Genomic DNA, 57,671 nt, shown 5'->3' with positions numbered 1-57,671 from the left:
CCGGCCGTCCCACCGCCCATTACATGGCCACTACACCAGGGTCAGGCGAATCGTCACTCTTCGGCGACATGCGAGAGAACCTCATCGGCGACCCAGCCGAGCGCGTCGGGCAGTGCCTCGGTGGCGACCGGCAGCCACAGCGAGCAGGCGGTGAGCCCGGCGTCGGCCAGCTGCCGGAGTTCCTCGCGCACCCGCTCGGCGGACGGATCCGCCCCGCCCAACGGGCGCCGACCGGGCGGTCGTACGGCCGCCTCGAAGCCCGGGGGTACGAGGATCTGGCCCGCCGTCAGCTCCAACGGCGTGGCCGGATCCCGCCCCGCCTCCTGCCCGAGTTCGACCAACCGGCCCCGCACCTCGGCGAGTCCGGCCGCGTCGATCCCGGAACCGTGCCACGCGTCGCCGTACCGCAGGGCCCGGCGCAGGGCCGCGTCGCTGTGGCCGCCGACCCACACCGGCGGCCCACCGGGTGTGCGCGGCCGCACCCCGAGCCGTACCTCGGTCTCCTCGCGCCACAACTTCCGTACGGTGTCCAGCTGTTCGTCGGCGCGGCGGCCCCGCCCGGCGAAGGGGACCCCGGCGGCGTCGAACTCCGCGGTGTCCCAGCCGGTGCCGACTCCGAGCGTGAAGCGGCCGCCGGACAGCCGGTCGAGCGTGGCGGACTGATGGGCGACGACGACCGGGTTGTACAGGGGCAGGATCAGGACGCTGGTCACCAGCCCGATCCGGGTGGTCGCCCCGGCCACGGCGGACAGCAGGACCACCGGGTCCGGGGTCACGCCCACCGCGCCCGCCAGCAGATGGCTGCTCGCGATGAGGTGGTCGAAGCCCAACTCCTCGGCAGTTCGGGCGGTTTCGAGAACGCCGTCGAGCTCGTCCTCGTGAGCGGGCCACAGACGGTGCGGTGCGACTCCCAGACGCATGCGGTGCGACTCCCTTGGGATGGGGTGACAGGGGGTGGTGCTCCTGGGCCAACAAGGCCACAGCCGCCGATCATCCCTCGCCGCGCCACGGAAACGGCCACCGGGACGGCCGGCGAGACGCCCGGACGGCTCGTTTTTCGCACTTCATCGGCGGGATCAAGTCCCCGCGGGGGCCCGTGACATGAGAACCTGAAGACGGGAGAGGGGTTCGGACGTAACCGTCGAGGTGTGTGCCGACAGGGGGTCCTCGATGTTCGGCGGAGAGTTGTTCACCCAGACCGCTGCAGCCGCCGCGGGCACGATGGTCGGACTGATGACCACGGACGCCTGGCATGCGGCCCGGCAGCGGATGGCGCGGTTCCTGCGGCGGGAGGACGTCGAGCGGCTGGACCGGGCGCGAGCGGCACTCGACGCGGCGCCGCCGGACCGGCAGGAGATCATGCTGCGCGAGCAGCGGCAGGAGTGGGACACCACCCTGCGCGATCTGCTGGCCCGGGATCCCGCGCTGTCCGGCCTGCTGGCCGAGTTCGTCCAGGAGTTCTCCGGTTTCGCGCGCCCGGTCTTCATCCAGTTCCAGCAGGCGCAGTCCTCGCTGGAGCCCGTCCGGGCCCCGGGCGCGCTGACCGTCGCGCCTCCGCTGGGCCGGCTCGACCGCCGGGTGCGCGGCCGTGAGCCACTGCTGGACACCCTCAAACAGCTGGTTGGCAAGTCGACTTCGGGTGTGCGGGTGCTGCACGGCATGGGCGGGAGCGGGAAGACGACGGTCGCCCTGGAGATCGCCGCCTACGCCGCCGCGCTGAACGTCGACGTGTGGTGGGTGACGGCGAAGAACCCCGCCACGCTGAGCGCGGGAATGCGCGAGGTCGTGGCCGCCCTCGGCACCCCAGCGGATCTCATCGACCGTGCCTGGTCGGGGCGTTCCAGCGCGACCGACCTGCTGTGGCGGCGGCTGTGCGACACCCCGAACCCCTGGCTGCTGGTGGTGGACAACGCCGACGAGCCCGAACACCTGGCGCCCTACGGCCGGTTGGCGGAGGGCAGAGGCTGGATCCGGCCCGCCGCGGAACTGCCCGGCCTGGTGCTGATCACCAGCCGGGACAGCAGCCCGACCACCTGGGGACCCTGGGCCACGCTGCACTCGGTCGACGCCCTGGAGGAGGCCGACGCCACCGAGGTGCTCTGGGACCTCGCCGGGGAGCGGGCCGGTTCACGTGAGGACGCCCGGCTGCTGACCCGGCGGCTCGGCGGGCTGCCGCTGGCGCTGCGCATCGCGGGCTCGCATCTCGCGGCGGCCTCGGCGTTCCCCGCCTGGCCGGGCACCACCACCGTGCGGACGTACGCCGACTACCGCGTGGCCCTAGACGAGCGTTTCGCCGAACTCCTCGACGAGCATCCGCCCGGGCAGCAGGGCAGCAACTACTCCGTCCCGGTGACCGGTACCTGGGAGCTGTCGCTGGACCTGCTGGAGCGGCGGGGCATCGTCCAGGCCCGGCCCCTGATGCGGCTGTTGTGCTGTCTGGGCGAGGCCCCGGTGCCACTGGTCGGTCTGTTGCGCCCCGACCGGCTGGCGGACTCCTCGCTGCTGCCCGGTGTCACACCGCAGGAGCTGTTCACCGCGCTCACCTCGCTCGCCGACTTCGGTCTGGTCGAACTGCACACCCCGCGCGGCGGCGACGACCACACGCGGACCCTGCTGATGCACCCCCTGGTCCGGGACGCCGGCCGGCTCCAGCGGGACCTCGCCGAGCACATGAGGGAGTACGCGGCCGTCGTCGCCGACCTGGTCGTCTGCGCCACCGCCGAGCTCAGCGAGGACGACCCGCGCGACTGGCCGCGCTGGCGGCTGCTGCTCCCGCACTGCGACGCCCCGCTGGCCCTGATCGGCGATCCGTACGAGGCTGAGGACGACCTGGTCTCCAAGGCGCTGCGGGCGGCGGCGGCCGGGGCCCGGCATCTGATCCGGCGGGGCTGGCTCGACCGGGCCGAGGAGGTCCTCGGGGCGTGCGAGCCGGTGGTGCTCGCGTGCGGTCCACGGGACCCCGACGCGCTCGAAGTACGGTCCGCGGCCGCCCACTTGCTCCAGTTGCGGGGCCGGCTCGCCGCCGCCGAGACACTGGTGCGTTCGGTTCTGGAGGACACGCGGGCCCTGTTCGGCGACGGCTCCGGTGAGACCGCCGACGCCCGGTACGCCCTCGCGGAGCTGCTCTGCGACCGGGGCCGGCCGGCGGAGGCCGAGGTCGAGTACCGCTCGGTGTACGCGACGCGTCGCACCCTGCTCGGCGACCGTGACCCGCAGACCCTGGCCGCGCGCAAGGGCGTGGCCCGCATGTCGCAGCAGCGCGGGCTGCTCGCGGAGGCCGAGGAGGAGCACCGCCTGCTGCTCGACGCCTACCGCGACGCGCTCGGCGACCGCCACCCCGACACGCTGTCCGCCCGGCACGACACCGCCCAAGTGCTGCACGAGCGGGGCATGTTCCGCCAGGCCGAGCAGGAGCTGCGGGAGACGCTCCAGGTGTGCGCGGACGTACTGGGCGAGCGCCACCCGGGCACTCTCGCCGTCCGCCACGACCTCGCCGACGTCCTGCGGGACCGCGGTCTGCTGGCCGAGGCCGAGCACGAGTTCCGTACCGTGCTCGGGCTGCGCGCCGACACCTACGGCGAGGACCATCCCGAGACCGTGGCGGCACGGCACGGCCTGGCCACCGTACTGCGCGACCGGGGCTGGCCCGGTGACGCGGAGACCGAGTTCCGGGAGGTCTTCGAGGTCCGGCGCAGACTGCTCGGCGACATGCACCCGCACACCCTGGTGGTCCGGCACAACCTGGCCGACCTGCTGATGGAGCGGGGCCAACTGGAGGCGGCCGAAGCCGAGTTCAGGGAGGTGTACGCGGCACGCCGGGAGGTGCTCGGCGAACACCACCTGCTCACCCTGTCGGTACGGCACGGTGCCGCACACGTCCTGCACCTGCGGGGCCGTACCGACCGGGCCGAGACCGAGTACCGCACGGTGCTCGCGGACTGCGTGCAGACCCTGGGCCCCCGCCACCCGGGCACGCTCGCGGTCCGCCACAACCTCGCCGACCTGCTCAAGGACCAGGGCCGGCTCGCCGCGGCGGAACAGGAGTTCAGGGAGGTCTACGAGGCCCGGCGGACCGTCCTGGGCGAACAGCATCTGCTCACCCTGTCCGTGCGGCACGGCGCCGCGCACGTCCTGCATCTGCGTGGGCACGTCGAGCAGGCGGAGGCGGAGTACCGGACAGTGCTCGCTGACTGCGTGGAGACGCTGGGGCCCCGGCACCCGGGGACCCTGTCGGTGCGGCACAACCTCGCAGGACTGCTCTGCCTCAAGGGGGAACTCACGGCTGCCGAGGCGGAGTTCACGGAGGTGCGGGATGCCTGCCGGGAGGTCCTGGGGTTACGGCATCCACGGACGCTGGCCGCTCAGGAGGCCCTCGTAGGCCTGCGGTCCGAGGATCAGGCGCCCAGGGATCCCGACTCGGCGGCCACCGGCTCGTAGCCCGGGAAGTGTGCCGGGATCTGCGCCAGGTCCCACAGGGAGAGGGTCTTGTCGTCGTAGAAGTCGTCTGACTCGTCGTCGCCGATGACCTGGAGCGGTTCGGGCAGCCGGAAGGGGGCGAGGCGGAGGTTGATCGGCCGCCACCAGCCCGTGACGATGTCGGTGTTGGCGGCCGTCCGGGAGAAGGTCGTGGTGAGCAGATAGCGCGAGCCGCTCTCCCGGAACCGGGTCAGCGCCTCCACCACATGCTGGTAGGAGAAGTGCACGAGGGCGTCCCGGCACACGATGAGATCGACGCGGGGCACGGGCTGGGCGGTGAAGTCGAGCAGCTGGAACTCCCGCTCCGAGCCGGGGTGTTCGGCACGGTTGGCCGCGACGAGTTCCGCGACGACGTCCCCGCCGAGGTAGGAGGCGCCGTGCAGTTCGACGTGCCGCATCCAGTTCAGGTCGCCGCACGGCGCGTCCAGCACCGAGCGGACACCCAAGTCCTTGATGAGGGCGCCGAGTCGGGCGATCACCCGCTTCATGCGCTGCAGCTCGGAGCCCGGTCCCGAGCGGGTCTCGTCGGAGCCCCAGCGGTTGGTGCGGTAGATGTCCGTGAACACGTCGTGCAGGTCGGCCTCGTCGGGGGCGTCCGTGACGTCGAGATAGCGCCGCGCGTCCACGTCGTAGACGGGCTCCCCAGGATTGCTCAGGTACCGCGGGGTCAATGACGTCCTCTTTCGCTGCCCGTCGGCGGGACGTGAGGCAGCCCACCGGTACAGGTCGGCAGCATAACGCTCCTCAGGAACGGACCTGGATGAGCGCATGGGTCCCGCTCGTCCGCCAGCGCCGCCCCTCCGCCTCGACCAGCGCGCTCTCCGTGCGAGCGTCGAGCCCGGTGATCACATCGGACTTCAGCGTGCGCAGGGCGGCGACCGGTCCCGGGAAGTACTCGGTCACGTCGGTGAACGGTGTGGTCGGCGCCCACCACCGGTCGCCCACCAGACGCCGGTAGTTGAGGTCTCCCTTGAGGATGGTGAGCGCGGCCCCGGCGATCTCCGCACGCAGGTCGTCGGGCATCTCCGCGTAGGGCAGCGGAGCGCAGGAGTACGGGTGCGCACGGACTTCGAGCCGCCCGTCGGCCATGGCGTCCCACAGCCGTTTCCCGTACACCGCGGCCTCCCCCGGCGCCCGTACGAGCCGGCGCAGCGCGTCGACCACGTCGGCGGTGGTCGCGTCGGAGACGTAGTAGGGGTGCGGCTTCACGTGCAGTACGGCCCGTTCGATACGGCCGTGTTCGAGGAGGTGGGCCACGAGCAGGAGGTCGGGGATCAGCTCGCGTCCGGCGTTGTCGGCGATCAGGCAGAGGGTGCCGGCCCCGTCGAGCAGCGACCGGAGCCGGTCGCTGTCGTCGGCGACCAGGTCGGGCACGGCGTCCCGTCCCTCGGCCTCCCCGTCGGAGAGCCGGAATCCGAGGTCGGCCCGGTTCCCCCACAGCGACCCGTGCAACAGGGCCGTCCCCCGCTCCTCGACGGGCAGGCCGGCGAGTTCGTCCAGTGCCGCCAGCTCCTCGTCGGTCTCGCGGGAGCCGAGCTCGGCGAGCTTGGAGGGACGGAAGGGGTCGGTGCCGCGCCAGGGCCCGTCCCCGAAGTACCCGACGGCATCGAGAAGCCGCCGGTAGAAGTAGCTCTCGGACCAGAGCCACGGCACGTCGAACCAGGACTTGCCGACGTGGTCGTCGATTCCCCATTCGGCCCACGCCCCGCCGGGGAGCGGTTCGATCACTCCTTTGGTGCAGTTGTCGTGCAGCGCGTCCAGCGCACGGTGCTGCTCGGGCCCGTAGGGAAAGGCCTCCCGCACCTGCCCGATGATCGCGGGATGCCGCTCGGCCAGCACGCCGTGCGGAAAGGAGCCGGGTTCGTTGCCGAGGATGACGGCCGCGGAAGGAGACATGCGGGTGACTGTAACCACCTCGGTGAGGCGGGGCCGCGTCGAAATGCGGCTCAGCCGCCCCTGCTCTCCTGCTCCAGCTGACTGACCAGAGCCAGGTACCGCGCCCGTCGCGGAACCGGCACCAGCCCCCGGATCATCACGTGCCACATCTGCGCGAGCCGCCGCGGCTGCCGTCCCACCGGCTCCAGGTGCCGCCCCACCACCCGGGTGCCGACGAAGAAACACACGAGCGAGTGTGCGACCGCGTCCACATCGGTGTCGGGGTGAAGGTCGGACTCCTTGACCGCCCCCAGCAGCTTCCCCGTCGCCAGGTCCAGCCACTCCGTGAACGGATGCCGCAGTGGCGGCCGCACCTCGACTCCCCCGGTGGCGAGCCGAAGTCCGGCCCGGAGCAACGGCCCCTCCACCGACAACCGGGCTATCCCGAAGGTGATCCGGACCAGCGCCTCCAGCGAGGTGTACCCCCGGGCGTCCACGTCCCCCGCCAGCTGCCGCGACGCCCGCGACTGGATCTCCATGATCGCGTGCGCGAGATCGTCCTTCGCCGCGAAGTGGAAGTACAGCGCGCCTTTGGTGACATGGGCGTGCGCGACGATGTCGCTGAGACTGGTCGATTCATAGCCGCGACGGTCGAACAGATCGGCGGCGGCGGTGATGATCGTCGCTCGGGTCTGTTCAGCGCGTAACTGCCTCGGCATCGACTGCACACTCCTGGTACGGAAAAGAACGGGTCATGCCGTTTGTTTCTCACTCCCTGTAGACGATATCTCACCCTGCGACGGCACTCACCAGGCACTCGAAGACCACCGACTCCCCTTGCAGCGCGATCACTTGTACGTCGCCGTCGGCCTCGTCGCTCAGTTGTGTCCAGACCGGCCGGTCGAGCTCCGCGTACTGGTGGAACGTGGCGTGGAACGACACCGGCACCCGGCGCTCGTGCCCGCCGTGTGCCCGTACGGCCTGGCCGGCGGCCTCCAGGAGGAGCATGCCGGGGATGTGGTCCAGGGGGTGGTCGAAGAAAACAGGATGTGCGGTATCGACCCGCAGTCGCCAGCGGCCGGGGCGGCTACCGGGCGAGAGGACGACGTCGGCGGCGAGCGCCCGCCCCACCGTCTCGGCGGGCAGCGGCGGTGGCAGCGGCCGGGGCAGCCGCAGGCCACCGACGTCGGCGGTCCGCCCCCCGCGCAGGCGGCGGTAGACGGACTCGTTCGTCCAGGTCACGGCGATACGGCCGGTCGCGACCCGTTCACCGCCGAGGCGTACGACGGCGTCGTAGCGCAGTGCGGCCGGGCGGCCCGAGCGGTGGCGGAGCTCCACGACGGTGACGTCGATGACGGGTTCGGCGGGAGCGGCGCCGACGGCCAGGTGCTCCGGGCGGGTGTCGACAAGCAGCTCCTGCAGGACGAATTGGTGTCCGAGCGGGACCTCGTACGCCGCGTGGGCGAGCAGCGCCCCGCACTGGCGGACCGTTTCTGCAACCAACAGGGGCTCGTACGCCGAGCGGTCCGGGGACACGTGTAACTGGTGGGCGCGCGGCCACTGGGCGGTGATGGTGAACCGGTCGGCGGCCGTCCTGGTCCAGCCGGTGAGGAGGATCTCCGCGACGGCCACGCGGTGCACGAACTCCCGGGGTACGGTCGCCGTCAGGAGCCCGGACCCGGCCGGGGCCTGCGCGAACTGCCGTAACTCTGGCATGTTTCCCCCTCGTTCCTCCGAAGCGATGACGGACGGTGAGGTTCCCGTGCCGGTGAGCGATAGAGTACGAGGGATTCCGGTCTGTTTTCAATGCGACCTGATCGAGACCGGACCAGATCCGAACTCGGCGCATGGGAGGGGTTCTTATGGCGAGACAGGAGCGCGCCATCAGGACACGCAGGACGATCGTGGAGGCCGCGGGCGCCGTCTTCGACGAACACGGGTACGCCGCGAGCACCATCGCGATGGTGTTGGAACGGGCCGAAGTCACCAAAGGGGCCCTGTACTTTCACTTCTCCTCCAAGGAGTCCCTGGCCCAGGCGGTGCTCGACGAGCAGTTGTCGCTGGGCGCGGTTCCGCCGCATCCGTGCAAGGTGCAGGAGATCGTCGACATGACGTTCGTCTTCGGGCAGCGGCTGCGGACCAACTCCCTTCTGAAGGGGAGCGTGCGGCTGACGGTGGACCAGTGCGCGCCGCCCGGTGTCGATCACACAGGGCCGTTCCGGCAGTGGAGCGAGCATCTGGTGGCGATACTGCAAGCGGCCCGGGAACAGGGCGAGTTGCTGCCGACGGTGGACCCGCGGGACACGGCGGATCTGCTGGTGGGGGCGTTCGCCGGGGTGCAGTTGATGTCACGGGCGCTGAGCGGGCGGGAGGATCTCGCGCACCGGATCTCCGTGATGTGGGCCCATCTGCTGCCGAGCATCGTGGTGCCGGGGCTGCTGGTCGGCCTCGACAGCCGGCCCGATCGCGGGGCACGGGTGCTGGCCTCCATCGCGAAGGGTGAACTGGTGGGCGCGGAGGTGTGATCGGGCGCGGGCGCAACGCGAGAGGGGCCGGCCGGTGCCCCATCCGCACCGGCCGGCCCGCTCGTTGTAGGGAGTTCGCTCAGAACGTCAGCTTCCAGCCGTTGAGCGTGCCCGTGTCCTGCGCCGCCGTGTCCTGGACGCGGAGCTTCCAGGTGCCGTTGGCCACCTCGGAGGAGGCGTTCACGGTGTAGGTGGTGTTGACGTTGTCCGCGGAGTCCGAGGAACTCGCCGCCTTGAGGCTGTACACCGTGCCGTCCGGGGCGACCAGGCCGATCACCAGGTCACCGCGGTAGGTGTGGGTGATGTCGACGCCGACCTGGAGGGTCGAGGGCGCGTTGCCGCTGCGGCCGCTGACGGTGATGGGGGACTCGATCGCGGAGCCGTTGTCCGGGACGGCGACGGCCGTGGTGCTGGAGAAGGTCGTCCCCGTCGTCGTACCGCCGCCGCTGACGGCCGCGACCGTCTTCGCCGCGTCGGCGAGGCCCGCGCCGCAACCGCCCGAGCAGGCGCCCGGCAGCGGACGGGCGTTGTTCTTGATGGCGGTCTCGATCTGCGCCGGGGTCAGCGAGGGGTTCGCCGACTTCACGAGGGCGACCAGGCCCGCGATGTGCGGGGTCGCCATGCTGGTGCCCTGGTAGTAGGCGTACGACTCCGAAGAGGGCGTCGAGGCACCGGAGTTGAGCGTGGACAGGATGCCGTTGGCGGTGCCGGTGCTGGTCTGGCCGCCGGGCGCCGAGATGTCCACCAGGGAGCCGTAGTTGGAGTAGGAGGCCTTGGCGCCGGAGCGGTTGGTCGCGGCGACCGAGATGATGTTGTTGCAGTTGCCGGGCGAGTGTCCGGAGACGTTCTCGTTGTCGTTGCCGGCGGCCACGACGACGGTCGTACCGCGGCCGACGGCGTTGTTGATGGCGGTCTGGGTCGCCGAGGTGCAGGCGCCGTCGCCGCCGAGGCTCATGTTGATGACCTTGGCGACATTGGTGTTGGCGGGCACGCCGGAGACGGTGCCGCCGGACGCCCAGGTGATGGCGTCGATGATGTCGGAGTCGTAGCCGCCGCACTTGCCGAGGACGCGCACCGGGGAGATCTTCGCGCCGTACGCGATGCCCGCGACACCCTTGCCGTTGTTCGTGACCGCGGCGATGGTGCCGGCGACGTGGGTGCCGTGCCAGGAGGAGCTGGAGGCCGGGATGCCCGCACCGCACGCGTTGGCCGCGTAGTAGTCGCCCGGGTCGGCAGGGTTGCTGTCGCGGCCGTCGCCGTCGACGGAGACGGCGGTGTCGGAGATGAAGTCGTAGCCGCCGACGATGTTCGCGGCGAGGTCGGAGTGGGTGACGTAGCCGGTGTCGATGACGGCGACGGTGACACCACTGCCCGTCGAGGTCGCCCAGGCGCCCGGCACGTTCATGCCGGCCGTGGACTCGAACAGGTCCCACTGCTTGGCGTACTCGGTGTCGTTCGGGTCGGCCTGCGGCTTGTTCAGGCGGTCCGGTACGACGTAGGCGACCTGCGGGTCGGCCTTGAACTCGGCGACGGCGTCGGCCACTTCGGCCTTGCTGGGGTCAGCGCCCAGGTCGACCAGGGCGGCGCCCGTGCCGAGTCTGCGCTGGAAGTCGGCGTCCTTGGCGGCGGCGTCCGCCTCGGCCGCCTTGTTCGAGGTGGCCTCGGCGGCGCCGGACTTGTAGCCGACGATCAGGCGCTCGGCCTGGATGCCGGGGGCGGCCTCGGTGAGCGCGGCCGGGACGGCGGCCTCCTGGGCACGGGTGTCCTGGGCGACGGCGACGGAGGCCGTACCGACCGAGAGGAGGGCGGCGGACACGGCGGCGGCGGATATCAGCTTCCGCCGGAGGGAGGGGGAGGTACGCAAGGGCTTGCCTTTCGGGGCCGTGCTCCGGGCAGCGCGGAGCGGCGGTCGAATCGCTTCGTCGGTGAAGCGGCGGGGGGTGAAGCGGCAGGGGTGAAGCCAGGAGCGCGGCGGCCGGCCGGCTGGAGGCGCATGACCCGTTCGGGGTTACCTGTGGGTCAGCTGTGGTCGAACGATAGGCAAAGAGCAGGTCATGCGGATACAGGGGAAACCCTTGACCCGGCCGGAAACTCCCCCTCTGCGGTGGCCGGTTGACCGTGGATGGCCGCTTTGCCGGGTCTGCATCAAGTCAGCTGGAGGGCGGACGGTCCGGTGCACCGGTGAACGCGTGAGGGTCGTGTTCCGTACTGCACGGAAGCCCGTAGTTCCCGCGCCGCCCGAGGAGGCGTTCCGGATGGCCCGGATGCCCTGGACAACCGCCCCCCGTACGAGTGCGGCGTTCGCCGCCCTGACCCCGTTCCTGCTGACCGTGTTCGCGGCGGTGCCCGCGCAGGCCCACGGCGCTCCCACGGATCCGGTCAGCCGGGTCTTCGCCTGCTCTCCCGACGGCGCCTCCTCGGGCACGGCCGCGTGCCGGGCGGCCGTGGCGGCGAACGGCTCGCCCTTCACGGCGTGGGACAACCTGCGGGTCGCGAACGTGAACGGCCGCGACCGTCAGACGATCCCCGACGGCAAGCTGTGCAGCGGGGGTCTGCCCGCCTACAAGGGCCTCGACCTGGCCCGCTCCGACTGGCCGGCCACGCGCCTGTCCCCCGGCGCGACGCTGACCATGAAGTACGTCTCGACGATCCCGCACACCGGCACGTTCCGCATGTACCTCACCGAGCCCGGGTACGATCCGTCGAAGCCGCTGACGTGGTCCGATCTTCCGGAGCAGCCGTTCGCTCAGGTGAAGGACCCGGCGCTGACGGACGGCGCGTACCGGATCAGGATGACCTTGCCGAAGAACCGGACGGGCCGGCAGGTGCTGTACACGATCTGGCAGAACAGCAGTACGGCGGACACGTACTACTCGTGCTCGGACGTGGTGTTCCCGGCGGCGGCCGGCAAGGGCGGGGCCGGGGCGGGCGCCGCCGCGTCGCCCACGCAGTCGAAGGCGGTGCAGAAGGAGAAGGCGAAGGAGCCCGAGAAGAGTCCGGTGCCGTCCACTTCGGCCCCCGCGCCCACGCCGAGTCCTTCGGTGGCCCGTTCGGCGGGCGGTGCCGTCCCCGACTCCACTCCGGTGGCCGCGGACGCCGATCCAGGTTCCGGACCGTCCGCGCCCATGATGGCGGGCGGCGCCGCCGCGGTGCTGGTGCTCACCGGGGGCGCCGCCCTGGCGCTTCGTCTGCGCCGGCGCTGAACTACGAGGTTACGGAGTTCAGTTGACGTAGACCGGCTCGCCGCCCGCGGTCACCGGGCTGTACTTCGCGGTCCAGAAACCGCTGGCGGGGCACAGCGAGGAACCGGATGTCCGGCTGAACTGCTGGTTGGCGAACTTGATGCTGTTGTCGGTGTTGTCGGCCGTGCCGGCCAGGCCGGACGCGGCCTGGTAGACACAGCTGACGCTGCCCAGCAGGGTGCGCAGCACGACGGTGGTCTGGATGGCGGAACCGCTCGCGGGGGTGACGGAGACGGTGCCGTCGGAGGACACGTCGGTGGTGTACGGCAGGTTGTTCACCGTGATGCTGGTGACGCCGAGGACACCGACCACGTTCGAGGTGCAGTTGCTGAAGGTCTGCCCGGTCAGGGACTCGACGGCGGTGCCAGGCGCGGCAGGGTTGCTGCCGACCGTGGCGGTGAAGGTGGAGGCCGTGCAGCTGATTCCGCTGGTGCCCGTCGAGCTGGAGTAGAGGGTCGCGTTGGTGCCGGCGGCCAGGGACGCGCTGATGGTGGTGCCCTCGGCGACACTGGGGCCGCCGACCGAGCCGGTGGTGAGGACCGCGACGTCGTCCGCGGCGGCGGGGGTGGACGCGGCCACGGCCACGGGAAGCGCGAAGGCGGCGGCAGCGGCGGTGAGGGAGAGCAGAGAACGCATACGCATGGGGGATTGCCTCTTTCATGAGGTGAGGGTGGGTGTGGGGGGGCGCGGACGCGCGTCGGCGTCCGCCGTTGCCGACCGTCACGCCTTCTCCGTACGTGACGGACCGGCAACGGCATCGGGCCGGCGACCGGCCGGTGGCCCTATGGGGGAGGGCTCCGGCCGGGCCGGGCGAGAAAGGGCGATCCCGGTACGGCCCAGGGGGAAACGCCGGTGCGGGTGCCGTGGAGGGTCGGACTCGGGCGGTGAAGAGCCCGTGAAGGGACAGCTGGTCCGGGAATGCGGGCAGGTGCCGCCCGACGGCTTGGATCCGGCGCCACGGATCCGAGGAAGCCAGGGAGAGTTGTAGACCTGATCATCCGTCAACGTCAAGGTGTGGCACGGAGGTTGCTATCCGATTGACGGGTTTTGCCGTCGTCAGGGGCCTTGTTGATCACGGCTGGCACATAATCAACACCCTTTACTCACAACTTGCTTGACCCACGGGCGTAACCGCCGGTAACTTCCGTGGCGTTACTGCGGAGTACGGGAAAGCCCTTGCAGCCGCCGGGGGCCGGGAGGAGACGTGCACCGCAGCCACCGTCCGCGCCAGGACAGCACGCCACTGAAGCCGCACATCCGCACGTGAGCCCCACTTGCGTTGACTATGTCCCTGGGAGCAGCACATGGCCTCGTCCGTCGGCACCACCTCCGAGACCCCCGAAAGCGGTTCCGCACCCCAAGCCCCCGACAGCCCCGCGAGACGCGGGCGGGTCCGCGGACGCCGGGCCGCGATCATGGCCGTGCCGGCCGTCGCGATCACCGCGGGTCTCGCGATCATGACCGCCCAGGGCGCGCTGGGCGTCCAGTTCGCCATCTCCGGCATGCCCTTCACGGTCACCGCGGAGAGCCTCGACGGCACCGGGTTCGAGCAGTTCGGCGGCCTCGACAACATGGCGGACAACAGCCCGAACGCCGGTGACACCGGTGGCCAGGTGCTGGTCGTGACCTCCGCCATCAAGAGCGCGACCCTCTCCAAGCTGTGCCAGAGCGTCGACCTGGGTGGCACCAACCTGAAGATCGAGGCGGGCAACGGGAAGGACAAGGTCCAGGCGACCGACCTGACCACGGACTCGACCGAGATGTCCGGCAACGCCGAATTCAAAAACATCGAGATCGGCAACGACGCCAGCACCCTCACCAAGGCGGGCGTGAAGGGTCCCCTCGGTGTCTTCAGCCAGCAGGCCGACCACGTGTACATCGACACCCTGCGGCAGACCAACTACGCCACCACGGCAGGTGTCTTCAAGCTGCCCGGCCTCAAGCTGAGCTTCAGCAGCAAGGCCTGCTGATGGAGGGGCAGGAGCCGGAGGGCGTCCAGCAGCCTGTGGCCGGCCAGGACTCGTTCACCCGCTGGGTGTACGGAAGGCCCTTCTTCGGCGGGCTGTGGCTCACCCTGGGCGGGGCCTGGATCCTGCTCACCATGAAGGCCTCGGTGAAGGTCGTCCTGCACGTCGGGATGCAGGGGGCGGCGGGCTACCTCCTGCCGACGCTGATGGTGCTGCTGGGGCTCCTGATCCTCTTCAGCCCGGACCAGCGCCTCTTCTACTCGATCACCGGCGTGCTGGTCTCCATGGGCACCTGGGTGACCTCGAACATGGGCGGCTTCATGGTCGGCCTCCTGCTGGGGGCCGTGGGCAGCGTCCTGACCTTCGGCTGGCTGCCCGACCAGGACGCGCGGGTGAGCCGTCGCGAGCGCCGCGGTCCTGCCCAGCAGGCGACACAGGACGGTCCGACCGAGACAGGCCCGTCCGGTACCGACACCCACACGGCTCAGTCGGGAACGGTGGTCGTCACACCGAGGACCGCGCAGTAGTCCCGGACGCGGAGCCGCCTTCCTTTTCCGCAGCCTCGACCGCGCAGGCATGCCCTCACTCACCGGGCAGCCTGCGCGGTCCGACGCGTTCCCCGAGGAGTCACGTCGACGGGAAGATCATTACGATGCGGAACCGAGAAGTCATCACAAGGGGCTGATCACTTGACTACCGGCGGTCACACGCGGTTGGCTCCTGGCCAGTGAAAGTTCAACCGGCCGGCGCGCCCGCGTCCGGCCGCACTTTCGCGTTCCGCCTGCCAGGCCGCACAGCGAGGTGCCGCACCCCATGAACACTCCTCCCCCACCTCGGACTTCCGTGAGATCCCTGCGCTTGGCCGCCCTCACCTCCGTCGCCCTCCTGCTGCTCGTCGGCTGCTCCGGCGGCGACTCCCGGCTCGACGCGGGCACGAACGCCGCGAAAGGGGCGGACTCCGCGGGGCTGCGGGTCGCCCTGATCACCCACGGCGGCGAAGGAGACGCCTTCTGGGAGCTCGTGCAGAAGGGGGCCGAGGCCGCCGCCGCGAAGGACGGCATCGAGCTGACGTACGCCAACGACTCCGATCCGGCGGGGCAGGCCCAGCTGGTGCGCGACGCGATCGGTGACCGGGTCGACGGCATCGCGGTGACGCTGGCCAAGCCCGCCGCGATGAAGGCCCCGGTGGCCGCGGCACGGGCGGCCGGCATTCCGGTGGTCGGCCTCAACTCCGGTATCGACGCCTGGAAGTCGCAGGGGCTGCTGGAGTACTTCGGCCAGGACGAGATCGAGGCCGGCGCGGCCGTCGGCGGCAAGCTGAACGGCCTGAAGGCCAAGCACGCGCTGTGCGTCATCCACGAGCGGGGCAACGTCGCCCTGGAGGCGCGCTGCGCCGGTGTGAAGAAGACGTTCGGCGGCGAGACCGAGAACCTGTACGTGGAGGGCACCGACCCCGAGGCCGTGGACACCGTGCTCACCGCGAGGCTGCGGCAGGACCCCGGCATCGACGAGGTCGTCACGCTCGGCGCGCAGTTCGCGCTGGACGCCGTGGACTCGGTGAAGGCCGCCGGCAGCAGGGCCCAGGTGGCCACCTTCGACCTCAACAGCGACCTGACCAAGGCGATCCGCGCCGGCAGCGTGCAGTTCGCGGTGGACCAACAGCCGTACCTGCAGGGCTATCTCGCCGTGGACTCGCTGTGGCTGTACAGGACCAACGGCAACGTCAGCGGGGGCGGTGTGGCTCCCGTGCTCACCGGGCCCGCGTTCGTCACCCGCACGAACGTCGCCGCGGTCGCGAGGTTCGCCGCCGCCGGCACCCGGTGACCTCCCCGTCCCGACAACCGCTCCCCCTCCCCGGAACACCCCATCGCCCAAGGACGACCATGCCCGACCGGAAAGGCGCCCGGCGCCGCCTCGGCTCCATACGTCTCTCCCTCATCATGCTGGCGCTGGTGCCGAGCGTCACGCTGGCGGCGATGTGGGGGGTGACGACCACGCAGTTGTTCTCCGAGGGCCTACGGCTGCGTTCGCAGACCGACCTGAGCAGGTCGACCGGCGCGATGGGCACCGAGGCCACCCTCGCGCTGCAGGGGGAACGCGCGATGTCCGCCGCCCGGCTGGCCAGGGTGCCCGGTTCCCAGGCCGCCCTGGACGAGAAGCGGACGGCCACGGACGCGGCGGTCGCCAAGCTGGTGCGGCGGTCCGAGGAGATCCAGCGGGCGCCGGCGCGCATCGCCGACCAGCTGTACTCCGTCCTCGGCTCGGTGGGCAGCCTGGAGTACTACCGCGACCAGGTGGACCACCCCACGGACATCACCGCCGAGCAGGCCCTGGACCAGTACACGTCGATCATCGACGCCCAGATACATGCCTTCCAGCAGCTCTCGCAGGTCGACGACGGTGACCTCACCTCGCAGGCCGGGCCGCTCGTCGCCCTCGAACACGCGGCGGAGCTGACCTCGCAGGAGGACGTGGCGCTCACCCTGGCCTGGCCGTCCGGGCATCTCGACGAGAATGCCTGGGAGCATTTCGTCCAGCTGGTGAACACGCGCCGGTGGCTGGTCCAGGACCAGATCGTGCCCGCGCTGAGCGGCAGTGCGAAGACGCAGACCGAGCGGATCCTGGCGAGCGCGGACTGGCGGACCCTGACGGCGGTCGAGGACCAGGTCCTCGCCGCACGGCCGGCCGCCGGCACGGGGCGGGTGGCCCTGCCGGACGCGGGCAAGCGGTGGACGGCCGCGATGGAGAGGGTCTCCGTCCGCTACACCGGCCTGATCCGGCAGCAGACCTCCGCTCTGCTGACCCGGAGCGCGGACAAGGCGCACGAGCAGCTGCTGACGGCGGCGTCGCTGAGCGCGGGCGGTCTGATCGCGCTGCTGATCTGCCTCGTCATGTCCTGGCGGATCACCCGCTCGCTGTCCCGGCGGCTGCGGGGCCTGCGGGAGGCCACGCTGGGCCTGGCCCAGGAACGGCTGCCGGACGTGGTCGCGCGGCTGGAGCGGGGCGAGAAGGTCGATGTGGACCGGGCCGCACCGGAGTTGGACTACGGCTCGGACGAACTGGGCCAGGTGGCCAAGGCGTTCAACGCGGCACAGCGCACGGCCGTGGTGACCGCCGTCGAACTCGCCGACACCCGACGGGGGTTCCAGAAGGTGATCCTCGGGATCGCCCGGCAGAGCCAGAACCTGGTCAACCTGCAGCTCAGCCGCCTGGACACACTGGAACGCGAGCACCAGGATCCGGACGTGCTGTCGGGCCTGTACGAACTCGACTCCACGGCCAGCCAGTTGCGGCGGTACGAGGAGAACCTGGTCATCATCAGCGGCGGGCAGCCGCGGCGCAGCTGGACCGAGCCGGTCGCGCTGATCGACATCCTGCGCAGTGCGGTGGGTGAGGTCGCCGAGTACCAGCGGGTGGAGGTGCACACCGAGGAGGAGGTCTGCCTGGCCCCGCCCGCGGTCGCGGACGTGATCCACCTGCTGGCCGAGCTGATAGAGAACGCCACGCTGTACTCCCCCGCGCCGAGTCCGGTCGGGGTACGGGCCGGGCTGGTCGCCAAGGGGCTGGCCGTCGAGGTCGAGGACCGCGGCCTCGGCATGTCGGAGGACGAGTACGCCGCCTTCAACGCCCACTTGGCCCAGGCTCCCAAGTTCGACGTCGTCGCCCTCGCCGACGACCTCCGCCTCGGCATGTTCGTCGTCGCCCGCCTCGCCAACCGCCACGGCATCCAGGTGACCCTGCGCTCCTCGCCGTACGGCGGAACGACGGCGATCGTCCTGATCCCGCACGAGATCGTCGTACGGGAGGAGGACCAGCCGGAGGGCCGGGGTGAGATGACGGGAGCGGCCACCGCGGGGGTGACGGCCGGGGAGACGGATGCGGTTACGGCTCCCCCGACCGGTACGGAACGTACGACGGACTCGGCGGAGTCGGTGGGTGTGCCGGACGCGGAGTCGGCGGCCGGGGCCGGGTCCGGGCGGACGGGGGCCCGGCCGGACCCCGTGGCGCCGGAGACCGGAACCCCCCGCCCCGGCGGCCTCACCCCCCTCCCCCGGCGGGTGCCGCAGACCAGTCTCGCCGTCGAGTTGCGTGAGGAGGCCTCGGCCGTTCGCGAGGAGGAGGACGCCGACGAGTTCACCGCGGACCACGCGGCCTCCTCGCTGGCCGGGTTCCAGCGCGGCACGCTCCGCGCCCGGGACGAGGACGACCTCCTCGACACCCTTCAGGACCCCGCCGTACCGGAGAAGGCGACCGATCACGGGACCGACCCGCTCGACATCCCCGAGGATGTGAGCACCGCCGACACGAACGGTCCACCCGTCGCCGCCCGTACTCCCCACACCGATCGCTCATGAAGGACATGCCATGACACGCCCCACCCCCGCCACGCACACCCAGCTGGACCAGCTGCTCACCGGACTCGTGGAGCGGGTCGCCGACGTGACGCAGGCGGTCGTGCTCTCGGAGGACGGGCTGGTCGTCAGCAAGTCCACCGGGTTCCTGCGCGACGACGCCGAGCGGCTGGCGGCGACCGCGTCCGGTCTGATGAGCCTGAGCAAGGGCGTCAGCATGGACTTCCGGGGCGGCCCGGTGCGCCAGGCGCTCATCGAGATGGCCAACAGCTTCCTGATTCTCACCTCCGCGGGACCCGGCGCCCACCTCGTCGTCCTCACGGGCCCGAACGCCGATGTCGGGGTCGTGGCGTACCAGATGAACATGCTGGTGAAGAAGATCGGCGAGCACCTGAGCGCGGCACCGCGGGCCGGCATCGGCCCCACCGGCGGGTGAGGTGACCGACAGTGACGCGTCCGGCCGGTTGGTGCGACCGTTCGCCCTGACCGGCGGACGGACCCGGCCCAGCCGCGCCGACTTCACCCTCATCACGACGGTGACCGCGGTCGATCCGCCGCCGGAAGGGGCCCCGCGGCCGCAGGCCGAGCAGACCCGCATCCTGCGCCGGTGCGCCCGCCCGGTCGCCGTGGCGGAGCTGGCCGCGCTGCTCGACCTCCCGGTCAGCGTGGTCGTGATCATGCTGTGCGATCTGCTGGAAGCGGGCCTGATCACCGCGCGCCCGCCGCGCCCGGTCTCGCCTCGCTCCCCGGACCTGGACCTGCTGCAGAAAGTGAGGGAAGGCCTTGGCCGGCTCTGACACGCTCGCCACCGGGGCAGCCGGTACTCCCGCGGCACCCGACACCGTCAAGATCCTCATCGCCGGGGGCTTCGGCGTCGGCAAGACCACCATGGTCGGGTCGGTCAGCGAGATCACCCCGCTGCGCACGGAGGAACCCCTCACCGTCGCCGGCCTGGGCGTCGACGACCTCGCCGGGATCGAGGAGAAGCGGGCCACCACCGTGGCCATGGACTTCGGCCGGATCACCATCAGCGACGAACTCGTGCTCTACCTCTTCGGCACCCCGGGCCAGCAGCGGTTCTGGTTCATGTGGAACGACCTCGCGGTCGGCGCCCTGGGCGCGGTCGTCCTCATCGACGTCCGCCGCCCGGAGTCGAGCTTCGCCGCGGTGGACTTCTTCGAACGCCGGCGCATCCCCTTCGTCGTCGCCGTGAACGGCTTCGAGGGCCGGCACCCCTATCCGGCCGAGGACATCAGGGAGTCCCTCGCCCTCCCGGAGGACGTTCCGGTGGTGCTGTGCGACGCACGGCGCCGCGAGTCGTCCCGGGACGTGCTGATCGCCCTCATGGACCTGCTGATCGCCGCGGCCGTCGAGTAGCGGCGCCTCACTCGTCCGGCCCGGTCAGCTCCTCGTCCGAGGAGGGGATCAGCCGGGCCCCGAGGTCCGGGTCGGGACATCGAGCAGAGCCCGGCGTCGCCCGCGGTGAGGCCGGCCATGACCCCGTCGGCGACCGGCGCGGGTCTCCGCTGTGAGGGAATCCCGCTACGGCGGAGACCCCCCGCGCCGGTCGTCGGCCGGGATCAGCCGAGGCCGTTCGTCTTCAGCCAGGCCTTCGCCACGTCCAGCGGGTCCTTGTTGTCCAGCTGGACCTGGAAGTCCATGTCGAGCAGGGCCTTGGTGTCCAGCTTGGCCGAGACCGCGTTCAGGGCGGCCACGCCCTCCTGGGAGAGACCGGACTTGTAGACCAGCGGGGTCACGTTCGCGAAGCCGAAGAGGTTCTTCGGGTCCTTGAGGACGACGAACTTCTCCTTGGTGATGGTCGGGTCGGTCGTGAAGATGTCCGCGGCCTGCACGGTGTTCTTCTTGAGCGCCGCCTGGGTCAGCGGACCGCCCGCGTCGAGGGCCTTGAAGGACTCGAACTTCAGGCCGTACTGGGACTCCAGGCCGAGCAGACCCTGCTGCCGGGTCTGGAACTCCGGCGAACCGCCGATGACCAGCTTCGGGGCGATGCCCTTGAGGTCGGCGAGGGTGGACTCGCCGGTCAGGTTGTACTTCTTCGCGGTCTCCGCGTTGACCGTGACCGAGTCCTTGTCCTCCGCGGGCGCCGACTCCAGCAGCGTCAGCTTGGAGTCGAGCTTGGCCTTGACCCCGGCGTTCACGGCCTGCGCGGACTCCTGCTTGGCGGCCTTGTCGAGGTAGGCCAGCAGCGAGCCGTTGTACTCGGGCAGGACGGTGATCGAGCCGTTCTTCAGCAGACCGTAGGTGGTCTCGCGGCTGCCGATGTTGGGCTTGTAGGTGACCTTGACGCCCTTGGCCTTCAGGGCCTCGCCGTAGATGTCGGCGAGCAGGATGCTCTCGGCGAAGTTGTTCGAGCCGACGACCACGGTGTCGCCGGAGGCGGCGCCTCCCGTGTCCTGGCTCAGCGGGTCGGAGCTGTTGTCGGAGGACCCGCATCCCGCCAGCAGGACCGTGGCGGCGGCGAGCGCGACGGCGGCCACGCCGGCGTTCTTCCTGAGGGACCTGCGGTGTGCGGCGGTAGAAGTCACGATTCCCGTTCCGGAACTCAGGGGATGCAAGGTGTTCGGGGCATCCGGGAGGGGAAGCCCTTGCACTGATCCAATCCAGCCTGTTCTCCCGCAGTCAAGAGCGACCTGGTCACAATTGGCATCAGCCTGTGATCGGTTGTGAAGGAAACGCGAAACCGGCGCGCGGGGTGCGACTCGGGTTGTAACGGATTCTTGACTCAGGGCGGCAACAAGCGCTGTCCGAAGAGGCTGTAGTCTCGCCGCAGTTGGCGCCGGTCACACAGGCGTGCAGGAGCCACTCAGGTGTTCCTACGCACCGTCCCGTAGCGATCAGAATCGGTCAGGTGTGCGCTCGCGCCCCGTCCGAGACACCCACGAAGGAGGGCTGGTGTCCACGAACGAGGTGGACGTGTCCACCCGGTCGGCACCGCCGCCGAACCGGGACGGCGCACGCGGCGGCCGGGGACTACGGGACTTCGCCGAGCGCTGGCCGTTCCGGCGCAAGCTGAACATCCTGGTGGGCGTGCCCCTCGCGGTGGTCGCCGTACTGCTGGCCTATCTCTTCGCCGACCAGGTCGGCCAGTCCCGGGACGCGTCGGACGCGGCCCAGCTCGTGCGGGACAGCGCCGAAGTGGCCAAGCTCGTCGGGCAGTTGGAGGCCGAGCACCAGCAGGCCGTCCTGCTCTCCGTGCGCCACCAGTCCAGCTGGGACGGCCGCGCCCCCTCGCAGGCCGCCTACCGCGAGGCGCAGATCCGGGTGGACAACCAGGTCGAGAAGGTCCGCGAGGTCTTCGGCGGCCGACTGCCGCAGGAGGAGGCCCAGGCCCTTCGCGAGGTCAACGGCCTGGAGGACCTGCGCAACACCATCGAGAAGGCCTACCTGCCCGCCGACAACATCGACCCGGCCTACAGCGACGCCGCCAAGGGCCTGATCGACGGCCTCGGGCTCGACCGCAACCCGGCCCTCGCCGCCACCTTCACCGGCAACCTGCTCGACTCGCTGCTGCGCGCCGACGCCGCGCACGGTTCCTTCGAGACCGGTGTCTTCTCCGCGACGACGGGCGACTCCAACGCCCTCATCGAGCTGATCGGCGCGATCGGCTCCTACGACGAGTACACCCACCAGGTCGAACGCTTCGGCCGGTTCGCCACGGCCCAGCAGGCCGAGGAACTCGGCGACATCGAGCACAACACGGCCCAGGCGGCGATCGCCCGGCAGTACGCCGAGCTCCAGATCGACCCGGGCTCGCTCCAGGCGGGGACCCCGTCCGAGATCAAGGACGCCTTCCAGACGGCGCTCGACTCCTACCCGGACTACCGCGCCCAGGCCCGCACCCGGCTGAACACCACCACCTCGCTCATCGGCCAGATCGCCGACCGCGCCGACGCCGCCTCCCGCGACGCACGCTCCAACGCGGTCTGGCTGCTCGGATCGGCCCTGCTGGGCTTCGTGCTCTGGCTCGCCTTCTCGGTCGCCGTACGACGCTCGGTGGTGCGCCCGGTGCAGGCGCTCACCGGTGCCGCGAGGCAGGTCGCCGAGGTGGCGGGCCGGGAGCTCGCCCGCGTGGCCGACGACGACACCGAGGACACCGGAACGCCGCGGCTCCAGGAGATGCCGGTCACCGCGAAGGACGAGATCGGCGATCTCGCCGAGGTGTTCAACCAGGTGCAGACCACCGCGGTGGCGCTCCTCGAACGCCAGGTCCTCAGCCGCCGCAACGTCGCCGAGATGTTCGGCAACGTGGGCCGCCGGGTCAGCAACCTCACCACCCGGCAGCTGGCCCTGATCGACGCGGTCGAGCGCGGCGAGACCGACCCGGCGCTTCTGGAACGCCTCTACAGCATCGACCACATCGCGGTCCGCCTGCGCCGCAACGCCGACAGCCTGATGCTGCTCGCCGGCATCCGCGAGACGGTCCTGGACTCCGGGCCGCTCGCCCTCACCAACGTGGTGCGCGCCGCGCTCGGCCAGATCGAGGGCTTCCGGCGGGTCTCCCTCCAGGCCGGCACGGACGCCATGGTCGAGCCCGACATCATCGGCGACCTCACCCTGATGGTGGCCGAACTCGTCGAGAACGCCGTGTCCTTCTCGCCCGCCGGCAGCCCAGTCGAGGTGATCGTCAAGGACAGCCACGAGGGCGCGCTGGTCGTGATCTCCGACCACGGTCTCGGCATGAGCGCCGAGCGCCTGGAGGAGGAGAACGCCCGCCTCATCCGCCGCGAGCGCCTCGACCTCGTCCCCACGAAGGTCCTCGGCCTGTTCGTGGTCGGCACACTGGCCCGCCGCTGGGACGTCAGCGTGGTCCTGTCCCGCACACCGGGAGGCGGCGTGACGGCCGAGGTGACCATCCCCACCTCCCTCCTCCTGACGATGAGCCCCGTGTCGAGTACGGCGGCAAAGTCCCGTACGGCTTCGGTGGCGGGCGCCGGTCCGGGCACGGCCACGGGAACGCGCCCGGCACCGGCCTGGGCCTCGGACACCGGCTCGCAGACGGCACCGGCCCCGGATCCGGTCCGGACGGCAGCTCCTACGGCCGTACGGCCCGAGTCGGGCCAGGAGCCGGCGGCGGGCGGGGCGGCCCGGGGTACGGCGGCCTCCGAGCCCGGCGTCACGGTGGCCGCCTCCACCGACGGCGATCACGCGCCCCTCCCCCGCCGGGTCCCGCACCGCGACACGGCCGCGCCTGCTCAACTCCCCTCCCCCGCAGCCCCGTTCATCCCGCAGGCCCGCACCGGTGAGGTACCCGGGAACGGCGACGACGGCGACGGCGCCCGCCCCCTTCGCCGCCGGGTCCGTGGTGCCACGCTGCGCACCACAGTCGGCGCCGAGGCCGTACAGAAGACGGCGCCCGTCCGGCCCGCCGACGCGGAGGCCGTACGCGACGCGCTCGACGAGTTCGAGGCGGCCGTGGAGCGCGCCCACCGGGACAGTGAGACCGGCAGCCACCCCAGACCCGTACCCAGGGACGACGTGGAAACCCAGCAGACCGCATCCAACCCCCCGCACGAACAGAACCACTCCCCGGAAGGAGCGGAGCAGTGAGCACGTCCACAGGTGACACGCCTACGGAAGGCACCACGCCCGCCGACCTGCAGGCCGCCGCAGCCGACTTCACCTGGCTGCTGAACCGTTTCGCGACGGAGACCGCGGGCGTCGTCGACGCCATCGCCGTCTCCTCGGACGGGCTGCTCATCGCCGTGTCGGAGCTGCGTGAGCACGCGGACTCCGAGCGCCTCGCGGCGATCGTCTCCGGCATCACGAGCCTGGCCGCCGGAGCCTCCGGCAACTACGGCCTCGGTGGCCTCAACAAGGTCATCATCGACCTGGAGGGCGGCCATGTCCTGGTCTCCGCGATCGGCAGCGGCGCCGTGCTCGGCGTCGTCACCGACAAGGAGGCCAAGCTCGGCAACATCGCGTACGAGATGACGCTGTTCGCGAACCGGGCCGGCAGCGCGCTCAGCCCCCAGCTCGTGCTCGAACTGAAGAACAGCGTCGGCACCGCGTCGAAGCGCTGACCGAGGAGGAAGCGCAGTCATGGCGGACGGCAGCACGCCTCCGAGTCCGGAGCCGGGCGGTCCCGTGCCCGCCGTACGGCCGTTCCTCGTCACCGCCGGCCGGGTGGCACCCGATCCGTCCGGCCGGACGATGCCCGTCGAGACCCAGGTGGTGGCCACCGCCGAGGGACTCGCCGTGCTCGACCGGCTCGCCTTCGAACAGCACGACATCGTCGCCGCGTGCCGGATCCCGCAGTCCATCGCGGAGATCGCGGCCCGGTTGCGGCTGCACCTGAACGTGGTGCGGATCCTCGCCGAGGACCTGCGTACGGCCGGTCAGCTGACGGTGCACGTGCCCGACACCGACGTCACCCACGACGCCTCCGTCCTGCGCAGGCTCATCGACGGCCTGCGCGCCATCCCCGACTCCCGAGGGGTACTCCGTGACACCGACTGATCCGGCCACCCGGCCCTCGGCCGCGTCCTCCGCCGCCGTACGACCGCCGCTGCCGGTCAAGATGGTGATCGCGGGCGGCTTCGGGGTGGGCAAGACCACCGCGGTCGGCTCCATCTCCGAGATCGAGCCGCTGACCACCGAGGCCGCCATCACCGAGGTCGCCGCGGGCGTGGACGACCTCAGCCACACCCCGCGCAAGACCACGACGACGGTCGCGATGGACTTCGGCTGCATCACCGTCGACCCGACCCTGAAGCTGTACCTGTTCGGCACGCCTGGACAGGAGCGCTTCGGCTTCATGTGGGACGACCTCGTCGAGGGCGCGCTCGGCGGCCTGGTCATCGTCGACACCCGCCGCCTGGACGACTGCTACGCCGCGGTCGACTACTTCGAGCACAAGCAGATTCCGTTCGCGGTCGCCGTCAACGCCTTCGACGGCAGGGTCGAGCACACCCTGGACGAGGTCCGCTGGGCCCTCGACGTCAACGACCGCGTCCCGGTGATCGTGTTCGACGCGAGGGAGCGCGGTTCGGTACGGGACGCGCTGCTGGTCGTACTGGAACAGGCGCTGGCGCGCACGGAGGCTTGACGGGCCGGGGGACCGCCACTCCCCCGGCCTCCCTCCTAGTTGCTCCTGAGCACCCCGCGGGAGACCGTGAGCCGGGTGATCCCCCAGAACAGCGCCAGCGTCGCCAGCGCCATCAGGGCGACCAGTGTGGCGCCGCCCACGACCTTCTCGTAGTTGCGCTGGTACAGGCCGTCGACGATGTAGCGGCCGAGGCCGCCGAGGGAGACGTACGCGGCGATGGTGGCCGTCGACACGATCTGGATGGCCGCCGAGCGCAGTCCGCCGAGGATGAGCGGGAGGGCGACCGGGAGTTCGACCCGGAAGAGCACCTCGATCTGGTGCATGCCCATCCCGCGGGCCGCGTCCACCGGGGCGGGATCCACCGACCGCATCGCCTCGTAGGTGGTGACCAGGATCGGCGGCACGGCGAGCACGACCAGCGGGATCATCACGTTGATCAGCCCGAAGCCGAGCGACAGGGTCATCAGGACCAGCAGACCGAAGGTAGGCACGGCCCGCCCGGCGACGGCGATGAAGGCCAGCGCGTTGCCGCCCCGCCCGTAGTGCCCGGTGACGAGTCCCACCGGCAGTCCGATCGCCGCGGCGATGGCGAGGGCCTCCAGGGTGTACTGGACGTGCTCCCCCAGCCTGGTGGGAATCCCGTCGTAGCCCTGCCAGTGCGCGCTGTCGCTGAAGAAGGCGTTGATGAAGTTGAGGACGTTCACCGGGCGGCGACCTCCGGTTCGGGCCGCTCCGCGCGCCGCGCACGCGCGCCGCTCGGCATCCACGGCGTCAGAAGCAGGCGTACGACGACCAGCAGCCCGTCGGCGAGGATCGCGAGGACCGCCATGGTCAGCACGGCGTTCACGGCGAGTTCGGGCCGGTTGTAGATGTTGGCGTCGTTGATGAGGTTGCCGAGCGCCCCCTGGTTGCCGATGAGGGCGCCGACGCTGACGAGGGAGATGCTCGACACGGTCGCCACCCGCAGCCCCGCGATGATGGCGGGCACGGCGATCGGCAACTGGACCTGCACGTAGCGCCGTACGGGCCCGAAGCCCATCGCCGTCGCCGCCGCGAGGGTCTCCTGCGGCACCGAACGGACGCCGTCGACGATCGCCGGGACCAGGATGACGAGGGTGTAGACGGTGAGCGGGATCATCACGGTGAGTTCGGTCTGGCCGGTGTAGTCGATCAGGACCACGAAGAAGGCCAGCGAAGGGATCGCGTACAGCACGGTCGTCACCCACAGCACGGGCGGGTACAGAAACCGGAAGCGCACGCACAGCTGGGACAGCGGCAGGGCGACCAGCAGCCCGGCGAGGACCGGCAGCAGGGCTTCCCTGAGGTGCAGGCCGATCAGCCCGAGCCAGCTGTGCTGGAGGTCGCTCGGGATGTCGAAGAAGCCGTTCACCGGGCGGCCTCGGCGTCCGTACGGCCCTCCGCGTGCGCTCCGCGGATCGCCTCGCCGATGGCCTGCTGGGAGACCACTCCGGCCACCCGTCCCTCGGCGTCGACGCCGACGGCCCACCCGGTGGGCGAGAGCACGGCACAGTCCAGCGCGGCCCGCAGCGAGTCGGTGCCGGCCACGAAGGGCCGCCCGTACGAAACCAGTCGCGTCGCGTCGACACTGCCCGCGGTCAGGTTCCCCGGCTCGATCCAGCCGAGGGGCCTTCCGTCCACGTCGGTGACGAGGAGGTAGGGGGCCTCGGCCGTGGCGCGGGCGGCGATCTGCTCCGCGGTGGCATCGACGGCGACGACCGGCCCGGTGAGCAGCCGGAGTCCGGAGGAGGGGAAGAAGGAGAGCCGCCGGATGCCCCGGTCGGTGCCGAGGAAGTCCTCGACGAACGCGTCGGCGGGGCTGGAGAGCAGTTCGGCGGGCGGCGCGTACTGGGCGAGCTTGCCGCCGGTGCGCATCACGGCGACCATCGTGCCGATCTTGACGGCCTCGTCGATGTCGTGGGTGACGAAGACGATCGTCTTGCCCAACTCGTCCTGGATGCGCAGGAGTTCGTCCTGGAGACCCTTGCGGACGACGGGGTCGACGGCCGAGAACGGCTCGTCCATCAGCAGCACCGGCGGATCGGCGGCGAGCGCCCGCGCCACCCCGACGCGCTGCTGCTGTCCGCCGGACAGCTGGTAGGGGTACCGCTTGGCGAGGGAGCTGTCGAGCCCGACCCGCTCCATCAGCTCCCGGGCCCGGGCCCGTGCCTTCTCCTTGCCCCAGCCCAGCATCCGGGGCACGGTGGCGATGTTGTCGACGATCGTGCGGTGCTGGAAGAGACCGGCGTTCTGGATCACGTACCCCATGGACCGGCGCAGCGTGTTGACGGGCTGCTGCCGGCTGTCCTTGCCGTCGATCAGGATGGTCCCCTCGCTGGGTTCGACCATCCGGTTGATCATGCGCAGAGTCGTCGTCTTGCCGCAGCCCGAGGGACCGACGAGGACGGTGATCGAACGGTCGGGTATCTCCAGGGAGAGGCGGTCGACCGCCACCGTGCCGTCCGGGTACCGCTTGGTGACTGAATCTATCCGTATCAAAGCGCCGCATACCCTTCGGGTCTGCCAGAGGTTGTCCGCGTTCGGCCGGTCCAGCAGGCCGTCCGGCTGAGTCTAGACCGCTTGTGTTGCAGACATTCGAACAGTGGCACCGATCCCCCACTGTGCGCGACCTGTGAGTTCCCTGATTCTCATCCTTCGTTCAGCGCAGCCACAGGGTTCGCCCAGCACCGGGCCCGAGGGTCGTCATCACCACCGCTCGGAGACCTGGAGTACGTGCCATGACGACCCTCGCCCCACCGCCCCCGCCGACCACCCAGGACGGCCGGCACCGGCCCCTGCCGTCCGCCGCGAGCAGCCGGCTGCGCAGGATGTTCACCGGTGCCCCCGAGGACCCGCGCTGGGCCCGCCCCGCGCTGTGGGCGATCCTGGTGCTGGCCACGGCGCTGTACGCCTGGAACCTGTCGTCCCTCACCGGCAACACCTTCTACGACGCGGCCGTCTACTCCGGCACCAAGAGCTGGAAGGCGTTCTTCTTCGGCGCCCTGGACTCCGGCAGCTTCAGCACGGTCGACAAACCGCCGTTCGCCCTGTGGGTGATGGGGCTCTCCGCCCGGGCCTTCGGGTACGGCACCTGGCAGCTGATGCTGCCGATGGTCGCCGTCGGCACCGGCTCGGTGGCCCTGCTGTACCGCATGGTCAAGCGGGACTTCGGTGCCGTCGCGGGCACGACCGCGGCGCTCGCGCTCACCCTCACGCCCATCACCGTCGCCATCAACCGGGACACCAACCCCGACCCGATCCTCGTCTTCCTGATGCTGCTGGGCGCGGCCGCGCTCATGAAGGCCGTGCGCACCGGACGGCTCATGCCGCTGGTGTGGTCCGGGGTCGCGATCGGCTTCGCGTTCAACACGAAGATGATGCAGGCGTACGTCGTCCTGCCGGCCTTCTTCCTGGTCCACCTGTGGGCGGCGAAGGGCTCGCTCGGCCGCCGCATCCGCGACCTCGCCGTCGGCACCGTCGCGCTGGTCGTCTCCAGCGCCTGGTGGATGGTGGTCGTCGACCTCATCCCCGCGTCCTCCCGGCCGTACATCGGCGGCTCCACGGACAACACAGTGTGGGACCTGGTCATCGGCTACAACGGCTTCGGGCGGATCTTCGGAGCGAGTTCGTCGGTGGGCTCGCAGGGCAACGGCGCCGGCTTCGGCGGCGAGGCGGGGCTGTACCGGCTGTTCAACAGCGTCATGGGCGGCCAGATCTCCTGGCTGATCCCCTTCGCCCTCATCGCGCTGATCGGCGGTCTGGTGCTGCGCGGCCGGGCCCCGCGCACGGACGCCAAGCGGGCGGCGGTGCTGCTGTGGGGCGGCTGGTTCGTCCTGCACTACCTGACCTTCGCCCTCGCCGAGGGCACCTTCCACCCGTACTACGTCACCGCCATGGCACCCGGCATCGCGGCCCTGGCCGGTATCGGCGGCGTGATGCTGTACCGGGCCTTCCGGGACGGTGCGGCGGCGAACTGGGCCTGGGTGCTGCCCGCGGCCATTGCGGGCAGCACGGTGTGGGCAGTCGTCCTGCTCCAGCGGGTCTCCGGCTCCGGGACGCTGTACACGGTCGCCGAAGTGGTGGCCGGAGTCGCGGGTGCGGTCTCGGTGACCGGGCTGCTGCTCGGCCGGTTCACGGGAAGGCAGCGGCTGACGAGCATCGCGGCCCTCGCGGCGGTCGTCGCCCTGCTCGCCGGTCCCGCCGCCTACTCCGCCTCGGCGGCCACCTCCAGCACCAACGGCACCAACCCGACGGCCGGTCCGAGCACGGGTGGCATGGGCGGGGGTGGTGGCATGGGCGGCGAGCGTCCGAGCGGCGCCGGCGGTCCGGGCGGCGGCACCGGCACGAGCACGAGCGGGAGCGGCAGCGGCAGCGGCAGCGGCAGCGCGCCGAGCGGCTCCAACAGCTCCAGCTCCAGCAGCCAGTCCGCGTCCGGCCGTACCGCCGGAGGCATGGGCGGTGACACGCAGGTCTCCTCCGCGATGATCTCGTACCTGAAGAAGAACCAGGACGGCGCCACCTGGCTGGTCGCGGTCGCCACCGACCAGACCGCCTCCTCGATCATCCTGGAGTCCGGTGAGCCGGTGATCTCCATGGGCGGCTGGTCCGGCTCCGACAACGCCATGACCCTCGCCAAGCTCAAGAGCCTCGTGAAGTCCGGCAAACTGCACTACATCGTCATCAGCAGCAGCGGCCAGGGCTCCTCGAACTCCGAGATCTCCACCTGGGTCAAGAAGAACGGCACGGCGGTCTCCGCCTACAGCGGCCTGTACCGCCTCGGCTGACGAACCCGCGATACACGGTCACGCGGAGGGCGGGTGCTGTCAGGGAACGGCCGGGAAACCGGGCGTACGCAGCACCCGTCGCTCCGCGTCCACCGCGAACACCTCGCAGCCGTCCAGGGAGGCCGCCCAGTCGACGCCCCCCGGGCCCAGGGCGAAGGCCGCCGTGGCGACCGAGTCGGCCTCCGTGAGCGTCGGGGCCACGACCGTCAGGCTGAGCAGGCCCGTCGCCGGGCGGCCGGTGCGGGCGTCGAGGATGTGGTCCCCGCGCTCGTAGCGGGCGGAGGTGGCCACCGCGCCGTCGGTGAGCTCCAGGACCGTGCACAGCTTGTCGACGTGTTCGGGGTGCCGTACGCCCACCCGCCAGGGGCCGCCGGCGGTGACCACGTCACCGCCGGCGTTGAGGACGAACCGCGTCGCGCCGGCCGCTGTCAGCAACTGCGCCGCCCGCTGCACCGACCAGCCCTTGACCACCGCGCAGGGATCGAGCCGGCGACCGGGCAGCCGTACGTCGAAGGCGCCACCGGTGGCGACCCGGTAGTGCTCGCACAGGTCGAGGATCTCGCGCAGCTCCGCGCTCAGCGCGTCCGCGGACAGTTCGCCGCGGTCGTACCGCGAGACCTCGCTGTCCTCCTTGAACGGGCTGAACCGGGCGTCGACCTCGCGCAGCCATGCGAAGACCGCGTCGGCGGCGGACTCGGGGACGTGCTCGTCGTCGACCCGGAGGGAGACCGGGAAGCCCATGACGTGTTCGACGCGGTGCAGCATGGTCGCTACCTCAGCCCCTCGCGTCGATCGCGGCCTGCAGGGACTCCTTGTATGCCTCGCTGGTGATGGTCGCGCCGGACACCGTGTCGATGTCCGCGCTCTGCGCCTCGAGAGTCTCCGCCACCAGCACCGGCACGGCGGCCGTCGTCTGCGGGTGGTTCGGCTGCTGGAGCATCTTCACCGCGGTGATCTTCGTACCGGAGAAGGTCACCTGGACCTGTACGGGGCCCTTCTCCGTGCTGAGGGCCGAACCGTCGACGGTCTGGGAAGACGCCTCGGAGGCGGACGCCGAGGGCGAGGCCGACGCCGCCTTCGCGTTGTCGTCGATCGCGGCCTGCAGGGACTCCTTGTAGGCGTCGCTGGTGATCGTCGCGCCGGACACCGTGTCGATGTCCGCGCTCTGTGCCTCAAGCGTCTCCGCGATCAGCTTCGGCACGGCCGCGGTGGTCTGCGGGTGGTCGGGCTGCTGGAGCAGCTTCACGGCGGTGATCTTCGTACCGTCGAAGGTCACCTGGAGCTGTACGGGCCCCTTCTCCGTGTCGATCGTGGTGGTCGTGACCACGTTCGTGCCGGATGTCCCGGAGGAGGACGTCGAGGGCGCGGTCGTGGTGGCCTGGGCGGTGGAGGTGCCGGACGACGGCTGGTACAGCCAGACGGGGACCAGGCCGGCGATGCTCAGGACGACGACAGGTATGGCTCGTTTCACGGTCTGTTCCTCATCCCGCCAGGCTGAAGCGCTCGAAGTGGATCTGCGGCCCCGGCACGTCCAGCTCGCGCAGGCTGCCCAGGACCGCGGTCATCATCGGGGGCGGTCCGCACAGGAAGACGTCCCGCTCGGCGATGTCGGGCACGAGCCGCGCCAGCTCACCGGCCGCGAGCTTGTCGGGCACCGGCGGGCCGGTGACCAGGTGGAGTTCGGCGCCCTTGGCGAGCGCGAGGTCGCGCAGCTCGTCGTAGAGGACGGCGTCCCGGTCGGAGCCGACGCGGTAGATGACGACGGCGTGGCCCTGCACCTCCTCCAGGAGCGCCCGGATCGGGGTGACGCCGACGCCGCCGGCGATGAGCACGGACTCGGGGCGGGTGCGGTGCAGGGCGGTGAAGGCGCCGTAGGGTCCCTCGGCGAAGACGCGGGTGCCGACCTTGAGGTGCCTGAGGGCGGCGCTGCCCTCGCCGGCCGCCTTGGCGGTCAGGCGCAGGGTCCTGCCGTCGGGGGCGGCGGAGAGGGAGAAGGGGTTGGCCTGCCACCAGCGGTCGGCCGTCAGGAACCGCCACAGGAAGAACTGGCCCGCCCTGGCGGGGAGTTGGTCGAGGTCCTGGCCGCTGATGTAGATCGAGACGACGTTGTCGCTCTCGGGCACGACGGCCGTGACGCGGAACTGGTGGCGCCAGTTGCGCCACAGCGGGAGCACCGCGCGGCCCAGGACGACCGAGCCGAGGGCGACGCCCCAGACGCCGTACCAGTAGGCGGTGGCGACGGAGGAGGCGGTGAAGGTGGTGCCGACGGCGACCTGGTGGGTGAAGGCCAGCACCACGGCGGCGTACGTGTACAGGTGGATGAAGTGCCAGGTCTCGTAGGCGAGGCGGCGCCGGGCGTAGCGGGCGGAGACCGCGCCGATCACGAGGATCAGGAAGAGCGCGACGACCGCGCGGAGCACGCCCTCGGTGGTCTCGGCGAGGTCGACGATCTCGCCGACCGGGCCCACGTCGGTGCCCTCGGCGTAGCCGAAGCTGATGAAGGTGACGTGCGCGAGGAGCGTCCACAGGATGCCGAAGCCGGTCCAGCGGTGCCAGGAGGTCAGCCGGTCCATGCCGATGCGGCGGTCGAGCCAGGGCAGGCGGGCCACCAGGATCAGCTGGAAGGCCATGATGAGCGCCGCGTACAGGCCGGTGAGGCGGCCGAGCACGATGAGCGCGTTGGAGGCGAAGCCGGCCTGGGCGAAGAACCAGGCCACCACGGCCACGTTGGCGGCCAGCACGGCGTAGAGCCCGGTGCGGGCCACCACCCTGGGGCGTTTGATCGCCGTGGGGGGCGCGGGGGGCGATTGGACGGTGGTCACGGGTCGTAGCTCCTTGATCGGGGCCTCTGGATTACCGAGCTTCTCCGGTGGGAGCTGTCGATCAGCTGTCGTACAACTTTCAAGAGGTTATCGATCTGCTTACGGGGCCCATCCGGCTCTGGCTTTCCGGTCGCCGTGAAGCACTATGAGCGGGTGGAAAAAGTACGACTCCTCGTCGTGGACGACGACCCGCCGATCGCCGATCTCGTGGCGACGGTCGCCCGCTACGAGGGCTGGGAGGCGGTCACCGCGAACTCCGGCGAGGAGGCGCTCAGCCGCGCCGCGGAGTTCCGTCCGGACATCGTGGTGCTCGACCTGATGCTGCCCGACATCGACGGCTTCGGCGTCCTGGACCGGCTGCGGCGCTCGGGGACGATGGTGCCCGTGGTGTTCCTCACGGCGCGGGACGCGGTCGCCGACCGGGTGGCGGGGCTGACCCGGGGCGGCGACGACTACCTGGTCAAGCCGTTCGCGGTGGAGGAGCTGATGGCCCGGCTGCGGACCGTGCTGCGGCGCAGCTCCGGGCCCGGCTTCCAGCGCTCGGTGCTCGCGGTCGCGGATCTCACGATGGACGAGGACACCCGTGAGGTGCGGCGCGGCGACAAGCTGCTCACGCTCACCCCGACCGAGTACGAGGTCCTCAGGTACCTGATGCGCAAGTCGCCGACCGTGCTCACCAAGGCGCAGATCCTCGACCACGTGTGGGAGTACGGCTTCGGCGGCCGCTCCAACGTCGTCGAGCTGGTCGTCAGCCGGCTGCGCCGCAAGCTGGACGAGCCCGACGACGGCAGGGCGCCGCTGATCCACACCGTGCGGGGCTTCGGGTACGTCATCCGGCAGGCGGCCGAATGAGGTCCTTTCTCGGTCGGCTGCGTTCGGGGTACCGGCGGATGCGGCTCGGTACCCGCCTCGCGCTGGGGCTCGGGGCGGTGGCCCTGGCGGTGTTCGCGGTGGTGGGCACCGCGCTGACCACGTACATGCGGGACTATCTGTCGGCCCAGCTCAACGAGCAGCTGTCGCTCGCCCAGGTCGCCCAGTCGAAGAGCATCGCCGAGTCCGGCACGCTCGCGGGCAAGAAGTACTGGGCCTGGTACTACGCGGTGTACGACGTCAAGAACGGCACCGCGCGGCTGCGCAAGCCCGAGGACCCCTCCGACCTGCCGGAGGACGTGGCCGAGTTCACCGACGTCGCGCAGGCGCAGACCACCACGCACACCGAGGTACTGGCCACCGAGCACCTCCAGGGCCAGGGCGAGTACCGGCTGCGCGCCTGCGAGGTCGAGCCCGGTGTGGTCCTGGTGAGCGCGGCTCCCATGGACGGCATCGACGCCACGGTACGGCGGCTGATCACGGTCCAGGTCGTCGCCTTCGGGCTCGCGCTGCTGGCTCTCGTGGTGGTGGGCCGCAAGCTGCTGCGCCGGGGCCTGACACCGCTGAGCGACATGGCGCACACCGCGCACGGCATCGCCCTGCACGACCTGACCGAGTCGGCGGCCCGGCTGCCGTTGCGTGCCGACAAGCGGGGCGGCGGTCCGGAGGTCGAGGAGCTGCGGACGGCGTTCAACACCATGCTGGAGCACATCGACGACTCCCTCGCGGTCCGTGCGGAGGCCGAGCAGCGGCTGCGCCGGTTCGTCGCCGACGCCTCGCACGAGCTGCGCACGCCGTTGATGTCCGTACGGGGCTACGCGGACCTCTTCCAGTACGCCGCCGCGAACGCCCCCGAGGAGCGTGACAGACACCTGGCCCGGCTGCGTGCCGAGGCCGCCCGCATGGGCTTCCTCCTGGACGACCTGCTGCTGCTGGCCCGTCTGGACGCGGCGGAGGTGGAGACCCCGCTCCGGCCCGTCGAGACGGATCTGGTGCAGCTGGTGGAGCACGCGGCCGACGCCGTGCGCGCGAGCCACCCGGACCATCCGCTGACGGTGACGCCTGGCCCCCAGGCCCTGAAGCTGCGGCTCGACCCGCAGCGCGTGCGCCAGGTCCTCGACAACCTCCTCACCAACGCGGCCGTGCACACCCCGGCGGGCACAAAGGTGTCGGTCGGGGTGCGGGTGCGGGGCGGGCACGCCCAGGTGCGCATCGCGGACGCCGGGCCGGGCATTCCGGCCGCCGACCAGGAGCGGGTCTTCGACCGCTTCTACCGCGTCGACAAGGCCCGCAGCCGGGACCGGGGCGGCAGCGGTCTCGGCCTCGCGGTGGCGAGCTCCCTGGTCCGGGCGCACGGCGGCACGATCGAGCTGAGCAGCGAGCCCGGCTCGACGGTGTTCACGGTGTCGCTGCCGCTGAGCCTGACCCGGCCGTGAGTCTTACGAAGCCGTGACGTGACGGCCGCGGTCCGGCCGTCCGGGCAGCTCGCGGCCCTAGGTTGAGGGCATGCGCGTACTGGTCACCGGCGGTGCCGGTTTCATCGGGTCCCGGATCGTCGAAGCGCTCGTGGCACACGGTCACGAGCCCGTCCTGTACGACGTCCGGGCCGACCCGGCGTCCGACGTACGGGACCCCGACGCCGTCCGCGACGCCCTGGGCGGAGTGGACGCGGTGTGCCACCAGGCGGCCATGGTCGGCCTGGGCGTGGACTTCGCCGACGCCCCGGACTACGTCTCCCACAACGACCTCGGCACGGCGGTCCTCCTCGCCGCCATGGCGGAAGCGGGAGTACGGCGGCTGGTGCTGGCCGGGTCGATGGTCGTGTACGGCGAGGGCCGCTACACCTGCGCCCGGCACGGGACCGTACGGCCGGGGCCGCGCTCGGTCACCGACCTGGACGCGGGGCGCTTCGAGCCGCCGTGCCCGCGGTGCGGCGCGGACCTCTCCCCGGGTCTGGTCGGCGAGGACGCCCCGGTCGATCCGCGGAACGTGTACGCGACGACCAAGCTCACCCAGGAGCATCTGGCCGCGTCCTGGGCGCGGGCCACGGGCGGTTCGGCGGTGGCGCTGCGCTACCACAACGTCTACGGGCCGGGCATGCCCCGCGACACCCCGTACGCCGGCGTCGCCTCCTTCTTCCGCTCCGCGCTCGCCCGCGGGGAGGCCCCGCGCGTCTTCGAGGACGGCGGTCAGCGCCGGGACTTCGTCCACGTACGGGATGTGGCCGCGGCCAACGTGGCGGCGCTGGAGGCGAGGCCGAGGGACGGCGCGCTCACCTCGTACAACACCGGAAGCGGCGAGCCGCACACGGTGGGCGAGATGGCCCGCGCGCTGGCCGAGGCGTACGGCGGTCCCGAGCCAGTGGTCACCGGGGAGTACCGCCTCGGGGACGTACGGCACATCACGGCGGACTCGGCGCGGCTGCGGGCCGAGCTGGGCTGGAAGGCGGAGGTCGGATTCGCCGAGGGGATGCGGGAGTTCGCGGGCGCCGGGATGCGGGACGCGTAGCCCGCGGTGGACCGGTGGTGCCGCCCGTGAAAGAAAGCGGCCGCGGGCGGCACCACCTCATTTTCGAGGGGCCTCTCTTCGAGGGGCCCCTTTTCAGGAGGCGGCCGACGGCAGCAGCACCTCGAAGCGGCAGCCGCCCGGCACATTGCGTACGGTGGCCCGGCCCGCGTGGGCCTCCACGATGCCCCGGACGATCGCGAGGCCGAGTCCCGCTCCGGCGGGCGGAGTCCGGGCGTGGGTGCCGCGCCAGCCGGTGTCGAAGACGCGGGGCAGGTCCTCCTCGGGGATGCCGCCGCAGCCGTCCGTGACGGACACGACGACACCCTCGGCGCGGTGCTCGGCGGCCACCGCGACCGTCCCGTCGGCGGGCGTGCGGCGGATGGCGTTGACGAGGAGGTTGCCCAGCACGCGGCTCATCTCCTTGCCGTCCACCTCGACCGGCACGGCCGCCACCCGGTCGCCGACCAGCCGTACGCCGTGTTCGCGCGCCAGGGGGTCGGCGCCCGCGAGGGCGTCCGAGACGAGGTCGTACAGGGAGATCCGGCTCGGGCTCAGTGCCAACGCGCCCGCGTGGATGCGGGAGAGCTCGAAGAGGTCGCCGACCATGTCGTTGAGGCGTTCCACCTCGGTGCGGATCTGCCGCAGGTAGCGGGCGGGGTCGGCGGCGACGCCGTCCTCCAGGGCCTCGGACATCGCGCGCAGCCCGGCGAGCGGGGTGCGCAGGTCGTGGGAGATCCAGGCGACGAGTTCGCGCCGGGAGGACTCCAGGGCGCGTTCCCGCTCCCGAGACTCGGCGAGTTTGGCGCTGGTGGCCTCCAGCTCTCGGCTGAGTTCGGTGAGTTCGGCGGTCGTGGGGCCGCCGGGCGAGGTGAAGTCGCCGCCGTCGCCGAAGGAGCGGGCGGCGAGCGCGAGGGCCCGGCTGCGGCCGGTGACCCAGCGGCCGAGCAGCAGGGCGGTGGCCAGCGAGACCACGGCGGCCATGAGGACGACGGTCGTGACGACCCGCAGGTCGTGCCCGGACAGGAACATGGCCTGGGCGACCGCGAGGGTCCCGGCGAGCATCGCGGTGACACCGACCCCGGCGACCACGGCGAGGTGCAGGGAGAGCGAACGGCGCCGGACCAGCAGCAGCACCCAGGCGCCGAGGAGGCCGGCGGCGACGGCGCCGAGGAAGGCGTAGAGGGCGATGAGGAGCATGTCGTTCACGGGTCACACCTCCGCGTGTGAGCCGTCGAAGCGGTAGCCGACGCCCCACACGGTCTGGATCAGGCGGGGCCTGGCCGGGTCGTCCTCGACCTTGCCCCTGAGCCGGCGCACATGGACGGTGACGGTCGACAGGTCGCCGAAGTCCCAGCCCCACACCTCGCGCATCAGGTCCTCGCGGCTGAAGACCCGGCCGGGGTGCCGCAGGAAGAACGCGAGGAGGTCGAACTCCCGGATGGTGAGGGCGAGTTCGGTGCCGTCCTTGAGGGCGCGGCGGGCCGCGGGGTCCATCGAGAGTCCGGCGGCGCCCAGGTGGCCGGTCTGCCGGGCGGGCCGGGAGCGGCGCAGCACGGACTCGACGCGCAGGACCAATTCGCGGGGGCTGAAGGGCTTGGTGACGTAGTCGTCGGCGCCGACCTCCAGGCCCAGGATGCGGTCGTCCTCGTCGCCGCGGGCGGTGAGCATGATGACCGGGACGGGCCCGCTCCCCCGCATTCGGCGGCACACCTCCAGGCCGTCCATGCCGGGCAGCATCAGGTCGAGGACGACGAGGTCCGGGCGGTGCGCGGCGGCGCGGGCGAGGGCGTCGGGGCCGTCGGCGGCCCGGTCCACGAGGTAGCCGGCCCGGTCCAGGTAGCCGGCGACCACCTCGGCGACGGTGGGGTCGTCGTCGACGACGAGGACCCGCGGCCGGGTCTGTGCGTACTGCTGCTGCTCCATGCCGCCAGCCTCGCACCGCGCACGCGAATGTGCTGCGGACGGCCGCCGACGTCCTTGTTTCGTAAGGAGCCGGTGTCCGATTCGCCCGTTTCGCGTTCGTAGGGTGAGAGGCGTGACGACCCCTTCAGTGAACGAACCGGCGGCGTCTGTGGACGTCGTGCTGCCCTGTCTGGACGAGGCAGGGGCCCTGCCGTGGGTGCTGGAACGCATCCCGCCCGGCTGGCGCGCGCTCGTCGTGGACAACGGCTCCACGGACGGCTCGGCCCGCATCGCCCAGGCTCTCGGCGCGACCGTGGTCCGCGAGGAGCGGCGCGGTTTCGGCGCCGCCTGCCATGCGGGGCTGACCGCGGCCACGGCCGACATCGTGTGCTTCTGCGACTGCGACGCCTCCCTTGACCCTTCGGACCTGGTGCCGTTCGTGGCCGAGGTGCTGGCCGGCGAGGCGGACCTCGTGCTCGGCCGGCGCCGCCCGCAGGCCCGCGGTGCCTGGCCGCCGCACGCCCGGGCGGGCAACCTCGCGCTCGCCCGGCTGCTGCGCCGCCGCACCGGTCTGCGGCTGCACGACCTCGGGCCACTGCGCGCCGCCCGGCGCGAGCCGCTGCTCGCCCTCGGCCTGACGGACCGGCGCAGCGGCTACCCCCTGCAGATGGTGGTGCGGGCGGCCGACGCGGGCTGGCGGATCGCCGAGCACGACGTGCCGTACCGGCCGCGCACCGGCACCTCCAAGGTGACGGGCACCTGGCGGGGAACGTGGCAGGCGGTGCGGGACATGAGCCAGGTCCTGTCCGAGTCGGAGCCGGGGGTGCACGCATGACCACGCTGCTCGTCATCGCCAAGGAGCCGCGGCCGGGGCGGGTCAAGACCCGGCTCACCCCGCCGTTCACGCCCGAGGAGGCGGCCGCGCTGGCCGAGGCGTCCCTCGCGGACACCCTCGACGTCGTGGCCCGCACCCCGGCCCGGCGCCGGGTCCTGGTCCTGGAGGGCACGCCGGGCCCCTGGCTGCCACCGGGTTTCGAGGTCGTACGGCAGTGCGCGGGCGGCCTCGACGAACGGCTGGCCGCGGCCTTCGCGGGCTGCGAGGGACCGGCTCTGCTCATCGGCATGGACACACCCCAGGTGACCCCGGAGCTGCTCACGGTGGACTTCACCGACTGCGAGGCCTACTTCGGGCCGGCCGAGGACGGCGGTTTCTGGGCACTGGGTCTGGCGGAACCGGACCCGTCCCGGCTGCGTGGGGTCCCGATGTCGACACCGGGTACCGGCGCGGCCCAGCGCGCCCGGCTGACCGGACTGCGGGTACGGGAGCTGCCGCCGCTGCGGGACGTGGACACGGCGTACGACGCGGAACTGGTCGCGCGAGCGGCCCCGGGCGGACGGTTCGCGGCGGAGCTCGCCCGGCTCGCGGGGGTGTCGCGGTGAGGGGGCCGCGGGTCGGCATCGCGACACGGCCCACCGCGGACACGGCACCCGCGGGACCGCCGGACGGCGAGCCGGGTGCAGGGCCGGGTGGACCCGGCGCCGGTGACCCGGGGCCGCTCGCGACGGACGGCACCCATGACGACGGCACCTGGTCCGCCGACCCCTATGCCCGGGCCCTGCGCACCGGCCGCGGGCCCCTCTTCCTGCGTCGCTCCGACGGCCGGCTGCTCCCGCTCGAGCTGGAGCGCTGGTGCGCCGCCGCGGACGCCGCGGACCTGGAGGTGCTGCGGCGCTGCGAGGGTGCGGTACTGGACGTCGGGTGCGGTCCGGGACGGCTCGTCGCCGCACTCGGGGCCCGTGGCCGGCGGGTGCTCGGCATCGACGTGAGCGAGGCGGCGGTCGCGCGGACCGTCGCGCTCGGCGGACAGGCCCTGCGGCGGTCCGTCTTCGAGTCCCTGCCCGGCGAGGGCCGCTGGGGCACCGCGCTGCTGATCGACGGCAACGTCGGCATCGGCGGCGACCCGCGGGCCCTGCTCGACCGGACCGCCCAACTCCTCGCGCCCGGCGGCCTGTTGATCGCCGAGACGGTCACCGGCCCGGACCTCGACGAGCGCGTCCAGGTGCATGTCACCGACGCCCGCGGTGCCGTCGGCAACCCGTTCCCCTGGGCCCGGCTCGGCACCCCCGCCCTGCTGCGGCATGCGGCCCGCACCGGCTGGGCGCCGGTGGATCAGTGGACGGCGGGCGGCCGTTCCTTCGTCGCCCTGCGCCGCCGAAGGACCCTCGCCCTGCCCTGCCGTACGACCAGGGCCGCCGCCGAACCGGCGAAGAGCACCGCCGTGATCAGCAGCCAGCGGGCCGCGAAGCCGTCCGGGGACAAGCCGCTCCCCGACGCGTAACGGTCCGCGACCTGCCCGCTGATCAGCGGGAACCACACGAGCAGGAGCAGCAGGGAGAAGGCGGCGGGGACCCGCACGTACAGGGCGTGCCGCCCCGCCGCCCTCACCAGCGCCCGGTCCGCCGCCGCGTACAGCGGCAGCAGCACCAGGTCGTGCAGGACGGCCGCCCCGACGAACCACAGCGCGATCCCGAAGAGGTCCCCTGCCAGCAGCCGCACCCCCGCGTACCCGGCGAGGGCGAACGAGCTGATGAGCAGGAGGAGTTGGAGGGGGCTGCCGAGAGGGATCCGCATCACAGGTCTCCGAAGGTCAGTCGCGCCACCCACTTGGTGTTCAGCACACCGGGCGCCGCGGGCACGATGATCCGGGCCGGGTGGCCGTGGTCGGGGGTCAGCTCCGCGCCGTTGACGAACAGGGCGAGCAGGGACCGCGGGTCGGCGACCTGGTTGGCGCGCAGGGCCGCCCGCCGGAAGGCGCCGTGCCGTTGCAGCGACTCCACGAGGACGTCCGGCGCGGCGTCCTCGTACCCGACGAGCGCCGCGAGATCCCGCAGCCGCACCCCGCGCCACTCCTGGTCGGAGGTCGACCAGCCCTCCACACAGGCGATGGGCAACGACGCGCTGTGCGAGGGCAGTTGGAGGAGTTCGGCACGGCTGAGGCGTACGGTGCGGCCGTCGCGTCCCGTGACGACCAGCCGCCAGGCCTCCTCACCGGTCTCCGCCGGGTCGATCCCCGCGTACGCGGCGGTCTTGTTGATCTGGAAGCCGCCCGGCCCGGAGGCCGGCTCGTCGCCGCCGTGCGGGGTGAGGAGGGCGGTCTCGCGCAGGGCGCCGTCGAAGCTCCGCCCGGCCGTGGTGAGGAACAGCACCAGCGAACCGCCTGCGACGAACCAGAGTGCCCCGCGCCGCGACACGGTCGGCTCGGCGGGGTTCGGTGACACCAACTCGGTGCGTTCTTCTCCGAGGTGACGCAGGTTGCGCAGGGCGAGCGGCATCTTCAGCACGGCGTGGGCGACGAACGCGGTGAAGAACACCCACGCCCCGTAGAAGTGCAGCGGGTAGAAGGAGCCCGGGAAGACGTAGTCCAGCTGGACGTTGAGCACCCCGGTCACGAACTCGAAGAGCGCACCGCCGACCAGGAGCAGCAGCGAGAGCCGTTCCAGCGCGTGCGTGAGCGAGCGTGCGGGCGGCAGCGTGAACAGCTTCGGCGCCACCGACCACAGCTTGGCCAGCAGGACGGGGATCAGGGTGATGCCGAGGGTGACGTGGACACCCTGGTTCAGCCGGTACAGCCAGTGCGGATCGGTGGGCCAGGAGAAGAGGTAGAAGCCGAGGATCCCCTTGTCCGGGGTCTTGTCGTTCACCGGCGACAGATCGGGGTTGTAGGCGGCGTACGACAGCAGTCCCGTCACGAACAGCAGCGTGATGCCGCCGAGCAGCACCACCCCGAGGACGGAGGTGAGCCAGGGGCCGCGCAGCGGGCTGCGCCAGAAGGAGGGGGTGAAGGGAGACCGTGCCATGCTCCGACGGTAGGCCCGCGCCACCCCGGGAACGGGTCAGCGAACCATGACGAAATTCTGACGTCGTCGCATGTCAGCCCCACACGGGTGAGCGTGCGGCCTAGCGTCGTCCGCGTGAACCGGGATCTGATTCGTGATCTGTACGCGGCCGTGTGCGCCGCGCTCCTCGTGCTGACCGCCGTACTGGTCGGCACGGCGATCCAGCACCGGAACGGCTCGTTGCGCGTCGGCTGGCCGCCCCTGCTGGCGAGTTGGGACCCGCACGTCGGCCCCGGCACCCCGGCCGCGGTGGTCGTCGCGGCCGCCGTGGTGGCGTACGGGCCCTCGCTCGCCGCCCGGCTCCCCTGGCGCCCGCTGCTGCTCGCCGTCTGGGGTGCCGGCATGGCCTGGACGTGGTCCCTGGCCCTCGTGGACGGCTGGCAGCGGGGTGTCGCCGAGCAGCTCACCACCAGGAACGAGTACCTCCGGGCCGTCGGTCGCTTCCATGACATCCCGGCGGCTCTGCGGGACTTCACCCGGCACATCCTGATCGGCTCGCCGGACAACTGGGGCGCCCACGTCGCCGGGCATCCGCCGGGCGCCACCCTCACCTTCGTCCTGCTGGACCGGGTCGGGCTGGGCGGCGGGGGCTGGGCGGGGACCTGGTGCATCACCGTCGGCACGACCGCGGCGGTCGCGGTCCTGGTCGCCGTACGCACCCTTGCCGACGAGTCGCTCGCCCGCCGCGCCGCCCCCTTCCTGGTCCTGGCCCCGGCCGCCGTCTGGGTGGGCACATCGGCCGACGGGTACTTCGCGTCGGTGGCCGCGTGGGCGGTGGCCCTGCTCGCCCTCGCGGTGCGGGGGGTCCGGCCGGGGCTCACCGGCCTGGGCTCGGGGCTGTTGTTCGGGCTGACCGTCTATCTGTCGTACGGCCTGACACTCATGGTCGTCGTCGCGGGAGCGGTCCTGCTGCTGGGCTCCTCCCGCCGGCCCCTGCTGTTCGCCCTGGCCGGTTTCGTGGTCGTGCCGGCGGTCTTCACCACGCTGGGGTTCGAGTGGTGGGAGGGGTATCGGATCCTCGTCACCCGCTACTACCAGGGGGCGGGCGGGGTGCGGCCGTACGGGTACTGGGTGTGGGCGAACCTCGCGTGCACCGTGCTGATCGTGGGGCCGGCGACGGTGGCGGGGGTGCGGCGGGCCGTCGTTCGGCTGCGGCCGGGCGGGGGCCGGTCGAGCGGTTCCCCGCGCCCCCTGGCGGTGTTGGTGCTCGCTGCCCTGCTGGCCCTGCTCGTCGCCGATCTCTCCGGGATGAGCAAGGCGGAGACCGAGCGGATCTGGTTGCCGTTCGCCGTGTGGCTGCTGCCCGCGGGTGCGTTTCTGACGGGGGTGCGGGGCTGGCTGATCGGGCAGGCCGCACTCGCCCTGCTCCTCAACCATCTGCTGCTCACCGGGTGGTGAGCCGTCACGGCAGCGGCAGTTCGGTGAGGCTGCGGCCGAGGTGCCGCCGGTCCCCGCCGGACCGGTCCCTTCACGGCCCGGTCCGCTGGGGAGGCGCCGGTCAGCAGGTGGCCACGCCGTCCAGCCAGGCCGGGCCCTTGATGTAGATGTTGGTCAGCCACGAGCCGTCGGTCAGCTTCGACCAGGCGTCGTTGGTGTAGCCGTCGGCCGTGACCTCCTGGGCGTGCTTCTGGCAGACCACGTTGACCGTGGTCGGCTGGGCGAAGTAGTCGACCACGCCGGCGTTGACGTTGGGCTCGCTGTGGGTGCGCACCCCGGTTCCCCAGGTCTGGAACGCCTTGCTGCCGCTCGACGGCGGCGGGGTGCTGCTGCCGCCGCAGTCCGGGATGCCGGGCAGCCAGGCCGGGCCCTTGATGTAGATGTTGGTCACCCACGAGCCGTCGGCGAGCTTGGCCCAGGCGTCGTTGGTGTAGCCCTCGGCGGTCACCGTCTCCGCGTGCTGCTGGCACTGGACGGACACCTGGGTCGGTCCGGGGAAGGTGTCGACGACGTCGGAGCCCACACTCGGCGACCGGTGCGTGCGCACGCCGGTGCCCCAGGTCTCGAAGACCGTGCCGCCGTTCGCGGGCGGCGGGACGGGGGTGCCGGAGCCGTTGATCCGGATCGCGCCCGCGTAGTCGCCGCCGGTGCGCACGGACGTGACCCGGATGTGGGTGCCCGACTCGTACGCCTCGACCATCTGGCCGCCACCCAGGTACATGGCGACATGGTGGATGTGGCCGTTGCCCCAGAACATCAGGTCGCCCGGCACCAGCGGGGCGGTGCCCTGTCCGGCGGAGAACCGGGCGGTGGCCTGCGAGCTGTGGAACTGGTCGTCGGCCGTGCCGTTGAGCAGGTCCCTGCCGGTCGCCCGGTAGTAGGCGTACCGCATCAGGCCCGAGCAGTCGAAGCCCATGCGCTCGCCGTCGTGGAGGCTGTCCGGGTCGGAGCCGTCGTAGAAGCCGTAGCTGGCGCCGGGCGTGGCCGCGTGGCCGCCGCCCCAGCTGTACCAGACGCCGATCTGCGAACAGGCCGCGTCGACGGCGGCCTGTGCGGTGGCCGAGGCGCCGGGCGCGAGGACACCGCAGGTGGCGTCCTGGGCGGCGTGGGCCGGGGCGGAGAAGAAGGCGGTGAGCGCCAGTGCCGAGGCGCCCAGGATCGCGCCGCTGGTCCGACGGCGCGTGCTGATGGTCTTCAAGGACTCTTCCTTAGGTCGAGGCGTCGAGGTGACGAGGTGACGAGACGGAGACACGGGTGGCACACCCCACCCCCGTGAGGGTGTGCCACCCGGGCTAGTTGCGGAGGGCGGCGCGCATCTTGGCGAGGCCGCGCAGGCGGTTGCGCTGGACCGTGCCGCGGTGGGCGCCGAGCCGCTCCCCGGCCGAGTCGTGGGTGAGTCCTTCAAGGTCCACGAGGATCACCGCGGCGGCCTCCTTCTCGGAGAGCGTGCCGAGCAGCGCGAGCGCCGTGGCGGAGGCCTCGTAGGAGTCGAGTCCGCCGTCCCAGCCGGCCTCCGGCAGCTGGTCGGTGGTGCGTTCGCGGCGGGAGGGGTGCTGCCAGGAGTCGCGCAGCAGGTTGAGGGCGACGGCGCAGGTGTAGGCGTACGGGTGCTGCTGCTGGGTCAGGTTCTGGGAGCGGGCCCGCCGGGAGAGCCGCAGATAGGTCTCCTGGAGCAGGTCGTCGGCGTCGTGCGGATTGCCCGTCAGTGCCAGCAGCCGCCGTCGCAGGCGTGGCATGTCGGCCGTGAAGGACGCGTCGAAGTCCCCCGGGCTCATCCGGTCGTCCGCCTCGCGCGGTGGAGGCGGACAGGTGGCGTGGCTGTGGTGCATTTCTTTCCCCCTTGCGGTGATTCCTGCGGTGTCCCGCTTCCGGTGGTCAGGCCGGAGGGCGGGGCGGGTCGGCGGGGCCGTAGCGGGCGGCGGGTACGCGGCGCAGCAGGGCCCAGTACCGGTCGCCGTACGACCAGTGCCACCACTCGGTCGGGTAGTTGACGAACCCGGTCGCGGAGAGCACTCGCCCCAGCAGGGCCCGGTACTCCCGTGCCTGGGCGCCGATGCCGGGCGCGTCGGTGCGGCAGGCGCCCGCGCTCTCCTCCGGGGTGGCGTTGACCTCCGTGCCGAGCGGCAGTTCGCGGCCCGCGTGGTCGCACAGGGTCAGGTCGACCGCGCCGCCGCTGACGTGCGGGGCGACCTCCGGCGGCGAGATGTACGCGCTCGCCAGTTCACGGATCCGCTCGGGAGCCGCGTCCGGGTGGGCCCGCCGCATGGTCGCCGCGTACTGCTCGAAGTACCGGCGCTGGAGGTCGGGCGGCCGGTACCCCTCCACCACCAGCAGCCTGATCCCTGTGGGCAGCAGCCGCTGCGCCCGCACGAGCCGCCGCAGCGCGCCGGCCCTCAGATGGGCGTAGCTGCCCTCGTCGTCGGCCTGCCGGGGATCGAGGAGCAACTGCCCCTCCTCCCGCAGATCGACGAGAGGTTCCCCGCACTCGTCGTGCGTCACCGCGGCGACCCTGGGGTCCGCGAGCGTGATGATGTCTGTCACGGGAAGAGCGTCTCGGAGCCCTCTGCAAATGCTCTGCAGATCGCCTGCAGGCGCCGGAGGGAGGGCCTGCAGAGACATCGCGGCGCCCACGTCCCGACTACGCCCGCTCCTGGGCCTCCCGCTCCGCCGTCTCCCGCTCCCGTGCCTCCCGCGCCCCCGACTCCCGGAACACGCGCAGCGCCTCGGCACGGGCCCCCGCGGCCGCGTCCGCCTCCCCGTCGGCCTCCCACACCCGCGCCAGGTCCCACAGAGTCCGCGCCCGCCACAGCGGAAGCCGCAACGCCTCCCACAGCGACAGTGCCCGCTCCAGCGGGTCCCGTGCGCTCCCGGCGTCACCGGCGGCCAGCTGCCACTCCCCCAGTGTCCGCAGCACCAGCGCCTCGCCGAACCGGTCCTGCCGCTCCCGGGCCAGCTCCAGACATCGCCCGAGCCGTTCGCGCGACGCGTCCAGCAGCCCCAGCCGCAGCTCCACCTTGGCCAGCGACTGCTCCGTGTACATCACGCCGAACGTGTCGTGGAGGCCGGCGAAGGCCCGCAGCACCTCCCGCAGCAGCCGCTCGGCGTCCCGGTACCGCCCCTCCGCCCGGTGGCTCAGGGCGACCGCGCGCAGGACCAGTGCCTCGCCGTGCCGGTCGTCCTCCGCCCGGTACAGCTCCAGGGCCTGCGCGAAGGCCTCGCGGGCGGCGGCGTCGTCACCCTGCTCCCGGTGCACGTAGCCGAGGCCGTAGAGCACCCGGGCCCGGGCACCGCGGTCGTCGAGCCGCCCGTACCCTTCCAGCGCCCGGCCGAGCAGCTCCAACGCCTCGGAGTAGCAGGCCTGTTCACGCCGGGCCGTGCCCATGCCGAGCAGGGCCTGGGCCACACCCTGCCCGTCGTCATGGGCCTCGAACAGCCGCAGGGCGTCCCGGAAGTAGGCGTACGACTCCTCGAACTCGTCCTGCTCGTAGCGAAGTTGACCCAGACCGGTGAGCAGCCACGCCTCGCCCTCGCCGTCCCCGCTGCGCCGCACCGCCGCCATGGCCGCGGTGTGCGAGCGGGACCAGGCGTCGAACTGGTTGTACAGCGCGACCGAGCTCGCGATCAGCGCCCCGGCGAGGTCCCGGGCGGCCCGGTCCATCCCGTGGTCGGCGCAGTACTCCACCGCCGCCAGCAGACCGGCCTGTTCGGCGGCGAACCAGGCCGCGGGCCGTTCGAGCAGTTCCTCCTCGGCCCGCGGGTCGAGCGGGTCGAGGGGCCGTACGGCGGCCGGTTCGGGGAAGTACCGGGCCGTGCCGCCGGGGCCCCGCGCGGCGGCCTTCCCGGCCAGTCCCAGCCAGCACTCCACAAGACGGCGTACGGCCGCCGCCCGCTCCTCGGCGCTCTCCTCCGACAGACAGCGCTCGCGGGCGTGTTCGCGCGCCAGGTCGTGGATGCGGTAGCGGCCGCGGCCCGTGCCGTCCACGCCGATCACATCGATGAAGTGGCAGTCCACCAGCCGCTCGACGGCCTCCTCGGCCTCCTCCGTGCCGATGTCCAGCAGGGGCGCGGCGATCCAGGCCGCGAAGTCGGGCAGGTCGAGCAGGGCCAGCCGGCGCAGCGCGCGCCGCTGCTGCGGATCGAGGTCGGCGTAACCCAGTTCCAGGCTGGTACGCAACTCCAGGTCGCCGGCGCGCAGTTCGTTGAGCCGCAGCCGCTCGTCCCGCAGGCGGGCGGCGAGCCTGCCGGGCACCCAGTGCGGCCGGGCGGCGAGCCGTGCCCCGGCGATGCGCACGGCGAGCGGCAGCCGCCCGCACAGGGAGACGATCTCGGCGGTCTGTTCCGGCTCCGCGCGCACCCGGTCCGCTCCGGCGACCCGTCTGAGGAGTTCGAGGGCCTCCTCCTCGTCCGGCACGGTCAGGTCGAGGTGGGCGGCGCCCTCCAGCGCCACCAGCCGGCGTCGGCTCGTGACGAGCACCGCGGAGCCGGGGCCGGGCGGCAGCAGCGGCCGTACGTGCGCCTCACCGGCGGCGTTGTCGAGGATCAGCAGGATGCGGCGGTGTCCGGTGTACGTGCGGTACAGCCCCGTCAGTTCCTCGACGGAGCTCGGCAGGGTCTCCGGTCCGGCGCCCATGGCGCGCAGCAGCCGGGCGAGGGCGTCGGCGGGTTGCAGCGGGGCGGTGTCGGCGGCCCGCAGGTCCACGAACAGGCGGCCGTCCGGGAAGAGTTCGGCGGTGCGGTGGCCGACGTGGACGGCGAGGGCGGTCTTGCCGGTTCCGGAGCGCCCGGAGATCACCCCGATCGGCGGGGCGGTACGGCCGGGCTCGTCGACGCGGCCCAGCAGCGAGACGGCCCAGTCGATCTGGTCCGCCCGGCCGACGAAGTCGGCGATGTCCGGGGGGAGATGGGAGGGCGCGGGCCGCGCATGCGTGGCGCCGGGGCCGCCGGCGGTCGCTGCCGGGTCCGTGGCCCGCTGCCGGGCCCGCGCGGACCCGTCCGCGTCCTGGGCCGACGGCCGGGAGCCGGTGTCGTGCGGCGAGGAGGCGGCGTGGGGCGGCCGGGAGCCGGTGCCCTGCGGCCTGGAGGCGGCGTGGGGTCCGGGGCCGGGGCCGAGCAGTGCGGGGTCGTTGGTGAGGACGGACTTGTGCAGCGCCCGCAGTTCCGGTCCGGCGTCGATGCCCAGCTCCTCGCGCAGGACCTCGCGGCCCTCCTGGTAGGTGCGCAGGGCGTCGGAGACCCGCCCGGTGCGGAACAGGGCGGTCATCAGCTGGCCGCGCGGCCGTTCCCGCAGGGGGTGGGCGGCGACGTGCGCGAGCAGGGGGGCGATCGTGCGGTCCGCGCGGCCGAGTTCCAGCTGGAGGCCGAAGGACTCCTCCTGGGCGACCAGCCGCAGTTCGGCGAGCCGGGCCGCCTCGATCCGGGCGAAGGACTGGCCCAGCCCTTCGAGAGCCTCCTGTCCCCGCCACAGCCCCAGCGCCTCGGACAGCAGCTCGGCCGCCTCGCCCGCGCGGCCCCCGGCGGCCTCGGCCCGGCCCGACGTGAGCAGTTCCTCGAAGCGGCGGGCGTCGACCTGGCCGGCGTCGAGATCGGCGACGTATCCCGGCGGCCGGGTGCGGATCACCTCCGCCTCGCCGACCCGGGCCAGGGCACGGCGTACCGCGGAGACATGGGTGGCGACGAGGGCGCTGGCGGTGGCGGGCGCCTGCTCGTCCCAGACACAGTCCACAAGCCGTTCGGTGGACAGCACCTCGCCCAGGTGGACCACGAGTGCGGACAGGACCGCCAGGGGTCTGACCCCGCCGAGCGGGGCCCGCCGGTTCCCCTCCCAGACCTCCACCGGACCGAGAAGACGTACCTGGAGCATCGTTCCCCGATCGCCGTACCGCCCGCCCCACGGATGCGTGTTCGACGATATCGACGGGCGGTGTCCGCGGACGACGGGATCGGGGCGGCTCTGGCCGGATCGGGCCAGTCGATCGCCGTGCCGCGACCCTGATCAGGGCCCCACACCGGCGTGGGACGGCCGGACTCCGGGCTTCCCCTCCGAACGCCGGTTGGCTGGATTTCGACAGCGGGCAGAGGTACTCCTCAGCTGAGGGACGGTCGGCCGGGGGCGCTCGTATGAGGGCTCTCCGATATTTCTCGCACCGGACTCTCTGCTTCCGGCCGCCGGGTCCGCCGCACCCGACCGCCGGGTCCGCCGCACCCCGTGTCGCCCACCCGCCCGCGCTCCTTCGGCTGCCGGACACTTGAACGTCACGCCGAGTGGGCACGTTTCCCTCGTCCCCTCTGCATCGCCTTGCCTCCGTCATGCCCCATGTCCCGCACGGGACATGACGCGAAAGGACGACGTGCGCCGTGTCCCTGCTGCCGCTCGAAGGTCCCCCGGGGCCGCTCCCCGCGCCCGCCCCGGCCCCGCTCCCGATCAGCGCCCGGGCTCCCGCTCCGGCCGCCTCCCGCCGCTCCCTGAGCCGCCTCAGCCGCCGTATGCTCACCGTGCTCCCCCTCCTGCTCATCGGGGTCTGGGCGGTGCTGGACTGGCGTGCCCTGTACGACGGCACCGCCCGGCTGGCCTCGGCGGACCCCGGCTGGCTGCTCGTCGGGTTCTGCTACACCTGCCTGGGCTGGATCTCCGCCTCCGTCGTACGGCAGGGCGCGCTGCCGGAGCGGCTGCCGTCGGGGCTCCTGGTCGCCTCGCAGTTCGCCGCCGGCGCCGCCAACCACGTCCTGCCGGCGAGCCTCGGCGCCCACGCCGTGACCTTGCGCTTCCTTCGGGGGCAGGACGTCCCGCTGGCTCGCGCCACCGCCTCGCTCGCCCTGTACACGCTGGTCAGGCCGATCGCCAAGACGCTCGTCCTGATCGGCTTCGTGGTCGCCCTGCCCGGCCTGCTGCATTTCGGTGATCTGGTCCCGGACCGGCGAATGCTGTTCCTGCCGCTGGTGGCCGCGGGACTCGGACTCGGCGCCACGCTGCTGGTGTTGACCCTCGTCCGCCCGCTGCGCCGCCCGGCGGTCACGTTCGTGCGCACCGCCCTGACCGACGCCCGCCGTCTGCACACCATGCCCAGCCGGGTCCTCGCCCTGTGGGGCGGCGCGGCCGCCGCACCGCTGCTCCAGGCGAGTGTGATCCACGCGGTCGGCGCCTCGCTCGGGGTGACGCTGTCCTGGGCGCAGGTCGCGTTCGCGTACCTCGCAGCGAGCAGCGCGGTCGGGTCCGTGCCCGCGCCCGGCGGCATCGGCCCGGTGGACGCGGCCATGGTCTTCACCCTCGCCGTCTACGGCGTCCCGGTGAGCGTCGGCACGGCGACCCTCATCGGCTACCGCGTCCTGACGGTGTGGCTGCCGCTGCTGCCCGGGGTGCTGTGCATGTCGGCCCTGGTGCACCGAAAGGCCCTTTGAATCCTCCCCTCCCTGAGGGAAGGGGGTTCCTGGCTCGGGCCGCCTCCTGGAGCAGCGCTCCACGAGGTCTTCCGCCGTCAGCACCGGCCGGGTTGAGACCGACCCGGACCAGCATCACGGCGGTCGCCGGCGTCAGATCTGCGGCTGCCACCGCCTGGGCGCGACCAGCCCCCCACCGGCCGCGGGTTCCCCGCGCCACCCCGACTTCCGAGGAAACCTACGTCGCCGTACGCCGAACCCGCCCCGCGTACCGCTTCTCCAACTCCAGGTTGCCCTCGAACCCACCGGGCACGTTGGCCGAGACATACACCGGCGGCCGCTCGCCCGCGGCGAGCAGTAGTCCCGAAGCCTCCGCGACAGCCATCTGCACGAGCATCACGCCGGTCAGTGTGGACAGCGCCCCCACCGCCCCACCTCCGGGCAGCGCCAGCAGCGCGTCCCCGACCGGTGCCGCGTTGTCCAGCACCACGTCCGCCAGGTCCACCAGCTTCTTGCCGCTCGCATGCCCCGCGGGCACCGCCCCCGTATGCGTGAGGGACGTGATGGCGAGGATCTTGTGCCCCCGCGACTTCGCGTGCAGCGCCATCTCCACGATGACGCTGTTGACACCGGAGTTGGAGATGATCACGAAGAGATCCCGGGGCCGGGGAGCGGCGAGCTCGTAAAGGCGCCCGGCCACCCCCGGCTCGCGCTCCAGCAGCGGGTCGTCGAGCACGCTCGGCGCGGCGCCGCCGTAGAGGACCAGGTCGGACATCTGGATCCGGTTCGTGGGTACCAGGCCGCCCGCCCGGCCGGCGACCTCCAGGACCATCGCCTGGGAGTGGCCGGTGCCGAAGGCCTGGATCACACCGTCGGCGCGGATGCAGTCGACGATCAGCCCGGCGGCGCGGCGCACGTCCTCGCGGGCGGCCTCGGTGACGCGACGGAGGACCTCCAGGCTCTGTTCGGCGAAGCCCTGGGCGCTGACTGACTCGACGGACACGCGACACTCCCCACTGATGGATTGAACCACCATACAATTATCCATCATTGAATGAACAAACCGCAGCCGGTTGGTCCTGGTATTCAATCAACGGCTCCGAGGGTGGCTGTTACCTTCTTTCCATGCCTCCGACCGACGTCACCACACTGATCCGCACCGAGCTGCCCCGACTGCCCGGATCCCTGCGGAAAGTGGGCGAGCTGATCCTGGAGGATCCGGCCGCCGTCACCCACTGCTCCGCCGCCGAGCTGGGCCGCCGCACCGGGACCTCGCAGGCCACGGTGACCCGGTTCTGCCGCGCCGTCGGACTCGACTCCTACCAGCATCTGCTGATCGAGCTGGCGCAGGAGCGCGGCCGGGGCGAGGTCTCCGACTGGGGCTCGGCCGAGATCGGTCCCGACATCTCCCCGGACGACAGTCTGGAGCGGGTCGTCCAGGTGGTCGGCAGCGCGGATCTGCGCGCGATCCAGCAGACGATCGAGCGCATCGACCTCGACTCCCTGGAGCGCGCCGCCCAGGCGGTGGCCAAGGCCCGCCGTATCGATGTGTACGGCGTCGGCGGCAGCGGCGCGGTCGCCCAGGAGACCGAGACCCGGCTGTTCCGTATCGGCTGCCAGGTCCGCGGCTGGACCGAGGTGCACGGCGCGGCCACCTCCGCGGCCCTGCTCACCCCGGCCGACGTGGCCATAGCGATCTCCCACTCGGGCGCCACCCGCGAGACCCTCGAACCCCTCGAGATGGCCAAGGAACGGGGCGCGACCACCATCGCCATCACCACCGACCCGCGCTCCCCGCTGGCCAGAGCCGCCGACATCCGGCTCATCTCATCGACCTCGGAGACCAGCTTCCGCACCGGCAGCATCGGCGGCCGGCACTCCGTCCTGATGATCATCGACTGCCTCTACGTCCGGGTCGGCCAGGTCGGCTACCAGCGGGCCAGCGCCTCCCTCGCCCTGACCGACCACATCACCCCGCAGCACGCGGTGAAGGCCCGCCGCACGCGTTGACCGTGGACGATCATGCATGGATGAACCACCGAGATAACACAATGATGGTTGTTTGAATCATCCTCTCGGTGCCAGGATGGGTGCTCCCCCGAGTCATCTCGTAGGAGCCCCATGCGCGTCACCTCTGTTGAGTCGACCGAGCTGTTCGTCGGTACCCCCGAGCAACCGCTCCAGGTGGTGTCGGCCGACATCGGGCACCTCCCGGGCCGCTCGGTCCACGTGCGTGTCGAGGGACGCGGCACCGGGGAGACCGTCGTCACCGTCGGCGAGGACGGCACCGTACGCGCCGAGATACCCGTGACCGGCGCCGGCGGACCGATCACGGTCACCGCGACCGACGGGGACGAGACCGCGAGCGGCACCGGGGAGTTCACGGTCGCCGAGCCCGGCTGGACCATGTTCATGGTCAGCCACTTCCACTACGACCCCGTCTGGTGGAACACCCAGGCCGCCTACACCGAGACCTGGGACGTCGTCGACGACCCTGCCGCCACCGGCCTGCCCGCCCGCCCCTTCGGCTACCGCGGCGACTCCGGGATGAGCCTGGTGCGGGCCCACAGCGATCTGGCCCGGCGCGACCCGGCGTACACCTTCGTGCTCGCCGAGGTCGACTACCTCAAGCCCTACTGGGACGCCTTCCCGGAGGAGCGCGCCTTCCTGCGCGAACTGATCCGCACCGGGCGCGTCGAGGTCATGGGCGGCACCTACAACGAGCCGAACACCAACCTCACCGGCGCCGAGGCGACCGTACGCAACGCGCTGTACGGCGACGGGTTCCAGCGCGGGATCATGGGGGCGTCCCCGCAGACCGCCTGGCAGTTGGACGCGTTCGGGCACGATCCGCAGTTCCCGGGGCTGATGGCGGACGCGGGGGTGACCTCCAGTTCGTGGGCGCGCGGGCCGCACCACCAGTGGGGGCCGACGATGTCGGTGTTCGGGGAGGAGCCGCGCGATCCCGGGCGGATGCAGTTCCCGGCCGAGTTCGAGTGGATCGCCCCCTCGGGACGCGGGCTGCTGACCGCGTACATGGTCAACCACTACGCCGCCGGCTGGGCGATCGACAGCGCGCCGGACCTGCCCGCAGCGGAAGCCGCCGCCCTCAAGCTGTTCAAGGGACTCAAGAAGGTCGCGCTCACCCGGAACGTGCTGCTGCCGGTCGGCGGGGACTACGCGCCGCCGTGCCGCTGGGTGATGGACATCCACCGGGACTGGAACGCCCGGTACGTGTGGCCGCGGTTCGTCTCCGGCATCCCCCGGGACTTCTTCGCCGCCGTACGCGCCGAACTGGAGGCAGAGGGCCGCAAGGCCTCGCCGCAGACCCGGGACATGAACCCGATCTACACCGGCAAGGACGTCTCCTACATCGACACCAAGCAGGCCCAGCGGTACGGCGAGACACTCCTCGCCGACGCGGAGGCCTGGGCGACCCTCGCCTCCCTCGTCACCGGGCACCCGTATCCGGACGCGGCCCTCGACAAGGCCTGGCGGCAACTGGTCTACGGCGCCCACCACGACGCCGTCACCGGCTCCGAGTCCGACCAGGTGTACATCGATCTCCTCACCGGCTGGCGTGAGTTGGCCGACCTCGCCGAGACCGTGCACGCCGACGCGACGAAGGCGCTGGCCGACCGGGTCGAGCCGGGCACCGGCCCCGACCTGGTGGTCTTCAACTCCGCCACCTGGGAACGACAGGACGTGCTGACCGTCGACGACCCGGGCCTGGTACCGGTCGGCGACGACTTCCAGCCGCTGCCCGCCGTACGCGAGGAGGACGGCACCCTCCGGGTCGTCGTCCCGCAGGTGCCCGGCATGGGCCTCAAGTCCCTTTCCCTGGCGGCCGGTTCACTCCCCGAGTGGACCTCCGGCGAGGGCACGGCCATCCGCAACGAGTTCTACGAGGTGACGGTCGACCCCGCGCGCGGCGGCACCGTGAGCAGTCTGCGCGCCCTGGCCGAGGGCGGCCGGGAACTGCTGCCCGCCGGTGACCTCGGCAACGAGCTGGTCGTCCAGGAGGAGTTCCCGAGGCACCCGCGCTTCGGCGAGGGCCCCTGGCACCTCACCCCGACCGGCACGACCGCCGCGCGCAGCCGCGACGTGAGCGCCGACGTCGAGGTCGAGCGCTCCCCGGCCGGGTCCCGGATCACCGTCCGCGCCGACCTCGGCCTGTTCACGTACACGCAGACGCTCACTCTCTGGACGGGCGTCGACCGCCTCGACATCACCACGACGATCGACGGCTACGACGGTGCCGACCGCCTCATCCGGGTCCGCTGGCCCTCCGACGTGCGCGGCGGACTGCCCGTGCACGAGGTCGCCGACGCGGTGATCGGGCGGGGGTTCGGGTTCGTGGAGGTGGACAGCGAGCGGTTCCCGTGGACGCTGGACAACCCGGCCAACACCTGGTTCGCACTGGGGTCCACGGCACGGGTGGCCCTGCGGGACGACTCCGGCGCCTTGCTGGGTCAACGGTCCATCGGCGTCGCCGAGTTGGTGTACGCCGACTGGGACGAGGCGGGTGAGCTGGGCACCCCGCTCGCGGCGGCCCTGGTCCGCGCGGGCGTCACCGCGACCTCGACCGTCGCGGGCGGCCCCCGCTACGGCGACCTGGAGGTCGACTCCAACCTTCCCGACATCCGGATCGCCGTCGGCGGCCCCGAACGCAACTCCCTGGTCGCCGAGGCGCTCGCCATGGACCCGGCTGCCGGCCGCGAGCTGCGCCGCCAGGTCGCCGAACGGGGCGTGTCGGCGGTGTGGGTCGCGCCGCGCGCCTCCCTGCGCGAGGAGTGGGTGCCCGGTGCCGACCTGCGTGACCTGGAGCGGCTGCCGCTGCTGGTGATCGCCGGCGCCGACCGTACGGGGGACGCGAAGGCCGTCGACGCGCTGATCGCGGACCTGGGGGATTTCACCGTCACGGCCACGGCTGCGGGCGGCGGCGAGGCGCTCCCGCCCGGTGACGCCTGGGACGGGCGCGGGTTCGCCGTACTGAACCGGGGCACGCCCGGCTGTGTGGTCACCACCTCCGGTGACCTCTACATGTCCTTGATGCGCTCCTGCACCGGCTGGCCGTCCGGCGTCTGGATCGACCCGCCCAGCCGCACGACCCCCGACGGCTCGGGCTTCCAGCTCCAGCGCTGGTCGCACACCTTCGAGTACGCGGTCGTCGCGGGCGAGGGCGACTGGCGGGATCTGCAACTCCCGGCGCGTGGGCATGAGTTCAACCATCCGCTCACGGCCCGGCTGCGCGGCGGGAGCGAATCCGCGCTCCTGCCCCGGCAGACCTCCCTGCTGGCGGTGGAGCCGGCCCGCGAGGTGCTCCTCGACGCCTTCAAGCCGCTCGGTTCCCCGCTGGCCAGGGGCAGCGCGGCGCCCGCGGATCCGGGGCGCGGGGTCGTGGTCCGCGTGCACGAGGTGAACGGGCGGCCGGTGCGGGCGCGGGTGCGCGGGCCGGTCGCCTGGACCGAGGGCGCCCGGGCGGACGTACTGGAAAGGCCCGGGGAGTCCCTGCTGCCGGACGGCGAGGGGGCACTGGAGGCGGGGCTCACCGGCTTCGAGGTGGCCACCGTCCTGGCCGCACCCCCGCTGGCACCCGAGCCGAGGACCGACCCCGGCGTCGCCGCCCACGAGCCCGCCCAGCCCGTCCACACCCGCTACTGGCTGCACAACTCCGGCCCCGCCCCCCGCGGCAACATGCCGGTGTCCGTCCACCTCTCCCCCACCGCGCTCACGGCCGGCGGCCCCGTCACCGCCACGGTCCGGATCAGCTCCGAGCTCACGGACACCTCGGCGAACGGCACGGTGGTCTTCGACGTGCCGCCCGGCTGGTCCGCCGAGCCCCCCGAACTGCCGTACGCGCTCGGGCCCGGCGGCTTCTCGCTGGCCGAGGTGACGGTGACACCGCCGCCGGACGCCGAGCCCGGCCGACACTGGCTCACGGCCCGGCTGCCGTACGGCGGCCAGACGTACGAGGACGTCGTGGGCCTCGACGTACCAGGCGGACCGCCCCCCGGGCGGGGCCTGGTGTGCGACCTGGCCGCCGACCGGGTCACCGTGCGCGGGGGTGAGCGGGCTCAGGTTCCGGTGAGCCTGCGCAACACCACCCGGGGCCCGGTCGGCGGTCAGCTGTGGGCGGTGGCGCCCTGGGGCACGTGGCAGGGGGTGGAGCCGGGACTGCAGGGCTTCACGGTGCCGGGCGGGGAGCAGCGGGAGTTCGTGATCGAGGTGGACGGTTCGTCGATCCCACCGGGCGCGTACTGGCTCATGGCGAAGGCGGCGTGGAACGGCCAGGTGGCGTACACGAAGGCCATAGCCCTGGAGGTGACTCCGTGACGCCGGAACACGCGGCACTGATAGCCGGTGAGCCACTCCCGACAGCACGGGTGAACGCCTTCTTGGAAGCGCCGGCCGGCCACCACGAACACGCACCCGCCCGACGACCGTCAGAGGCACCCTCCGTCGCGAGACAACGCCGCCGCTGGGCCACCCAAGTGATCGTCACCGACGAACTCGCCCGCAGGGCCTGCGCCGACCGGGGCCTGGACGTACCGGA

48 protein-coding genes (1 of these 48 only partly in view) are annotated in these 57,671 nt (G+C 72.1%); 26 read left to right on the top strand and 22 right to left on the bottom strand.

What is annotated here, in order from left to right:
- Positions 1-53: 53 nt before the first annotated feature.
- Complete coding sequence (locus ACIRP7_RS39315) at positions 54-920, bottom strand: TIGR03619 family F420-dependent LLM class oxidoreductase (protein ID WP_403669819.1); 867 nt, start codon at positions 918-920, stop codon at positions 54-56.
- A gap of 250 nt (positions 921-1,170) precedes the next feature.
- Between ACIRP7_RS39315 and ACIRP7_RS39310 the strand changes: the two genes are divergently transcribed.
- The gene (locus ACIRP7_RS39310; RefSeq protein ID WP_403669816.1) at positions 1,171-4,437 is read left to right on the top strand and encodes a tetratricopeptide repeat protein; all 3,267 of its coding nucleotides are present in this window, start codon (positions 1,171-1,173) and stop codon (positions 4,435-4,437) included.
- Here the strand turns inward: ACIRP7_RS39310 and ACIRP7_RS39305 are convergent.
- The 4 genes from ACIRP7_RS39305 to ACIRP7_RS39290 all read right to left on the bottom strand — a co-directional run bounded on the left by ACIRP7_RS39305 (position 4,395) and on the right by ACIRP7_RS39290 (position 8,067).
- A complete protein-coding gene (locus ACIRP7_RS39305) occupies positions 4,395-5,147 on the bottom strand; it encodes a class I SAM-dependent methyltransferase (protein ID WP_403669813.1) in 753 nt (250 codons plus the stop codon). The two genes, ACIRP7_RS39310 and ACIRP7_RS39305, sit on opposite strands and share 43 nt — an antisense overlap.
- A gap of 73 nt (positions 5,148-5,220) precedes the next feature.
- Complete coding sequence (locus ACIRP7_RS39300) at positions 5,221-6,372, bottom strand: damage-control phosphatase ARMT1 family protein (RefSeq protein WP_403669810.1); 1,152 nt, start codon at positions 6,370-6,372, stop codon at positions 5,221-5,223.
- A gap of 50 nt (positions 6,373-6,422) precedes the next feature.
- Complete coding sequence (locus ACIRP7_RS39295; protein ID WP_403669807.1) at positions 6,423-7,070, bottom strand: ScbR family autoregulator-binding transcription factor; 648 nt, start codon at positions 7,068-7,070, stop codon at positions 6,423-6,425.
- 70 nt (positions 7,071-7,140) lie between these two features.
- Positions 7,141-8,067, bottom strand: a complete 927-nt coding sequence (locus ACIRP7_RS39290) for a ScbA/BarX family gamma-butyrolactone biosynthesis protein (RefSeq protein WP_403669804.1) — start codon at positions 8,065-8,067, stop codon at positions 7,141-7,143.
- A 146-nt stretch (positions 8,068-8,213) separates the two neighbouring features.
- Here ACIRP7_RS39290 and ACIRP7_RS39285 point away from each other — a divergent pair, with 146 nt between their 5' ends.
- Entirely contained in the window at positions 8,214-8,876 is a 663-nt protein-coding gene (locus tag ACIRP7_RS39285) for a ScbR family autoregulator-binding transcription factor (protein ID WP_403669801.1), read from the top strand.
- A 79-nt stretch (positions 8,877-8,955) separates the two neighbouring features.
- On the opposite strand, the gene ACIRP7_RS39280 is transcribed toward ACIRP7_RS39285, so the two are convergent.
- The gene (locus ACIRP7_RS39280) at positions 8,956-10,740 is read right to left on the bottom strand and encodes a S8 family peptidase (RefSeq protein ID WP_403669798.1); all 1,785 of its coding nucleotides are present in this window, start codon (positions 10,738-10,740) and stop codon (positions 8,956-8,958) included.
- A gap of 391 nt (positions 10,741-11,131) precedes the next feature.
- Here ACIRP7_RS39280 and ACIRP7_RS39275 point away from each other — a divergent pair, with 391 nt between their 5' ends.
- Positions 11,132-12,079, top strand: coding sequence for a lytic polysaccharide monooxygenase (locus ACIRP7_RS39275; RefSeq protein WP_403669795.1), 948 nt, complete (start codon positions 11,132-11,134; stop codon positions 12,077-12,079).
- 18 nt (positions 12,080-12,097) lie between these two features.
- Here ACIRP7_RS39275 and ACIRP7_RS39270 read toward each other — a convergent pair whose 3' ends face one another.
- Positions 12,098-12,760 carry a Tat pathway signal sequence domain protein gene (locus tag ACIRP7_RS39270; protein ID WP_403669792.1) on the bottom strand — a complete coding sequence of 221 codons (663 nt, stop codon included), beginning with the start codon at positions 12,758-12,760 and terminating at the stop codon, positions 12,098-12,100.
- 662 nt (positions 12,761-13,422) lie between these two features.
- On the opposite strand from ACIRP7_RS39270, the gene ACIRP7_RS39265 reads away from it, so the two are divergent.
- The 7 genes from ACIRP7_RS39265 to ACIRP7_RS39235 all read left to right on the top strand — a co-directional run bounded on the left by ACIRP7_RS39265 (position 13,423) and on the right by ACIRP7_RS39235 (position 19,814).
- Positions 13,423-14,088, top strand: coding sequence for a DUF6230 family protein (locus tag ACIRP7_RS39265; protein ID WP_403669790.1), 666 nt, complete (start codon positions 13,423-13,425; stop codon positions 14,086-14,088).
- Complete coding sequence (locus ACIRP7_RS39260) at positions 14,088-14,612, top strand: DUF6114 domain-containing protein (protein ID WP_403669787.1); 525 nt, start codon at positions 14,088-14,090, stop codon at positions 14,610-14,612. The genes ACIRP7_RS39265 and ACIRP7_RS39260 overlap by 1 nt, the downstream gene beginning before the upstream one ends.
- A gap of 286 nt (positions 14,613-14,898) precedes the next feature.
- A complete protein-coding gene (locus ACIRP7_RS39255) occupies positions 14,899-15,909 on the top strand; it encodes a substrate-binding domain-containing protein (RefSeq protein WP_403669784.1) in 1,011 nt (336 codons plus the stop codon).
- A 59-nt stretch (positions 15,910-15,968) separates the two neighbouring features.
- Positions 15,969-18,440, top strand: a complete 2,472-nt coding sequence (locus tag ACIRP7_RS39250) for a nitrate- and nitrite sensing domain-containing protein (RefSeq protein ID WP_403669781.1) — start codon at positions 15,969-15,971, stop codon at positions 18,438-18,440.
- 10 nt (positions 18,441-18,450) lie between these two features.
- Complete coding sequence (locus ACIRP7_RS39245) at positions 18,451-18,873, top strand: roadblock/LC7 domain-containing protein (protein WP_030313681.1); 423 nt, start codon at positions 18,451-18,453, stop codon at positions 18,871-18,873.
- Between the two features lies 1 nt (position 18,874).
- Complete coding sequence (locus ACIRP7_RS39240; protein ID WP_352381932.1) at positions 18,875-19,234, top strand: DUF742 domain-containing protein; 360 nt, start codon at positions 18,875-18,877, stop codon at positions 19,232-19,234.
- The gene (locus ACIRP7_RS39235; protein WP_403669778.1) at positions 19,221-19,814 is read left to right on the top strand and encodes a GTP-binding protein; all 594 of its coding nucleotides are present in this window, start codon (positions 19,221-19,223) and stop codon (positions 19,812-19,814) included. The genes ACIRP7_RS39240 and ACIRP7_RS39235 overlap by 14 nt, the downstream gene beginning before the upstream one ends.
- Before the next feature lie 203 nt (positions 19,815-20,017).
- Here ACIRP7_RS39235 and ACIRP7_RS39230 read toward each other — a convergent pair whose 3' ends face one another.
- Positions 20,018-20,983, bottom strand: a complete 966-nt coding sequence (locus ACIRP7_RS39230; RefSeq protein WP_403669775.1) for an ABC transporter substrate-binding protein — start codon at positions 20,981-20,983, stop codon at positions 20,018-20,020.
- Between the two features lie 367 nt (positions 20,984-21,350).
- On the opposite strand from ACIRP7_RS39230, the gene ACIRP7_RS39225 reads away from it, so the two are divergent.
- From ACIRP7_RS39225 to ACIRP7_RS39210, 4 genes are read left to right on the top strand one after another with little or no spacing between them, the layout of a single operon-like run.
- Complete coding sequence (locus ACIRP7_RS39225) at positions 21,351-24,005, top strand: ATP-binding protein (RefSeq protein ID WP_403669772.1); 2,655 nt, start codon at positions 21,351-21,353, stop codon at positions 24,003-24,005.
- Complete coding sequence (locus tag ACIRP7_RS39220; protein ID WP_031052307.1) at positions 24,002-24,478, top strand: roadblock/LC7 domain-containing protein; 477 nt, start codon at positions 24,002-24,004, stop codon at positions 24,476-24,478. The genes ACIRP7_RS39225 and ACIRP7_RS39220 overlap by 4 nt, the downstream gene beginning before the upstream one ends.
- Before the next feature lie 19 nt (positions 24,479-24,497).
- Positions 24,498-24,914: a DUF742 domain-containing protein gene (locus ACIRP7_RS39215; protein ID WP_306975023.1), complete on the top strand. Its 417-nt coding sequence runs from the start codon at positions 24,498-24,500 to the stop codon at positions 24,912-24,914.
- Positions 24,901-25,503, top strand: coding sequence for an ATP/GTP-binding protein (locus tag ACIRP7_RS39210; RefSeq protein ID WP_352381949.1), 603 nt, complete (start codon positions 24,901-24,903; stop codon positions 25,501-25,503). The genes ACIRP7_RS39215 and ACIRP7_RS39210 overlap by 14 nt, the downstream gene beginning before the upstream one ends.
- A gap of 35 nt (positions 25,504-25,538) precedes the next feature.
- On the opposite strand, the gene ACIRP7_RS39205 is transcribed toward ACIRP7_RS39210, so the two are convergent.
- From ACIRP7_RS39205 to ACIRP7_RS39195, 3 genes are read right to left on the bottom strand one after another with little or no spacing between them, the layout of a single operon-like run.
- A complete protein-coding gene (locus tag ACIRP7_RS39205; RefSeq protein WP_352381960.1) occupies positions 25,539-26,207 on the bottom strand; it encodes an ABC transporter permease in 669 nt (222 codons plus the stop codon).
- Complete coding sequence (locus ACIRP7_RS39200) at positions 26,204-26,893, bottom strand: ABC transporter permease (RefSeq protein WP_403669768.1); 690 nt, start codon at positions 26,891-26,893, stop codon at positions 26,204-26,206. Before ACIRP7_RS39200 ends, ACIRP7_RS39205 begins: the two co-directional genes overlap by 4 nt.
- Positions 26,890-28,020: an ABC transporter ATP-binding protein gene (locus tag ACIRP7_RS39195; RefSeq protein ID WP_403669765.1), complete on the bottom strand. Its 1,131-nt coding sequence runs from the start codon at positions 28,018-28,020 to the stop codon at positions 26,890-26,892. The genes ACIRP7_RS39200 and ACIRP7_RS39195 overlap by 4 nt, the downstream gene beginning before the upstream one ends.
- Before the next feature lie 239 nt (positions 28,021-28,259).
- On the opposite strand from ACIRP7_RS39195, the gene ACIRP7_RS39190 reads away from it, so the two are divergent.
- Positions 28,260-30,305: an ArnT family glycosyltransferase gene (locus ACIRP7_RS39190; RefSeq protein ID WP_403669762.1), complete on the top strand. Its 2,046-nt coding sequence runs from the start codon at positions 28,260-28,262 to the stop codon at positions 30,303-30,305.
- 39 nt (positions 30,306-30,344) lie between these two features.
- Here ACIRP7_RS39190 and ACIRP7_RS39185 read toward each other — a convergent pair whose 3' ends face one another.
- Genes ACIRP7_RS39185 through ACIRP7_RS39175 form a run of 3 tightly spaced genes read right to left on the bottom strand, consistent with a single transcriptional unit; the run spans position 30,345 to position 33,127 of the window.
- Positions 30,345-31,070, bottom strand: coding sequence for an FAD:protein FMN transferase (locus tag ACIRP7_RS39185; protein ID WP_403669759.1), 726 nt, complete (start codon positions 31,068-31,070; stop codon positions 30,345-30,347).
- A 10-nt stretch (positions 31,071-31,080) separates the two neighbouring features.
- On the bottom strand, positions 31,081-31,776 hold the full coding sequence (locus ACIRP7_RS39180) for an FMN-binding protein (protein WP_403669757.1): 696 nt from the start codon (positions 31,774-31,776) through the stop codon (positions 31,081-31,083).
- A 10-nt stretch (positions 31,777-31,786) separates the two neighbouring features.
- On the bottom strand, positions 31,787-33,127 hold the full coding sequence (locus tag ACIRP7_RS39175; protein ID WP_403669754.1) for a ferric reductase-like transmembrane domain-containing protein: 1,341 nt from the start codon (positions 33,125-33,127) through the stop codon (positions 31,787-31,789).
- A 177-nt stretch (positions 33,128-33,304) separates the two neighbouring features.
- On the opposite strand from ACIRP7_RS39175, the gene ACIRP7_RS39170 reads away from it, so the two are divergent.
- From ACIRP7_RS39170 to ACIRP7_RS39160, 3 genes are all read left to right on the top strand, one after another.
- The gene (locus ACIRP7_RS39170; RefSeq protein WP_403669972.1) at positions 33,305-33,979 is read left to right on the top strand and encodes a response regulator transcription factor; all 675 of its coding nucleotides are present in this window, start codon (positions 33,305-33,307) and stop codon (positions 33,977-33,979) included.
- The gene (locus tag ACIRP7_RS39165; RefSeq protein ID WP_403669751.1) at positions 33,976-35,433 is read left to right on the top strand and encodes a sensor histidine kinase; all 1,458 of its coding nucleotides are present in this window, start codon (positions 33,976-33,978) and stop codon (positions 35,431-35,433) included. Before ACIRP7_RS39170 ends, ACIRP7_RS39165 begins: the two co-directional genes overlap by 4 nt.
- Positions 35,434-35,503: 70 nt before the next feature.
- Complete coding sequence (locus ACIRP7_RS39160; RefSeq protein WP_403669749.1) at positions 35,504-36,505, top strand: NAD-dependent epimerase/dehydratase family protein; 1,002 nt, start codon at positions 35,504-35,506, stop codon at positions 36,503-36,505.
- Between the two features lie 93 nt (positions 36,506-36,598).
- On the opposite strand, the gene ACIRP7_RS39155 is transcribed toward ACIRP7_RS39160, so the two are convergent.
- The gene (locus ACIRP7_RS39155) at positions 36,599-37,711 is read right to left on the bottom strand and encodes a sensor histidine kinase (RefSeq protein ID WP_403669746.1); all 1,113 of its coding nucleotides are present in this window, start codon (positions 37,709-37,711) and stop codon (positions 36,599-36,601) included.
- Between the two features lie 3 nt (positions 37,712-37,714).
- On the bottom strand, positions 37,715-38,428 hold the full coding sequence (locus ACIRP7_RS39150) for a response regulator transcription factor (protein ID WP_403669743.1): 714 nt from the start codon (positions 38,426-38,428) through the stop codon (positions 37,715-37,717).
- Between the two features lie 103 nt (positions 38,429-38,531).
- Between ACIRP7_RS39150 and ACIRP7_RS39145 the strand changes: the two genes are divergently transcribed.
- Genes ACIRP7_RS39145 through ACIRP7_RS39135 form a run of 3 tightly spaced genes read left to right on the top strand, consistent with a single transcriptional unit; the run spans position 38,532 to position 40,746 of the window.
- A complete protein-coding gene (locus ACIRP7_RS39145) occupies positions 38,532-39,242 on the top strand; it encodes a glycosyltransferase family 2 protein (protein WP_403669740.1) in 711 nt (236 codons plus the stop codon).
- Positions 39,239-39,847, top strand: coding sequence for a DUF2064 domain-containing protein (locus ACIRP7_RS39140; protein WP_403669737.1), 609 nt, complete (start codon positions 39,239-39,241; stop codon positions 39,845-39,847). The genes ACIRP7_RS39145 and ACIRP7_RS39140 overlap by 4 nt, the downstream gene beginning before the upstream one ends.
- Entirely contained in the window at positions 39,844-40,746 is a 903-nt protein-coding gene (locus ACIRP7_RS39135; RefSeq protein ID WP_403669734.1) for a class I SAM-dependent methyltransferase, read from the top strand. Before ACIRP7_RS39140 ends, ACIRP7_RS39135 begins: the two co-directional genes overlap by 4 nt.
- Before the next feature lie 292 nt (positions 40,747-41,038).
- Here the strand turns inward: ACIRP7_RS39135 and ACIRP7_RS39130 are convergent, their stop codons facing one another.
- Positions 41,039-42,265, bottom strand: a complete 1,227-nt coding sequence (locus ACIRP7_RS39130; RefSeq protein ID WP_403669731.1) for a molybdopterin-dependent oxidoreductase — start codon at positions 42,263-42,265, stop codon at positions 41,039-41,041.
- A 114-nt stretch (positions 42,266-42,379) separates the two neighbouring features.
- On the opposite strand from ACIRP7_RS39130, the gene ACIRP7_RS39125 reads away from it, so the two are divergent.
- Positions 42,380-43,702 (top strand): hypothetical protein, encoded by a 1,323-nt coding sequence (locus tag ACIRP7_RS39125; protein WP_403669728.1) that lies wholly within the window; start codon positions 42,380-42,382, stop codon positions 43,700-43,702.
- Positions 43,703-43,802: 100 nt separating this feature from the next.
- Here ACIRP7_RS39125 and ACIRP7_RS39120 read toward each other — a convergent pair whose 3' ends face one another.
- From ACIRP7_RS39120 to ACIRP7_RS39105, 4 genes are all read right to left on the bottom strand, one after another.
- Positions 43,803-44,939 (bottom strand): C40 family peptidase, encoded by a 1,137-nt coding sequence (locus tag ACIRP7_RS39120; RefSeq protein WP_403669726.1) that lies wholly within the window; start codon positions 44,937-44,939, stop codon positions 43,803-43,805.
- 94 nt (positions 44,940-45,033) lie between these two features.
- On the bottom strand, positions 45,034-45,570 hold the full coding sequence (locus ACIRP7_RS39115; protein WP_403669724.1) for an RNA polymerase sigma factor: 537 nt from the start codon (positions 45,568-45,570) through the stop codon (positions 45,034-45,036).
- A gap of 46 nt (positions 45,571-45,616) precedes the next feature.
- Positions 45,617-46,282 (bottom strand): M15 family metallopeptidase, encoded by a 666-nt coding sequence (locus tag ACIRP7_RS39110; RefSeq protein WP_403669721.1) that lies wholly within the window; start codon positions 46,280-46,282, stop codon positions 45,617-45,619.
- Between the two features lie 97 nt (positions 46,283-46,379).
- The gene (locus ACIRP7_RS39105; protein WP_403669719.1) at positions 46,380-49,601 is read right to left on the bottom strand and encodes an AfsR/SARP family transcriptional regulator; all 3,222 of its coding nucleotides are present in this window, start codon (positions 49,599-49,601) and stop codon (positions 46,380-46,382) included.
- Between the two features lie 494 nt (positions 49,602-50,095).
- Between ACIRP7_RS39105 and ACIRP7_RS39100 the strand changes: the two genes are divergently transcribed.
- Positions 50,096-51,136 carry a YbhN family protein gene (locus ACIRP7_RS39100; RefSeq protein WP_403669716.1) on the top strand — a complete coding sequence of 347 codons (1,041 nt, stop codon included), beginning with the start codon at positions 50,096-50,098 and terminating at the stop codon, positions 51,134-51,136.
- 217 nt (positions 51,137-51,353) lie between these two features.
- On the opposite strand, the gene ACIRP7_RS39095 is transcribed toward ACIRP7_RS39100, so the two are convergent.
- The gene (locus ACIRP7_RS39095; RefSeq protein ID WP_403669713.1) at positions 51,354-52,118 is read right to left on the bottom strand and encodes a sugar isomerase domain-containing protein; all 765 of its coding nucleotides are present in this window, start codon (positions 52,116-52,118) and stop codon (positions 51,354-51,356) included.
- 122 nt (positions 52,119-52,240) lie between these two features.
- Between ACIRP7_RS39095 and ACIRP7_RS39090 the strand changes: the two genes are divergently transcribed.
- The 3 genes from ACIRP7_RS39090 to ACIRP7_RS39080 all read left to right on the top strand — a co-directional run.
- A complete protein-coding gene (locus tag ACIRP7_RS39090) occupies positions 52,241-53,125 on the top strand; it encodes a MurR/RpiR family transcriptional regulator (RefSeq protein WP_403669711.1) in 885 nt (294 codons plus the stop codon).
- Between the two features lie 111 nt (positions 53,126-53,236).
- Entirely contained in the window at positions 53,237-57,451 is a 4,215-nt protein-coding gene (locus tag ACIRP7_RS39085) for an NEW3 domain-containing protein (protein ID WP_403669708.1), read from the top strand.
- Positions 57,448-57,671, top strand: the beginning of a protein-coding gene (locus ACIRP7_RS39080; RefSeq protein WP_403669705.1) for a peptidyl-prolyl cis-trans isomerase. The gene runs 418 nt beyond the window's last position; the window shows 224 of its 642 coding nt (coding positions 1-224); the start codon lies at positions 57,448-57,450; the stop codon falls past the right edge of the window. Before ACIRP7_RS39085 ends, ACIRP7_RS39080 begins: the two co-directional genes overlap by 4 nt.

Source organism: Streptomyces sp. NPDC102270 (assembly GCF_044766405.1).
GTDB lineage: Bacteria > Actinomycetota > Actinomycetes > Streptomycetales > Streptomycetaceae > Streptomyces.
The sequence above is the reverse complement of the archived record's forward strand: the minus strand, read 5'-3'. Positions and strand labels throughout refer to the sequence as shown.

Excerpts from the sequence above, each read along its gene's own strand:
- ACIRP7_RS39315 (WP_403669819.1), bottom strand. The coding sequence starts at position 920 with ATGCGTCTGGGAGTCGCACCGCACCGTCTGTGGCCCGCTCACGAGGAC.
- ACIRP7_RS39310 (WP_403669816.1), top strand. The coding sequence starts at position 1,171 with ATGTTCGGCGGAGAGTTGTTCACCCAGACCGCTGCAGCCGCCGCGGGC.
- ACIRP7_RS39300 (WP_403669810.1), bottom strand. The coding sequence starts at position 6,372 with ATGTCTCCTTCCGCGGCCGTCATCCTCGGCAACGAACCCGGCTCCTTT.
- ACIRP7_RS39295 (WP_403669807.1), bottom strand. The coding sequence starts at position 7,070 with ATGCCGAGGCAGTTACGCGCTGAACAGACCCGAGCGACGATCATCACC.
- ACIRP7_RS39290 (WP_403669804.1), bottom strand. The coding sequence starts at position 8,067 with ATGCCAGAGTTACGGCAGTTCGCGCAGGCCCCGGCCGGGTCCGGGCTC.
- ACIRP7_RS39285 (WP_403669801.1), top strand. The coding sequence starts at position 8,214 with ATGGCGAGACAGGAGCGCGCCATCAGGACACGCAGGACGATCGTGGAG.
- ACIRP7_RS39275 (WP_403669795.1), top strand. The coding sequence starts at position 11,132 with ATGGCCCGGATGCCCTGGACAACCGCCCCCCGTACGAGTGCGGCGTTC.
- ACIRP7_RS39270 (WP_403669792.1), bottom strand. The coding sequence starts at position 12,760 with ATGCGTATGCGTTCTCTGCTCTCCCTCACCGCCGCTGCCGCCGCCTTC.
- ACIRP7_RS39265 (WP_403669790.1), top strand. The coding sequence starts at position 13,423 with ATGGCCTCGTCCGTCGGCACCACCTCCGAGACCCCCGAAAGCGGTTCC.
- ACIRP7_RS39260 (WP_403669787.1), top strand. The coding sequence starts at position 14,088 with ATGGAGGGGCAGGAGCCGGAGGGCGTCCAGCAGCCTGTGGCCGGCCAG.
- ACIRP7_RS39255 (WP_403669784.1), top strand. The coding sequence starts at position 14,899 with ATGAACACTCCTCCCCCACCTCGGACTTCCGTGAGATCCCTGCGCTTG.
- ACIRP7_RS39250 (WP_403669781.1), top strand. The coding sequence starts at position 15,969 with ATGCCCGACCGGAAAGGCGCCCGGCGCCGCCTCGGCTCCATACGTCTC.
- ACIRP7_RS39245 (WP_030313681.1), top strand. The coding sequence starts at position 18,451 with ATGACACGCCCCACCCCCGCCACGCACACCCAGCTGGACCAGCTGCTC.
- ACIRP7_RS39215 (WP_306975023.1), top strand. The coding sequence starts at position 24,498 with ATGGCGGACGGCAGCACGCCTCCGAGTCCGGAGCCGGGCGGTCCCGTG.
- ACIRP7_RS39190 (WP_403669762.1), top strand. The coding sequence starts at position 28,260 with ATGACGACCCTCGCCCCACCGCCCCCGCCGACCACCCAGGACGGCCGG.
- ACIRP7_RS39185 (WP_403669759.1), bottom strand. The coding sequence starts at position 31,070 with ATGCTGCACCGCGTCGAACACGTCATGGGCTTCCCGGTCTCCCTCCGG.
- ACIRP7_RS39165 (WP_403669751.1), top strand. The coding sequence starts at position 33,976 with ATGAGGTCCTTTCTCGGTCGGCTGCGTTCGGGGTACCGGCGGATGCGG.
- ACIRP7_RS39160 (WP_403669749.1), top strand. The coding sequence starts at position 35,504 with ATGCGCGTACTGGTCACCGGCGGTGCCGGTTTCATCGGGTCCCGGATC.
- ACIRP7_RS39150 (WP_403669743.1), bottom strand. The coding sequence starts at position 38,428 with ATGGAGCAGCAGCAGTACGCACAGACCCGGCCGCGGGTCCTCGTCGTC.
- ACIRP7_RS39140 (WP_403669737.1), top strand. The coding sequence starts at position 39,239 with ATGACCACGCTGCTCGTCATCGCCAAGGAGCCGCGGCCGGGGCGGGTC.
- ACIRP7_RS39130 (WP_403669731.1), bottom strand. The coding sequence starts at position 42,265 with ATGGCACGGTCTCCCTTCACCCCCTCCTTCTGGCGCAGCCCGCTGCGC.
- ACIRP7_RS39115 (WP_403669724.1), bottom strand. The coding sequence starts at position 45,570 with ATGCACCACAGCCACGCCACCTGTCCGCCTCCACCGCGCGAGGCGGAC.
- ACIRP7_RS39105 (WP_403669719.1), bottom strand. The coding sequence starts at position 49,601 with ATGCTCCAGGTACGTCTTCTCGGTCCGGTGGAGGTCTGGGAGGGGAAC.
- ACIRP7_RS39090 (WP_403669711.1), top strand. The coding sequence starts at position 52,241 with ATGCCTCCGACCGACGTCACCACACTGATCCGCACCGAGCTGCCCCGA.
- ACIRP7_RS39085 (WP_403669708.1), top strand. The coding sequence starts at position 53,237 with ATGCGCGTCACCTCTGTTGAGTCGACCGAGCTGTTCGTCGGTACCCCC.